Annotated in this window: 44 protein-coding genes and 1 riboswitch (1 of these 45 running past the window's edge); of the genes, 21 read left to right on the forward strand and 23 right to left on the reverse strand. The window is 36.7% G+C overall.

Translation table 11 applies throughout. The annotated features are described in order from the left end of the window. The 6 genes from Q0794_RS10115 to Q0794_RS10140 form a co-directional block, all read right to left on the reverse strand. A protein-coding gene (locus Q0794_RS10115; protein ID WP_298941599.1) for an NUDIX domain-containing protein crosses the window boundary here: on the reverse strand, positions 1 to 352 show its 5' portion. Its footprint begins 47 nt before the window's first position; 352 of the gene's 399 nt are visible here — the first part of the coding sequence; the start codon lies at positions 350 to 352; its stop codon lies beyond the left edge, outside the window. Positions 353 to 397: 45 nt separating this feature from the next. After that, complete coding sequence (locus tag Q0794_RS10120; RefSeq protein WP_298941600.1) at positions 398 to 1,081, reverse strand: LysE family translocator; 684 nt, start codon at positions 1,079 to 1,081, stop codon at positions 398 to 400. A gap of 332 nt (positions 1,082 to 1,413) precedes the next feature. Next, positions 1,414 to 1,947 (reverse strand): peroxiredoxin-like family protein, encoded by a 534-nt coding sequence (locus Q0794_RS10125; protein ID WP_298941601.1) that lies wholly within the window; start codon positions 1,945 to 1,947, stop codon positions 1,414 to 1,416. 70 nt (positions 1,948 to 2,017) lie between these two features. Next, entirely contained in the window at positions 2,018 to 2,593 is a 576-nt protein-coding gene (locus tag Q0794_RS10130; RefSeq protein ID WP_298941602.1) for a YceI family protein, read from the reverse strand. A gap of 479 nt (positions 2,594 to 3,072) precedes the next feature. Further along, entirely contained in the window at positions 3,073 to 3,696 is a 624-nt protein-coding gene (locus tag Q0794_RS10135) for an HAD-IA family hydrolase (protein WP_298941603.1), read from the reverse strand. Between the two features lie 467 nt (positions 3,697 to 4,163). Further along, positions 4,164 to 5,366 carry an HDOD domain-containing protein gene (locus Q0794_RS10140; RefSeq protein ID WP_298941604.1) on the reverse strand — a complete coding sequence of 401 codons (1,203 nt, stop codon included), beginning with the start codon at positions 5,364 to 5,366 and terminating at the stop codon, positions 4,164 to 4,166. 691 nt (positions 5,367 to 6,057) lie between these two features. Here Q0794_RS10140 and Q0794_RS10145 point away from each other — a divergent pair. Then, positions 6,058 to 6,309, forward strand: coding sequence for a DUF2999 family protein (locus tag Q0794_RS10145; RefSeq protein ID WP_025562281.1), 252 nt, complete (start codon positions 6,058 to 6,060; stop codon positions 6,307 to 6,309). A 342-nt stretch (positions 6,310 to 6,651) separates the two neighbouring features. Further along, positions 6,652 to 7,659, forward strand: coding sequence for a zinc-binding alcohol dehydrogenase family protein (locus Q0794_RS10150; protein ID WP_298941605.1), 1,008 nt, complete (start codon positions 6,652 to 6,654; stop codon positions 7,657 to 7,659). Positions 7,660 to 8,025: 366 nt separating this feature from the next. Here the strand turns inward: Q0794_RS10150 and Q0794_RS10155 are convergent, their stop codons facing one another. Then, the gene (locus tag Q0794_RS10155) at positions 8,026 to 8,973 is read right to left on the reverse strand and encodes a LysR family transcriptional regulator (protein WP_298941606.1); all 948 of its coding nucleotides are present in this window, start codon (positions 8,971 to 8,973) and stop codon (positions 8,026 to 8,028) included. A 479-nt stretch (positions 8,974 to 9,452) separates the two neighbouring features. Further along, the gene (locus tag Q0794_RS10160) at positions 9,453 to 11,111 is read right to left on the reverse strand and encodes an FAD-dependent oxidoreductase (protein WP_298941607.1); all 1,659 of its coding nucleotides are present in this window, start codon (positions 11,109 to 11,111) and stop codon (positions 9,453 to 9,455) included. A gap of 265 nt (positions 11,112 to 11,376) precedes the next feature. Here Q0794_RS10160 and Q0794_RS10165 point away from each other — a divergent pair, with 265 nt between their 5' ends. The 4 genes from Q0794_RS10165 (at position 11,377) to Q0794_RS10180 (ending at position 14,226) form a co-directional block, all read left to right on the forward strand. After that, positions 11,377 to 11,703 (forward strand): metalloregulator ArsR/SmtB family transcription factor, encoded by a 327-nt coding sequence (locus Q0794_RS10165; protein ID WP_298941608.1) that lies wholly within the window; start codon positions 11,377 to 11,379, stop codon positions 11,701 to 11,703. A gap of 33 nt (positions 11,704 to 11,736) precedes the next feature. Next, positions 11,737 to 12,156: a YeeE/YedE thiosulfate transporter family protein gene (locus Q0794_RS10170; RefSeq protein ID WP_298941609.1), complete on the forward strand. Its 420-nt coding sequence runs from the start codon at positions 11,737 to 11,739 to the stop codon at positions 12,154 to 12,156. Next, complete coding sequence (locus Q0794_RS10175) at positions 12,156 to 12,593, forward strand: YeeE/YedE family protein (protein ID WP_298941610.1); 438 nt, start codon at positions 12,156 to 12,158, stop codon at positions 12,591 to 12,593. The genes Q0794_RS10170 and Q0794_RS10175 overlap by 1 nt, the downstream gene beginning before the upstream one ends. 436 nt (positions 12,594 to 13,029) lie before the next feature. Then, complete coding sequence (locus Q0794_RS10180) at positions 13,030 to 14,226, forward strand: MFS transporter (protein WP_298941611.1); 1,197 nt, start codon at positions 13,030 to 13,032, stop codon at positions 14,224 to 14,226. A 706-nt stretch (positions 14,227 to 14,932) separates the two neighbouring features. On the opposite strand, the gene Q0794_RS10185 is transcribed toward Q0794_RS10180, so the two are convergent. Beyond that, complete coding sequence (locus tag Q0794_RS10185) at positions 14,933 to 15,835, reverse strand: hypothetical protein (protein WP_298941612.1); 903 nt, start codon at positions 15,833 to 15,835, stop codon at positions 14,933 to 14,935. Beyond that, positions 15,835 to 16,869, reverse strand: a complete 1,035-nt coding sequence (locus Q0794_RS10190; protein WP_298941613.1) for a hypothetical protein — start codon at positions 16,867 to 16,869, stop codon at positions 15,835 to 15,837. Before Q0794_RS10190 ends, Q0794_RS10185 begins: the two co-directional genes overlap by 1 nt. 648 nt (positions 16,870 to 17,517) lie before the next feature. Between Q0794_RS10190 and Q0794_RS10195 the strand changes: the two genes are divergently transcribed. From Q0794_RS10195 to Q0794_RS10205, 3 genes are all read left to right on the forward strand, one after another. Then, positions 17,518 to 18,216 (forward strand): DUF3047 domain-containing protein, encoded by a 699-nt coding sequence (locus tag Q0794_RS10195; RefSeq protein ID WP_298941614.1) that lies wholly within the window; start codon positions 17,518 to 17,520, stop codon positions 18,214 to 18,216. A gap of 54 nt (positions 18,217 to 18,270) precedes the next feature. Next, positions 18,271 to 19,245, forward strand: a complete 975-nt coding sequence (locus Q0794_RS10200) for a D-glycerate dehydrogenase (RefSeq protein ID WP_298941615.1) — start codon at positions 18,271 to 18,273, stop codon at positions 19,243 to 19,245. 160 nt (positions 19,246 to 19,405) lie between these two features. Beyond that, positions 19,406 to 20,326, forward strand: coding sequence for a bile acid:sodium symporter family protein (locus Q0794_RS10205; protein ID WP_298941616.1), 921 nt, complete (start codon positions 19,406 to 19,408; stop codon positions 20,324 to 20,326). Between the two features lie 84 nt (positions 20,327 to 20,410). Here the strand turns inward: Q0794_RS10205 and Q0794_RS10210 are convergent, their stop codons facing one another. Together Q0794_RS10210 and Q0794_RS10215 are read right to left on the reverse strand one after the other, a co-directional pair. Beyond that, positions 20,411 to 20,578, reverse strand: a complete 168-nt coding sequence (locus Q0794_RS10210; protein WP_298941617.1) for a hypothetical protein — start codon at positions 20,576 to 20,578, stop codon at positions 20,411 to 20,413. Positions 20,579 to 20,663: 85 nt separating this feature from the next. Further along, positions 20,664 to 20,786 (reverse strand): VOC family protein, encoded by a 123-nt coding sequence (locus Q0794_RS10215; protein WP_366522542.1) that lies wholly within the window; start codon positions 20,784 to 20,786, stop codon positions 20,664 to 20,666. 371 nt (positions 20,787 to 21,157) lie between these two features. Between Q0794_RS10215 and Q0794_RS10220 the strand changes: the two genes are divergently transcribed. The 3 genes from Q0794_RS10220 (at position 21,158) to Q0794_RS10230 (ending at position 23,569) form a co-directional block, all read left to right on the forward strand. Next, positions 21,158 to 22,237, forward strand: coding sequence for a YHYH protein (locus tag Q0794_RS10220; RefSeq protein WP_298941618.1), 1,080 nt, complete (start codon positions 21,158 to 21,160; stop codon positions 22,235 to 22,237). A gap of 17 nt (positions 22,238 to 22,254) precedes the next feature. Then, positions 22,255 to 22,545 (forward strand): hypothetical protein, encoded by a 291-nt coding sequence (locus Q0794_RS10225; RefSeq protein WP_298941619.1) that lies wholly within the window; start codon positions 22,255 to 22,257, stop codon positions 22,543 to 22,545. Between the two features lie 214 nt (positions 22,546 to 22,759). Beyond that, positions 22,760 to 23,569 carry a mechanosensitive ion channel domain-containing protein gene (locus Q0794_RS10230; RefSeq protein ID WP_298941620.1) on the forward strand — a complete coding sequence of 270 codons (810 nt, stop codon included), beginning with the start codon at positions 22,760 to 22,762 and terminating at the stop codon, positions 23,567 to 23,569. Positions 23,570 to 24,034: 465 nt separating this feature from the next. Here the strand turns inward: Q0794_RS10230 and Q0794_RS10235 are convergent, their stop codons facing one another. The 3 genes from Q0794_RS10235 to Q0794_RS10245 form a co-directional block, all read right to left on the reverse strand. Next, positions 24,035 to 24,616, reverse strand: a complete 582-nt coding sequence (locus tag Q0794_RS10235) for a hypothetical protein (protein WP_298941621.1) — start codon at positions 24,614 to 24,616, stop codon at positions 24,035 to 24,037. Between the two features lie 88 nt (positions 24,617 to 24,704). Next, positions 24,705 to 24,789: riboswitch (cyclic di-GMP riboswitch) on the reverse strand. A 210-nt stretch (positions 24,790 to 24,999) separates the two neighbouring features. Continuing rightward, positions 25,000 to 25,854, reverse strand: a complete 855-nt coding sequence (locus Q0794_RS10240) for a DMT family transporter (protein ID WP_298941622.1) — start codon at positions 25,852 to 25,854, stop codon at positions 25,000 to 25,002. A 368-nt stretch (positions 25,855 to 26,222) separates the two neighbouring features. Next, the gene (locus tag Q0794_RS10245; RefSeq protein WP_298941623.1) at positions 26,223 to 26,789 is read right to left on the reverse strand and encodes a PepSY domain-containing protein; all 567 of its coding nucleotides are present in this window, start codon (positions 26,787 to 26,789) and stop codon (positions 26,223 to 26,225) included. Between the two features lie 872 nt (positions 26,790 to 27,661). Here Q0794_RS10245 and Q0794_RS10250 point away from each other — a divergent pair. Then, positions 27,662 to 28,876 carry a right-handed parallel beta-helix repeat-containing protein gene (locus Q0794_RS10250; RefSeq protein ID WP_298941624.1) on the forward strand — a complete coding sequence of 405 codons (1,215 nt, stop codon included), beginning with the start codon at positions 27,662 to 27,664 and terminating at the stop codon, positions 28,874 to 28,876. Between the two features lie 352 nt (positions 28,877 to 29,228). On the opposite strand, the gene Q0794_RS10255 is transcribed toward Q0794_RS10250, so the two are convergent. The 3 genes from Q0794_RS10255 to Q0794_RS10265 form a co-directional block, all read right to left on the reverse strand. Further along, a complete protein-coding gene (locus Q0794_RS10255; RefSeq protein ID WP_298941625.1) occupies positions 29,229 to 30,566 on the reverse strand; it encodes an aspartate aminotransferase family protein in 1,338 nt (445 codons plus the stop codon). A 125-nt stretch (positions 30,567 to 30,691) separates the two neighbouring features. Beyond that, the gene (gene preA / locus Q0794_RS10260) at positions 30,692 to 31,966 is read right to left on the reverse strand and encodes an NAD-dependent dihydropyrimidine dehydrogenase subunit PreA (RefSeq protein ID WP_166369872.1); all 1,275 of its coding nucleotides are present in this window, start codon (positions 31,964 to 31,966) and stop codon (positions 30,692 to 30,694) included. A gap of 14 nt (positions 31,967 to 31,980) precedes the next feature. Then, positions 31,981 to 33,351: an NAD(P)-dependent oxidoreductase gene (locus Q0794_RS10265; protein WP_298941626.1), complete on the reverse strand. Its 1,371-nt coding sequence runs from the start codon at positions 33,349 to 33,351 to the stop codon at positions 31,981 to 31,983. A gap of 312 nt (positions 33,352 to 33,663) precedes the next feature. Between Q0794_RS10265 and Q0794_RS10270 the strand changes: the two genes are divergently transcribed. Further along, complete coding sequence (locus tag Q0794_RS10270) at positions 33,664 to 34,314, forward strand: TetR family transcriptional regulator C-terminal domain-containing protein (protein WP_298941627.1); 651 nt, start codon at positions 33,664 to 33,666, stop codon at positions 34,312 to 34,314. A gap of 171 nt (positions 34,315 to 34,485) precedes the next feature. Here Q0794_RS10270 and Q0794_RS10275 read toward each other — a convergent pair whose 3' ends face one another. Next, positions 34,486 to 35,715 carry a Zn-dependent hydrolase gene (locus Q0794_RS10275; protein WP_298941628.1) on the reverse strand — a complete coding sequence of 410 codons (1,230 nt, stop codon included), beginning with the start codon at positions 35,713 to 35,715 and terminating at the stop codon, positions 34,486 to 34,488. A 513-nt stretch (positions 35,716 to 36,228) separates the two neighbouring features. On the opposite strand from Q0794_RS10275, the gene hydA reads away from it, so the two are divergent. The 5 genes from hydA to Q0794_RS10300 all read left to right on the forward strand — a co-directional run bounded on the left by hydA (position 36,229) and on the right by Q0794_RS10300 (position 41,502). Beyond that, positions 36,229 to 37,668 carry a dihydropyrimidinase gene (hydA, locus tag Q0794_RS10280; RefSeq protein ID WP_298941629.1) on the forward strand — a complete coding sequence of 480 codons (1,440 nt, stop codon included), beginning with the start codon at positions 36,229 to 36,231 and terminating at the stop codon, positions 37,666 to 37,668. Positions 37,669 to 37,744: 76 nt separating this feature from the next. Continuing rightward, positions 37,745 to 38,578: an ABC transporter ATP-binding protein gene (locus Q0794_RS10285; protein ID WP_025565505.1), complete on the forward strand. Its 834-nt coding sequence runs from the start codon at positions 37,745 to 37,747 to the stop codon at positions 38,576 to 38,578. A 26-nt stretch (positions 38,579 to 38,604) separates the two neighbouring features. Then, positions 38,605 to 39,477: an ABC transporter permease gene (locus Q0794_RS10290; RefSeq protein ID WP_298941630.1), complete on the forward strand. Its 873-nt coding sequence runs from the start codon at positions 38,605 to 38,607 to the stop codon at positions 39,475 to 39,477. 37 nt (positions 39,478 to 39,514) lie between these two features. Further along, on the forward strand, positions 39,515 to 40,468 hold the full coding sequence (locus Q0794_RS10295) for an ABC transporter permease (protein WP_298941631.1): 954 nt from the start codon (positions 39,515 to 39,517) through the stop codon (positions 40,466 to 40,468). Positions 40,469 to 40,500: 32 nt separating this feature from the next. Next, the gene (locus Q0794_RS10300) at positions 40,501 to 41,502 is read left to right on the forward strand and encodes an ABC transporter substrate-binding protein (protein ID WP_298941632.1); all 1,002 of its coding nucleotides are present in this window, start codon (positions 40,501 to 40,503) and stop codon (positions 41,500 to 41,502) included. A 212-nt stretch (positions 41,503 to 41,714) separates the two neighbouring features. Here Q0794_RS10300 and Q0794_RS10305 read toward each other — a convergent pair whose 3' ends face one another. The 4 genes from Q0794_RS10305 to Q0794_RS10320 form a co-directional block, all read right to left on the reverse strand. Continuing rightward, positions 41,715 to 42,338 (reverse strand): alpha-ketoglutarate-dependent dioxygenase AlkB, encoded by a 624-nt coding sequence (locus tag Q0794_RS10305; RefSeq protein WP_298941633.1) that lies wholly within the window; start codon positions 42,336 to 42,338, stop codon positions 41,715 to 41,717. A gap of 347 nt (positions 42,339 to 42,685) precedes the next feature. Further along, positions 42,686 to 44,563 carry a hypothetical protein gene (locus tag Q0794_RS10310; protein ID WP_298941634.1) on the reverse strand — a complete coding sequence of 626 codons (1,878 nt, stop codon included), beginning with the start codon at positions 44,561 to 44,563 and terminating at the stop codon, positions 42,686 to 42,688. Positions 44,564 to 44,978: 415 nt separating this feature from the next. Continuing rightward, on the reverse strand, positions 44,979 to 45,824 hold the full coding sequence (locus Q0794_RS10315) for a DMT family transporter (RefSeq protein WP_298941635.1): 846 nt from the start codon (positions 45,822 to 45,824) through the stop codon (positions 44,979 to 44,981). Positions 45,825 to 45,994: 170 nt separating this feature from the next. Continuing rightward, a complete protein-coding gene (locus tag Q0794_RS10320) occupies positions 45,995 to 47,092 on the reverse strand; it encodes an alkene reductase (RefSeq protein WP_298941636.1) in 1,098 nt (365 codons plus the stop codon). A 607-nt stretch (positions 47,093 to 47,699) separates the two neighbouring features. On the opposite strand from Q0794_RS10320, the gene Q0794_RS10325 reads away from it, so the two are divergent. Next, positions 47,700 to 48,098: a CBS domain-containing protein gene (locus Q0794_RS10325; RefSeq protein WP_298941637.1), complete on the forward strand. Its 399-nt coding sequence runs from the start codon at positions 47,700 to 47,702 to the stop codon at positions 48,096 to 48,098. A gap of 279 nt (positions 48,099 to 48,377) precedes the next feature. Further along, positions 48,378 to 48,757: transposase domain-containing protein (locus Q0794_RS10330; protein ID WP_298941638.1), on the forward strand; the 380-nt coding region annotated here is incomplete at its 3' end.

Raw genomic sequence — 48,757 nt, forward strand, 5'->3', positions numbered from 1 at the left:
CAAGTGAACAAAGGGCTTTATTATCGTAATCAATAAATTGAATTTCTTCTATTTCTGCTGCTGGGGCTAAGCGCCCTTTGAACTCAGCAAAATAACAAGTTAATTTAACCATGACATCATCAGCCCGACCGTCAGCTTTTGCTTTAAAAGTGCCAGCGTATTTGATTGATTCAGGCACTAAATCAATAGAAATTTCTTCTTTAATTTCACGTATTAATGCCGCTTCATCAGACTCGCCTAACTCACGTTTTCCACCTGGAAGATAAAAAAGCTTTTTGTTTATAGAACGAGCATTTAATAACTTGCCCTCGTAAATATATAGCCAAGCTAACTTATCAATTTCTTTTTTCATAACTATCCCAAAATATAACTATCAAGTGTAAACATCCTTATTCACTTAGCTTTTTCTACTCATTCCTGCTGATATTGCCAAGACACTGCCCAATACAATAAACACACTACCAACTGTTCGGTTAACAATTTTCATCGTACTTGGTTTTGTTAATAGAGGGCTTATTTTTGTACCTAACCCAGCGTACATAAACATGGAGGTGCAATCTATAAAAAACCAAGTGCTAGCGAGTACGGCATATTGTTCAATTTGTGGTAAATCAGCATTCATAAAACTAGGGAATAATGCAATAAAAAATAATAGATCTTTAGGGTTGCTGATACCCACCATAAAACCTTTTCTAAATAATAAATAAGCAGAGTAAGCGACAGGTTTTTTATTTTTATCGACATCTATCTCAGGCTCTGTACAACATATGGATGTTGTATCAACGTTATTCTCTATAGTCTTTTCTCTCCAAGCGCTCCATCCTAGATACAATAAATACCCTGCACCCAATACTTTGATCACAAAGAAAAGTGTCTCAGAAGCGACTAGAATAGCGCCAAGGCCAACAGCTGAAAGAGTCATCAGTAATAATGCAGCAATAGCGCCACCCAAAATGGTAGGGAGTGTTTTTTTGTTGCCGAATTTAACACCATCGGAAATACATAATAGCGCGGAAGGTCCGGGACTAAATATCAGTACGCTAATAACGCTGACATAAACTAGCCAAGTACTTAATTCCATTTATCTAACTCCATCATTTAACTTAATTTTTATTATTGTTTTTTATTTATTGCTCTAAATTTACACGTGACTTTATTTGTAGTTTTATACTACTTATATAAATAAACTTATAGTGAAATGTGTATTTAGACAAAAAATAATGTGCCTAAGATTTAATGCAAAGTATTAAAGAGCTCAATACTTTGCATTATTTTATAGAGTTTACTCGTTAAAACCGTTTCCTGTTTAACCACTTTCATTGAAGTAAAATACCCTAAAGCTTATAAGTAACCAGCATTGAGGTTAAATAAACGCTAAGGGCTATTTTTAGGCGTGGTTTTAGGAAATAGTTTTTACGAATAAGTACCACGAATCGGGTAATCATTCTCAGGTGCTTTAATAAATTCAAGTCCACCAGCTAATACGTCTATTTCAGGTCGAGCAAGCGGACCATTTGAGATATTAAGTACTTGCACTTGGCCTTTTTCATTAATAACAAATAAGCCAGGTTCAGCAAAAACATGATCTGTCTCTTTTTCTGAGCGAGGATTAGAAATATACAATCCTAAAGCCTGCATTTGCTCAATACTTAAACCATAATAGATAGGAAAACTTATTTCTAAATCAGCTAAATGTGTTTCAAGTTGCGCTTTACTATCTGCTGATACAGCGACAATTTCAACACCGTTAGCTGTAATTCTTTCTTTATATGTTTCAAGTAAATTAAGGTATTTAGTACATAATGGACAATGCTTACCACGATAAACGACAACCATTTTCCAATCAGCATCGTCAGATATATTGCGAAGGTCGACGTCGGTGCCATCAAGCCCTTTTACTAAAATAGATGGAAAAGGCGAGCCCGCTGTAATTGCTGAATGTGCCATAATATTTGCTCCTGATTTATATTAAAAAGATTAAACTCGACAATAAAATACTTTGTTTAAATGAAAGTGTTTATTGTTTGAAAATTAAATTGAATGTAACAGGTACTGCAGTACTAATTGAAGGTAACCCAGCAATCTCTTTAAGCTGTTGGACTCCCTTTTCTAAACCATAATCACTTGCATTAATGACAAGTGGCATAACAGAAGTCACTAATAATCTTTGATCGTTTAATTTAGTAACTTGTACATCTGTTGTGATCTGATTTATTACCCCATGAAGCGATAAATTAAACTTAACGGATTCACTATACGTATCACCAACATTTAAACTTGCCAATTTTTCTACATCAACAAATCCAGTTAATTTTGCATCCACAAATTTCGCGGTATCAAATAACATTTTTTCAATTCGTTCATTACGAATACCAATATTAGTTTCAACACTACTAAGGTCGATGTTTAGCTCTACCTGGCCAGAGTCGTTGATTTTCCCCGTTAATTTTTCAAAACTATGGACCTCACCTACCTTTAAACTTTTGATGCTGACAAAATTGAGTTTGGAACTCTCAGCAGACAAATCCCATTGTGCAAATGCACTTGGTGACAAAAAGGCAAACAACAGGGCAACTCCAGAGAGTGCTTTCATAAAAATCTCCATTAATTTTTAGTTAACTTAAAAAAACCTACAAGTACCATCGTCTTAACATCTTGTTAAGTAGAATAACTCCGTATTTACGGTGGATAGACAGCTCTAATATTTGTATTAAAGCTGTCACACAATATCAAACGTAGTAATTTAATCAATCAGTTAACCAAGGTTTAATCATAACAAATAAGAAAAGTGAAAAAATAGGGAAACGAAAAGCATGATTTAATCAAAAGTATTGGCCAATATTATTATCAAGCGCTTTAGCTAAAGAGCGTAGTTAAAAGACGTCATTAAAGGGATTAATTAAAGAAGTTAGTTGAGGGGCTTAATTAATGAGATTAATTAAGCATAAAACGTTGTTGGATACATTAAACTTATGTGGCTCATTTTGCTTTAAAATAACACAAAATGCTAAAGTCGTTATGTCAAACAACAACATGACGACTTAACCGATGAATGATAAACAGATAAGAAACTTAATTTAACAACGCCATTAATTCAGACATATGCTTAATTTGAATAGAGGCGAGAGGATGTTTATCGTCTAATGTAGGCGCATAATAAATACATTTCATTTTGGCCCCATTAGCCGCCTGCAAACCAACTAGACTGTCTTCAACAACAAAACATCGAGCAGGGTCAGCATTCATCTTTTTAGCGGCATGTAAGAAAATACCCGGCTCAGGCTTCCAAGTATCAATATCGTAAGAGCTGAAAATATTATCCTTAAAGAATTCCGCTAACCCAGTCACTGCTAAAGCTTGCTTAATTTTCTCTCTAGGGGCAGACGAAGCAACGCAAAAAGGAATAGTTAATGAACTTAATAACGCTTTAACTCCCTCATTCGCTTTTAAATGGAGTTCAAAAAGATGTTTTACCTTAAGGCGATAATCGGGAATAAAATTCTCAGGGAAAGAAATATCAAACTCAGATGCTAAGCTAGTCAGAGTAACATTAAGCTTAACGCCTCGGTATAATGCCATTAATTCCTCAGCGTCAGAGTCAATACCAAGTTCAGCAAGTTGCTGCTGTAGAGCAAGATTGCAAAGAAACTCGCTATCAACTAACGTCCCATCACAATCAAAAATAATCAAATCCAATATTTACTCCTTATGCCGAACTTCATTGAATGACCTCATTTAATAACGATATTAAGTCACTTTAGTAGACAGCTTTATTAAACCAATATTGTTGTTTATTTACCCTATCAAACATAACGATTTAATCAACCTGTTGTATTTATTTTAATGTGTTAGTACTTCATTTATGGAAAATACAGCACAGAATTAAACGTTACCTTTTTATAAGTAAAGGATGAAAGGGAAATTAAAATCATCATATCCTTAAGTCATTTAAGTCATTTAAGTCATTTAAGTTCCAGATAGAGATAGAGATAGCTATGCCGTACAATTATGTCAATTGACCTCAGCATTAAACGCTTTCCTCATAGCCCGTTATTACTTCAATAATTTTTCTTAAATGACACAGAACTAACTGTACTAACGATATAAAAAATATAACTCATTTATTTTAAATAAAATAACGATTTCATTAACCATAATTGACGTTAAGTAGATATCTCATCGGCCCATAATGTTGACTCTACAGAGGAGTTAATGATTTCAGCCTCTGTAATATTTAACGTCTTACTCAACTCATCAACTTTGCCCCAATTTGAATTTTCAACGGCTTCCGCTAATTTAATAAGATCTTGAAGTCGACCTTCTTCGCCTAACAGCGCATCTTTAATTTCTTGATTAATGTTTAAAGGTTTCACAATAGCCGACATCTCTGAATCGAGTAAAGCATCGATAACCGACAACATGCCACACAGGTAACCGCTCTCTTTTTTATGATGTAAGCCCATTGAAGATAAGATCATTTCAAAGAATTTTGCACGCTGTAAAGACATATTAGACAGTATGCTAGGTTTACCTGAATTTAATGTTTTGATCACTGCATAAGTTATAAACTTACGAACGCGATCTTCTCCTAGGTAAACCAGCGCTTGTTGTAATGATTTTATTGGCGACCTAACCATCGAAAATTCATTAACAAAATTCAGTAATTTAAAAAGTAACCCAGGATTACTGGCGATTATTTTTTCAATTAAACGAAAGTCAAGTTCGCTACTAGACACCGCCACTGACAGCTGAATTTTTGAATTGAGAGAAGAATCCAATATTTTATTATAAATCATTTCAGGTTTACTAAAAAAGTACCCTTGAAAAAGATCAAACCCGTGCCCTTTTGCAGTATTAAACTCTTCGTAGGTTTCCACTTTTTCAGCTAAAAATTTAATGTCATAGTGAGTTAAAGACTTAATATACGTAGCCGCTTGGGAAAGAGAATAGGTTGTAATATCAAACTTTATGATATGGATATGTTTATAAAAACGCTCCCACTCTTTGCTCGGCACAAAGTCATCTAAGGCAATCGTATAACCTTTATTTTTTAATTCGACAATAATATTGTATAAGTCATCACTGGGTGGGCAATCTTCTAAAATTTCGATGACATAGTTTTTATTAGGGAAGTCAAATGGAAGCCTGTCGAGTAAACTTTCATAACCAAAGTTAACAAACCCTTTTTTGCCATCAAGAATTCGCTTTTGATGCACTAAAGTTTGATTAACCAAGATACTTTTAGTGGCGTAATCAGAACTGACATTTGGAAATGAATTTTCTTTTCCATCTCGATAAAGTAATTCGAACGCAATGGTTTTTTTATTTCTATCGACAATTGGTTGTCGAGCAACATAAGAAGACATATCCATACCTACTTGTAACAAATTAATGAATTATTTATTTAGCATCCATCTAAATAATAAGAGCACTGAACAACGTTGTTATGTGCATTGGGTCATCTAAAAACTAGGTTCTGAGGTTGATAGGTGTAGAAGCAATCAATAACCACAATGACAGGTTTATAAACTAAATAATATAATTAAAATACAGAATAAAAGAACTTAAACAGCAAAGTGTGAGGTAATTAGTTTTTGTCATTTTTATATTTATTTTTTTAATAAAAATTGATCTCAATCATTTGATTAAAAAGACAAGTAAATACCTATATTTGTATAGCATACAAATCTAAAAAACTAACCATATAAATTTAAATAGCTCTTTAAATCATAAAAAAGACGGTTTCTACTATTTATGATTGACGCTAATTAAAAACATTTAAAATAATAATGAAATCTCTTGTTCATTAAGGTTCCAACCTTATTGTTGGGCGCATAGGCTCGTTAAAACCAGTAAGCTAATTTAACCCCAGCTCTAGATAAAAACCAGTTAACGCTATTATTTCAGTAGACTTCTGTATCGCACTCATACTAGTAGAAAAACGTTATTAATATTATCGATAATCGTTTTTAGTTTGTTAATGTTATGTGCAACTAATATAATTCAATTATCAGGCATATAATTTAAGCCGTTATAAATATACAAACAAGGTTATAAATGAATCCAATTATTGCAATTTTAAAAAAACACAATGTCAGTGACGAGAAAATCAAATCACTGTTTGAAGCGTTAACTGATAACCCATTAATGGCAATGGGTTTGGTACAGCAACTAGGTATTCCACCAGAAGAGTTGAAACAATTGATGGGCACAATCATGACACAGCCTCATTTAATTAAAGAAGCAACGGATGAGCTAGGCCTAGACTTTGCTAAAGTTCAAGAAGCAAAAGAAAAACTAAATAAGTAATAAGGTAAGCTTCTGCCACATTAGAAACCAAAATATATCGATATATTTTGGTTTTTTATCTACTTTCAATTATTCCCCCTTTCCTTTTATCATCATTTAGTCTGTTTAGACTTAAATTAATCAATGCGTAACGTGTAGATCACATACACATTGTGAGTGAAATGATATTCAACATTCAAAACCAACAGCCTATTTGACTATGGTTTATTAATTCCATAATGATTGGGATTTTCATCTCTTTTTTATCTAACTCGTTCAAGCCAAAATAACGCCATCAAAATAGTTTAATCAACATAACCTTATCGAAATAAGGTAGATACCTAACATAAAGGGGAACTTAAAATGAAAGCCATTGGATACCAACAAAACTTACCGATAGAAAATGAATTATCACTACAAGATATCGAGCTAGATCTGCCTATTGCACAAGGGCATGATGTTTTAGTTGAAGTTAAAGCAATATCAGTCAATCCCGTTGATTTTAAAGTTCGCCAAACAGCGCCCTCTCCTGAAGGTGAGTATAAAGTATTAGGATATGATGCGACGGGTATCGTTAAATCTGTTGGCGAAAGTGTCACACTGTTTAAACCTGGCGACAAAGTTTGGTACGCCGGTGATATCACTCGTTCAGGTAGTAATGCACAATTTCAATTAGTTGATGAGCGTATTGTTGGTTATATGCCAAGCTCACTCTCTTATGGTGAAGCTGCAGCATTACCGCTAACCAGTCTCACAGCATGGGAGCTATTATTTGATCGCCTTAATATCATTAAAGACGATCCATCAAAACGTATTTTAGTGATTGGTGCCGCTGGCGGTGTGGGTTCAATCATGGTGCAGTTATTAAAACAACTGACTCAACTAGAAGTTATTGCAACAGCTTCACGCCCAGAAACGGTCTCTTGGTTGGAAGATTTAGGCGCTGATACAATCATTAATCACCGCAACCTATTAAGTGAAGAATTCACTGCTAAAGATTTAAAAGAAGTAGATTACGTAGTTAGCTTAAATAATACAGAACAACATCTCCCTGAAATTATAAAAATTATTAAGCCACAAGGGAAGTTTGGGTTAATTGATGACCCGACAACGTTAGATATTAAACCCTTTAAAACTAAAGCTGTATCTGTGCATTGGGAATTAATGTTTACTCGTTCATTGTTTAAAACAGATGATATGCAAGAGCAACATGAGATTTTAAATAATGTAGCAAAAATGATTGATAATGGGCTCATTAAAACCACTGTGGGTGAAAATTTAGGCGAGATTAATGCGACTAATTTACGCAAAGCTCATCAACATTTAGAAACTCAAACGGCTAAAGGCAAAGTCGTATTAGAAGGTTTTTAGTTACATAACCTCAATTCTGGTTAACGGAAGCGAAAGGTTATTTAAAATCATATAGTTATAAATATTTATTCTACAATACTGCTAGTTGTGCGTAGTTCAAGGCAAATTGTTGAAGCAATAACTGGTTATTGGGAAATAATTTAACGAAGAAATTCGCTCAATTAGTGGTGTTGTATCGCTTTTCTTATCCGGAACTGAGGTTACAGATTTCATTTTACCGTTTACTAAACAAAAGAGCTCTCGGTAGCTCTTTTGTTTAGTACAGTTTAGCTAACAGTGAGTTAACTGTTAATAGACGGTTTTATTTAACCTCAATTCTGATTAATAATATCGCTGTTATATCGTTTTTCTTATTCTGAACTGAGGTTATTTATACATCTGTTTATAATTAGGCACATGGTCAACCCAAAAAGCGGGCGTACCTATATATCCTTGGACCATTTTAATAAATTCACTGACTAATGGTGTTTGTTTTCGGTGTGGATAAAGCGCATAAATACCAGTATCCATGGTTGATAATTTATGATCAGTCAATAATGCAACTAACCCCATCTCTTCAATCGGCTTTTCCAAATTAAACAAGTCGATAATCGCGTACCCTAAACCTGCTTGAACAGCGTCCATCATCGCGCGTACATCACTGACTTTATAATTTCCTTTTATCTTAAATGTTTTCATCAGCTCACCATGAGGTTGTTCACTGACTTTTATTTGGTCAAGACTCACATCGCCATTCCCGTAAATAATAGCGGGCAAAGCAATTAACTGTTCAGGTGTTGTAGGTAATCCGTAGTGTGCAATAAAGCCATCAGAAGCGACCAATGCAAAATGAGTACTCGCTATTTTTTTAACCATTAAATTTGAGTCATTTAACTTACCCATTCTAAAAGCCAAATCAAAATGATCACCAATAATATCGCTTCGTTTATCATCTAACATAAGCGTTATTTTCACATGCGGATACTGCTGCATAAATTGATTAATAACAGGCTGGATATATTGCTGACCAAAAAACATGCCAGAGGTAATACGCAACATACCTTTTGGTTGAGACTGATAAGAATCAGCAGTACTTTTAATATCGCTTAATGTATCAACAACAATATGCGCTTGAGCCAAAATTTCCTCGCCTGCCGATGTTAGAGAAAACGAACGTGTAGAACGGTTAAGTAATTGCACCCCTAATGTTGTTTCTAATTTTTTAATTTGTTTAGATAATGAGGAATTATCCATCTCATGAATGGCGGCAGCTTTAGCAAATGAGCCTTGTTGCACCACATCTATAAATAACGTTAATTGATTAGTAATCGACACAAGGTGCTCCAATAAATACTTTTTTGATACAGAGGTAAATCCGTTTTATAGGCTATTGAAAAATACACTTCTTACGTAAAGTCAAAAACGTAAAGTCAAAAACGTAAAGTCAAAAACGTAAAGTTAAAAGCAATTAGATTATAAAACTTGATTTATTATTATTGATAATTTCGGCCATAATACATTAAATACGTCACTTAAATACTATAGTTAAACGATGCACTTAGATAAAACCATTTTGAAGCAGTACTACTAAATGATGGATTGGAAACTAGGTATATAAATAAAAAGTGCCTTTAAAAAAAGACTTAGCAATAAGCAAATCAGAAAATAGGAAAGTTCATTTAAAGATCCCTTTCCTACTACATCTTTTCTACTTATTGAAAGCGCTAATTTATTGCATTAATTTATCATTTTCTTTTACTCTTTCTGTTGTGGTTTTAGCGGTTGTAGCGGTCAAGTAAATTGACTCTAAGATGTTAGCGAGAAGCTAGCTTCCAAGTTTTAAAACCTCCGCTCATATTTTTCACCGTATAACCTAAGTTAGTTAATAAACGAGCAGCAACATGACCCCGAACACCGACTTGACAATAAACTAGCATTTCTTTGCTTTGGTCGAGTTTACATAAGTTTGATCGAAGCTCATCCACAGGAATATTAATCGCCCCTGGAATCATCCCCATTTTACTCACCTCAATTTGGCTACGAACATCGAGTAAAACCTGCTGTTCAGAAAGAGACGCCAAAGATTCAGTGTGAAAAATAAATTCATCTCCTTTCATTACATTAGAAGCCACTAGTCCAGCTTGATTCACCACATCACGAGCAGAGCCAAAAGGAGGGGCATAACATAATTCAAGGTCTTGAAGATCAAAGACACTTAACCCTGCTCTTTGTGCGACTGCAATAATATCAATACGTTTATCAATCCCATCTTTACCTACCGCTTGAGCCCCTAAAATAACCCCACTGTCAGGATTAAATAATAATTTTAACGTCACTGGTTGCGCACCAGGATAATAACCAGCATGACTCGCGGCATGTACATAGACTTTTTCATAAGCCATGCCTTTGCGCACTAAGGTTTTTTCGTTTAAACCAGTAGAAGCCACAGCTAAATCAAATACCTTACAAATTGCTGTACCTTGTGTTTTTTTATAGGTTTCCGTGGATCCGAATATAACATTCGCCGCTAAACGACCTTGTCGATTGGCAGGTCCAGCTAACGGCGCGAGCATTGCTTCACCTGTTACAAAGTCCAGAGTTTCAATTGCATCACCTACCGCATAAATAGAGGGATCACTGGTACGCATATACTCATCGACTCTGATACCACCTAATTCACCAATTTCTACCCCTGCTTTTACTGCTAAAGAGGTCTCAGGTTTTACGCCTACCGCCATAATCAACAAGTCAGTTTGAAACTGGGTGCCATCATTTAATGTTAAAGATAAAGTGCGATCAGTTTCTTCACATAAAGCGACTTCTTTTAAGGCTTTACCTAGTTTTAACTCAACATGATGAGCCTCTAATTCATCATGTAACATATTCGCTATTTCAATATCAACCGGTGCCATCACTTGAGGAGCAAGTTCAACTAATGTGACGTCAATTTTACGGTGACGAAGTGCTTCTGCCATTTCTAAACCAATAAAACCACCACCACACACGGTCGCATGTTGAGGTTTATTCTGTTCAATTGAAGCCATAATGGCATCCATGTCAGGTATATTTCTCAAAGAATGGGTTAGGTGGTTATTAATCCCTGAAATAGGTGGAATAAAAGGACTCGCACCAGGACTTAAAATAAGCACATCATAAGTTTCAGTATATTGTTCATTTGTCAGCGTATTCTGAATATGAATAAATTTTTCTTCTTTATTAATCGCTAAGACTTCATTTTGTACACGGACATCTATATTAAATCGCTTCTTAAAACTTTCCGGAGTCTGCAAAAGTAACGCTTCTCTTAATTCAATCTCCCCACTGATATGATACGGCAGACCACAATTAGCGAATGAAATATGTGGTCCTCGTTCTAATATAATGATTTCAGCAGTTTCATCTAAACGACGTGCTCTTGCAGCAGCGGAAGCGCCACCAGCAACACCACCAATGATTAGTATTTTTTTAGACATATTGACTCCAAATTAATATAAAAATGGCACCCCAGTGCCGTTCTTGATTCAATTCCAAAATAAGAACAACACATTAAAAAATGACTTAATGTGTGCCTATAAATGACTGATTAAAACCATAACAAACTAAATTAGATAAATCTAATATATAAAAAACTAATTTATCTAAACCTAATATAACTAAAGCTAATAAAGAAAAATCTAAATTAGATTTGATAAGATGAAAAATGAATGTAATATCATCATTATTAAAGAGGAATAAAACATGAAAAATAAATTAGCAATGATTCATGAAAATGCGGGTGAAGCAAGTGATCTGCTTAAAGTGATGGCGCATAAAGACCGAATGGTCGTGTTGTGTTTATTATCTGAAGGTGAGATGGGCGTCGCTGAGTTACGCGAACATACCCAATTAAGCCAATCAGCCTTCTCTCAACATTTAAGTGTGTTAAGAAAAAACGAGTTAGTAAAAGTGAGAAAAGAATCGCAACTAGTCTTTTATTCACTAGCAGATGAACGCGTGAATATATTATTAAAATCAATGCAACAAGCCTTCTGCCCTACTTTATTGTCTGACGATCAATCAGAATAATAATTTAGTTAAACTAATGTTGGAGTCAGTCAAATGGAAAACTTTACCCCTTGGACATCGTTACTAGGTGGCGCTTTATTAGGCCTATCTGCCGTATTACTGATGTTATTTTCAGGAAAAGTTGCAGGGATAAGTGGTATTTTAAACGGTCTACTGACACCGAAAAAAGATGATTTTTTATGGCGTTTTCTTTTTATCTTAGGCATGGCATCAAGTATTTTATTGCTCGTCCCTTTTTCAATTGAATTACCTACCGTGTCAGGACAACCGCTCGCTTTTATTATTGGAGGGTTACTAGTGGGTTTCGGCACACGCTTAGGCAATGGTTGCACAAGTGGTCATGGTATTGTGGGTATCGGTCGTTTTTCTAAACGCTCAATTATTGCTACTTGTCTTTTTATAAGCGTTGCAGCCCTCGTTGTTTTTCTTCGCTTACATGTAGGAGCTTTATAATGCTAAATGCCATCATCGCTCTAATATCGGGTATATTATTCGGCACCGGTATGATTGTTTCAAATATGGTGGATCCCACTAAAGTAATCAATTTTTTAGACATTACTGGTCATTGGGATCCCAGCCTAGCAGTCGTTATTATTGGTGCGTTAGCCGTGTTTACACCTTGCTACCATTTATTTATAAAACAACGACGTCATGCAATTAATGGTAAAGAATTTAACTGGACAAAAAATACGAAAGTTGATGGTAAATTACTGTTAGGCGCTACAATTTTTGGTATCGGTTGGGGGTTAGTGGGGATTTGTCCTGGCCCGTCAATAAGCAGTATTGGTAATGGCTCTATATCCACTTATCTATTTATTGCCAGTATGCTGTGTGGCATGGCGATCGCTAATCTCAATATTAATATTTTTAATAAAAAGTGTTCATCGTAAATAAAAGACTCATCAAACTAAAATCACATAATAAAAACGTAATCGCACTCAATTCATAAGTATTATTGGTTGAGTGCATATTATCTTTTAAAAGGTATTAATATAATACTCTACAGGCTGTGGCCGCCCATGAAAATAACCTGCCGTATATTAAATCCGATAGACGTATTCATCTGTTCCATTTTATTAACATCATAATTTATTCATTCCAGTCATCCCCCCTTCTCAACATAAATATCAGAAAACCTTAAAAGCTCTACTTTAAAAAAGTTAAAAACTTAAAAATTTAAAAAGTTATAGGTGACTAAGATCACATTTACAATTAACATGCAGTTAATATATAACCATTACTATTAACATTCTAATATTTGAACTTGGTATAACGTCCCTATCGAAATATGAATGTCCTAAGTAATCATTTTTTTAAAGGATATTTATGCCGTCAGCTCATTCACCTCAACCAACAAACCGCGTCGCGATTATGTTCGTTTTAGCATTAGGGACTTTCATTTTAGGACTCACTGAGTTTTCAATGATGCCAATGTTACCTCTCATCAGTGAAACATTTAACGTGACACCAACACAGTCAGGCTATGCCATTAGTGCTTATGCGATGGGTGTTGTTGTGGGTGCGCCTATTTTAATGCTGAGCACAGCGAATATGCGTAAACGTAAAGCACTTCTAATATTTTTAACGTTAATGTTTATTGGTAATGGATTAAGCGCCTTTTCTGACTCGTTAAATCAATTGATTTTGTTTCGTTTTTTAAGTGGTTTACCTCATGGCGCTTACTTTGGCGCTGCGATTCTTTTAGCTGCTGATATCGCCCCTAAAGGCAAACGTTCTGCGTTTATGTCTAAAATATTTATGGGCTTAACCATCGCGACTATTGTCGGTGTGCCATTAGTGACATTAGTCGGTCAAAACCTCAGTTGGCGTTACTGTTTAGCCGGTGCCTCTGTTTTATCACTTATCGCTTTAGTCTTTGTTTATAAAGTCGTTCCGAATGTTGATAATAGAAAGCCATCTAATTTACTTAATGAATTTAGTGTATTAAAAGATAAGTTAGTTTGGTCTATTTTAGGCATAGTGATCATTGGCTTTGGTGGCGTATTTTGTATTTATACTTATATCGCAGACACTATTTTAGATGTCACTCAAACACCCGCTTATACCATCTCAATTGCCATGGTCATGTTTGGTATCGGCTGTACGTTAGGTAATTATTTTTTAGGGAAAGCGGCCGACGTATCGGCAATCAAAGCAACGGGAATAAGCTTAATTTGCACTATTATATTTGCCATCGCTTACGTTAATGCCAGCCATAATATTTGGTTGTTATATGCCGTTATTTTCTTAATTGGATGCAGTATTGGTTTGGCGACCTTAATTCAAACATTATTAATGGATGTTTCTCCAGATGGTCACGCGATGATCGGCGCATTGGTGCAATGTGCGTTTAATGTTGCCAATGCGATTGGACCATGGGTTGGCGGTATGGCCATTGCTCAAGGCGCACAACCGAATCAAACAGGTTATGTGGCCGCAGCTTTATTCTTAGGTGGTTTCATTATGTGGGTATTGAGTTATATGCAAATAAACTCACAAAAAAGACGCGCTGTTCCCGTTTAACACTATACGATACAACTATTTACAGAGTCCTATTTGTCGACATATCATTTTATTAAGTTGGTTTATCGGCCAACTTAATGCTTTGTATTACAGGGTTTCGCAACTATTCGAGGCTATGCGAGACCATGAGAGACAAACTGAGCAATAATCTGTGTTACAAAAAAATCTCCTATACTTATCAGCGAAATGATAAGTATTACTTCTGCTATCGCATGCCTAACGTTATCAAAATATTTTTTCATTACCTTCTCTGATTCGACAGAGCCTCCAACGGTAATAGGTTGTTCTACTTACACCTATGTTTTTAATGCATCATTCAACCTTTTAACTTCGGCAGATACTGCTTTAAATGAAAATAACAAGGTAATGTTACTGAACTAGATATAGAGTTAAGTAATAAACTCACTTTTTAAATGTTAATGCTAATGCTAAATGTAAGTTTGGTTTGATGTTTGAAGCTGGTTTTATATACAAGGTAGGCGAGCTTCCATGTTTCCGTTGTTAATTCCGACTTTTTCCATCTACCCGCATGACAACGATTTGATTAACAATCTTAATTAATTAATTGATTTTATGTACGATAAAGGTATTGTTCTGTTAATTTTAACAAATTAAACTATTCCGTATTTCCACCGGAAATATGGAATTTTTCTGCTTAATAAGTGACTATGATATAAATTTTATTCACACATATTCACTGTAGTATTTAAGACATGTTATGCCTTACTACACCATGAAATATAGTTGAAATGAAGTATATGATTGCACCATTAACTAAAGAAAATAGAAAATTTGAGTCTAAAATTTCTTCAATTTTAATGTTATCACTTCTTGCATTTGAATAATGAAAAAACCTATTTCGTAGTGTAATTATAAAGCTATGAAAATCGGAAAAACTAACGGCAATTTTATTTGGATGAATTGTAGAGGAAGTGTAATCGTTAACAGTTTTCCAACCCAAAACTTTTTTAGTTATTGTATTAAATAGAATTTCTTGGTTTTCAGGACTTGATGTAATTTCAATATCTATTGTGGATGCTAATTCTGGAGTGTTTTTGAAAAGAGTCGCAACAAAACTCTTATGAAACTTCAACTCACCTACGTTAGAGTCTGATTTTGAATTTGTCATCCAGTTTCTTAAGTTCTCAAATGTGCGAAGGTAGTCGTCAGTTCTTGCTGAATAAATCATTGGAAAGGCATAAGATAAATGTTCGTAGGTTCGATATAAGTGCACAAACGCAGCGGTATGATTGTTTTTCTTGTAATGATATATAGCAGCTACCATTTCATTCAAAACATTTTTATAAAACCCACGATTACGGAATCTATTCGTTAACATAAATGTTTGATAATCCGCAAAAGTAATCCCTTCTTCAAAGTCATCAAGAAAAGAAAGATCTGTATTCGTGTTATCAGTAATATCACTAAAGAAAAAGTTTGTATTTTGCGTAATTTGCTCTTCTTCCAAATTTGAATATATATCGCAGCTACCACTTAATAAACGAAATAAAGCCGTTTGCTCACTACAATTTTCACCTAAATGAAAGGCGTCACCTTCAGAGAAGGTGCTCGAAGCATGTTCAATTATTTGATAGCTAGTTAGATTCATTAATTAGATGTCTTATCAGAAAAGTGGGATAAAAGAGAAGTTGCAGATAGTTCTTTAAGGGAGCTAATATTCTTAACATATTCCAAAGCAAGTTCACGTCGAAACTTGCCAACGTTAACCTTGGATGCATTGATACCTTTGAATGCTTCCTCGAATAAATCAATTAGAGCTGCAAACTCATCTACTGGGGTGTGGTGCACTACATCATAAGATGTTTTTATTCCTACACAGAAACCAATTAAATTGTTTTGTAGCATAAGCCATTCTTTACATCTATCATTTTGAGATAATCGATCAACTTCTTCTAATACTGTTTGAAATTGAATATCACCTTCAAAGACTTTAGTACTCATTATCTTTTCTACAATAATTTCATCCATTTTTTCACTGATGATTTTATTGTTTTCGTTGTGAACACTATTTGAAAAAAAGGCTAAATACCCTTTTGAAATGTCAGCTAAACTGTATGAACCTCTTTTTATCTCTTCGGCTCTATCTTTCTCAGATTGAACATCAATGCTTAGTAACTCAAAGTCAAATAACTCTTCTGTCAATACTTCAATTTGATGCCTAGGTGTCATTGGACGCTGACCATTATTCAAAGTGATCATACGATAAAGGAGCATGTCCTTATTTGGAGAGATAACTAAAGAAATATATAACTGTTTATCTAAATCAAAACCTGGTTCGTCTTTTACACCGTGCAAAGCATTTAATCTTTGCATCCCATCAAGGACATAACCTTTGGTTACTTCTTCATTACAATAAGCCTCTGCTACATTTTGATTTGAATCAGGGCTAATTACAGAGTCACCGTCTATCAATGCCATCGTAATTGGAGGCATGATACATCCATTAACCAGGTCTCGTCTCAAACGGTCGTAAAATGCAGGGTTTTGTAATTTTCTTTGTGCAGAAAATCGATTGATAAGCGGGTATATACTTTCAATAGCGAATCGATAAGTGGTAACTCCACTAAGAACTACACTTTTTATTACATTATCATAATTTATTGTATGAATTGAAATACTCATTATGTTCCTCCTGTTTTAATAAAACATAATTGTATCAGGTTTTTAGAAATTCGATTCACTTGTAGTGTAAAATCGTCTAACAAGGTATTAAGGACTTTCTTAAATAGTTCTATGACTTAATTCGAAGTTAGACTTAAAAGCAGTGCTTTAAAAACTGCTGTTATACATAGCTATTTAGTGGTTTGGTTAATGCTGTATAACAATTGGTGCAACAAACAGTCTAACACTCGGATAAGTGATTTATTTTGGTGCGACACTAACCTCTTATTAATCAACTAACTTACTGCTGCGATAGTTAGCTTATCGGCCAACTCCACTGCTTTGACTCATCTAAGCACCCCAGATTCAACTTAACAAAGGATTTTTCAAAAATGAGAGTCTCTGATTCTTATAATCCCCTTCACTTCTTATAATTAACTAGTTTCTATTACTTATCATCCGTCTCACAATCAATCTCACAATCAATCCGCATCGCCAATATTTATAAGATGTAATAAATGGAGGGTAATCTGATCTATTTATCAATGACGACTCTGCAACACCTCTTTTCTATACATTGCCATTCATTTCACTATCAATCGCTATTGTCATTTAACTTTATTCAACGTTATTATGACCGTTCAACAAATTCTATTGAAAGAGAAACCAATGTTATTTAGAAGAACGCCCTCATTTTTATCTCAATTAATTAAACTAGCAATAGTGGCTAGTTTAGGGTTTGCTTTCAATGTAAGTGCATCAATCAATGTCACGTCATTAGAAAGCGGTGGTATTAATGACTGGGAAAGTGAATCCTTTGAAGGTGAATCAACTTATAACGTAGTTCAGTATGATGGTCGCACGGTTTTAAAGGCGCAAAGTAATAACTCCGCATCAGGATTGGTGTTAAAAAAGAAAATAGATTTATTAAAAACACCTTATATCAATTGGACTTGGCTAACCAAAAACAAGCTCACTGGGTTAGATGAAAAAAGTAAAAGTGGCGATGATTACGTTGCACGGGTTTATGTTGTTATTGACGGTGGATTTAAAGTTTGGAACAGTAAATGTTTAAGTTATGTATGGTCAAGCAACCAAAGCGAAGGACAAGTTTGGGATAATGCGTTCATTGGTGACAAGGTAAAAATGCTGTCAGTACGAGGGAAACAATCAAAAGAGGATCATTGGTATAATGAAAAACGTAATGTTTTCCAAGACCTCGTTGACCAATTTGGCGATAAAGGCAGCGTCAAAAAGAACTTAGCCGCTTATCAGTATATTGATGTTATCGCCATTATGACCGATACCGATAACAGCGCAGGCAAAGCAGAATCTTATTACGGAGATATCATCTTCACAGCAGAATAATTCATTCATCATTTACATTAACACCAACACTAACAGATGGCACAAGGGCTCAATATGAAAGATAAAGTTGTTTTATTTAAAAAAATCCCAAACCAACAGCAACAACTATTAAGTGAACATTTTAACCTTGTATGCTTCGATAAAATTGATGAAAATAATATGGATGCTTTTATCCATGAAATTAAAGACGCAGATGGATTAATTGGCGCAGGCGTTAAATTAACCCCAGAAATTTTAGATAATGCCCTTCAATTAAAAGCTATCTCAACCATTTCGGTTGGCTTTGATCACTTTGACCTTGATTACTTAAATAAACGTAATATCGCATTAACTAATACGCCGGATGTATTAACTAATACAACAGCAGATACTATTTTTACGTTAATCATGTGTGCTGCTAGACGCACAACTGAATTAAATAATATGGTGACCTCAGGCCAATGGACTAACAACTTAAAAGATCAATATTTTGGTGTCGATGTTCATGGCAAAACCTTAGGGATATTAGGTATGGGTCGTATAGGCTATGCCGTTGCTAAGCGAGCACATCATGGTTTTGATATGAACATTAATTATTATAACCGCAGTGTTAATAAACAAGCAGAACATGATTTTAATGCAGAAAAAATGGCATTAGATGAATTATTAACTACATCAGATTTTATCTGTTCTATCTTGCCAGCCAATGAACACACTGACTTATTAATAGGACAACGAGAATTAGATTTAATGAAGCCTTCTGCTATTTTCATTAATGGAGGAAGAGGCAATGTGGTGGATGAACAAGCACTTGCAATCGCATTAAAAAATCGAGCTATCAGAGCGGCAGGTTTAGATGTTTATCAGGTAGAGCCATTACCTACATCATCACTTTTGATGTCCTTAGATAATGTCACTCTATTTCCACATATTGGCTCTGCAACAGCAGAAACCAGACTCGCAATGATTTGCAGCGCAATAGATAGTCTTAAAGCAGCTTGTTCTGGAGATTTAACAAAAAATTGTGTTAATGCCCAATATATAAAATAGCGCCCCCATCAGCACTCATACTGTAGAGTATTAGTGCTTTAAAACCACTAATACGTTACACAACCTTCATTCTAACACTGAAGATAATCGCAACCATTGCATAAAGAAATTCGACAGTTTATTCTGCGTTACCTTTTTTCTTATTAAGAATGGATTCTCCATGTTAAAAACAATCACTAACCTATTCCCAGTGTGGGCTATTTTATTATCTGTATTAGCGTTTTTTCAGCCATCGCTCTTCACCTCTTTAAAAACCTTCATCGTGCCTTTATTAACGATTATTATGCTGGCGATGGGACTGACATTAACACCTAAAGACTTCGCAAATGTCAGCAAAAATATTAAAGCGGTCTCTGTAGGCGTTATATTACAATTTACCGTGATGCCGATTGTTGCATTGATCATTGCGACATTAATGAATTTTGATACAAACTTAACCGTTGGCCTAGTATTAGTTGGCGCAGTAGCTGGGGGTACGAGCAGTAATGTCATGTGCTTTTTGGCGAAAGGTGATGTTGCTTTATCGATTTCAATGACCGCTATTAGTACATTGTTAAGCGTTATTTTCACGCCTTTACTCGTTGAGTTACTAGCAGGTAAAAGTATTGATATCCCAGTTATGGGCATGATCATTAGCCTGATAAAAATTGTCTTAGTACCTGTCGTACTTGGTATTGTACTTAATACTTTATTGCATAAACCCATCCAAAAAATTGCACCTGCCCTACCACTTATATCAATGGCTGCCATTGTTATTATCATTGCTATTGTTGTTGCACTTAATGCAGAAAAGTTAGTAGAAGTCGGTTCAATGGTGGCGATTGCGGTTATTTTACATAACTCGTTTGGATTGTTAGCTGGATACTGGATAACTAAAAAACTAGGCTTTGAAGAAAAAGTCTGCCGTACCATTGCCTTTGAAGTTGGATTACAAAACTCAGGATTAGCAACAGCGCTGGCCATGAAGTTCTTTGCACCAACGGCTGCTATTGCAGGGACTATTTTCTCTATCTGGCATAATATCAGTGGTTCTTTACTAGCAGGTTACTGGTCACGTAGCTCTACTCAAGATAAAGTCTAACTGTTCAATACACTTCTCTCTGGAGTAATGAGATTCCAGAGTGAGGTGTACTTGAATCCTCAATAAACTATCTTCGAGTTAGCTTTACATAAATAAAGGCAAGAAAATCGCTACAGCATCTAATCGCTTTTGCAGTTTAATTTCTTCATCTAACATGCTGAGGCTTAAGAATAATGCCCAGATCGGTTCTAAAATCATAATCAGCGCCGCTGCTTCAATCTTCAACTCCCAATGCGATATAACCGAACGCATTGCCTAGCTCATATTCGTTGGTATCCCGATTAAAGGTTGACTCGATACTAGTGCCCTTGCCTTTATTCTCATAGCCAACAAAGACTTAGGTATAACGGTAAGCTTCATTAATGCTTTTATCTAATCCCTTAAAGCTTAATACTTTGGTATAAAAATCGATAGATTGTTCAAGGTCGCTCACCCTAAGCATAGTATGCAAGCATTTCATTCAAGTCCTACTAACTAATGGTTGAATCATAACAAACGATAAAGATACAGAGACTCGCAGTAACAATAAAATCATCAACTTTTATGATCATAATAATGAAAAATACCAAGGTAAGAGCATGGTAGCGCACACTTTATCAACATAAAGGTAAAAGTGATTTCTTAACGATATAAATTAACCTTTCATTAACCTAGATGTAGTTAATATAGGTTAAATAGTATGTTGGTCATTTTTATATTAATTACATAACATTTTTATGCCAGAATTTGATGTTAAAAAATAACCAGATACAGTGGCTGTTTATCGACAATAAAATCAATAAAGTAAATAGCCATTATCACCAAATGCCCTAAACAAAAAAGGATCACATGATGAGCTTAAACAAAAAGCGCATATTAACAGGACTAATTACCTTCAGTGCATTAGCTGCATTAGTAGGATGCAACAGTGAAACAGAAGTAAAAACTGATGCGTCTGAAGCAAAAAATACAGCGACAGGTGAAGTGAATAAGATATCTGAAGGAATCGACCTTTCAATGTTTAAAGAAGGTGCATTTATTGAGACACCTAAAATAGTAGATTGCACAACATCACAAGGGACAGAAACAACCTGTTATCAACTAGTGACCTCTGGCGCACCAGCCGGAAGAGAGCCGGGCCCATTTTGTCCAAGAACCACTAGCGATGGTCCAGAAGAAGGCGGAGGCTGGTTCAGTAAGGAAGGCTCTGGGGATTTAGTAGACATTACTGGTGAGTTTATTCTAAAACTAGATGAGTACTATGAAGATGATAAATGGGCAGTTTACGACGCAGAAACCAATAAAGTACGTTATACCGCCACTAAAGCCGCTTGTTTAGGTGCAGCTCGCCCTGATGTTGAAGAACAATACAAACAAAACTGTATTGAATGTCAACTGTCTTATCTTGATGATGACTTTACAGAAACCTATTTAATTCCAATCACACCTATTCCAGCTAAAGACACCGCGGGTCGAGTACACACAGTAGGTATTGCACTTGATGGTGCAGAATTATCTGGTCCGGCGCCTGTTGATGCGATATTAGGTAGCTACACCATTGCCGCTTTCGATGATTGTGGCGGGCATATCAACGTTCATCAAGGTTACCATTATCATTCAACAACTGGCTGTACAGACCAAACTGAAACGACAGAGGATGGTCATGCACCGTTAATTGGTTACGCAGTAGATGGTTACGGTATTTATGCAATGAAAGACGCGGAAGGTAAAGAAGAGTCATTAGATGAATGTCGTGGCACAACAGATGACATTCGAGGTTATCATTACCATGCTGCAAGTCCGAGTGAAAACATGTTCATTGGATGTATGCACGGCGAAACTATAAAAACAGCAGGCGGACCGCCAGAAGGAGGTCCAGGTGATCATCAAGGTCCACCACCAGATGGTTCAACACCCCCTTTTTCTGAATAATAGGAGTATCAACAATAATGGCTAATACTCTTTTTAAAAGAATACTGTGTGGCTTTGCTACTTTCTTTTTAGCAACAAGTTTTGTACACGCTCACTCTGGCCCATTAAGTGAAATCGCGGTTAAAGCTTGTGATGTTAAATCTCGATCTCAATCTTGCCAATATGAAGATGGTCATCAAAATTTATACATTGGTAGTTGTCAATACATGTCAGAAACCTTGATGTGCGTTAGGAATCAACCCATTCAAAAAATCGAAACAGATAGCGTTAGCAAACAAGAAGCTAAAGATACGCACGAACAAAACTAATGACAAAATATGGATGTGAATACATTAATTAACAATTTTTTGTATATTAAAAACACTTTTAGTCGTTATTATTTAAATTTAACACTATTATTGTTCTGACTATAAGTGACAGCGGTCACTAGAAGCGCTGTTATTATAAATAAATACTGGATGTATTTGACATATTTCGGTACATTGTCAACTTTTTATGCACGTAAACACTAAGGATAGTAAAATGAACCCAGAAGAGATGGTAGATTCGGTAACGAATATCGCCCTAGTATATGGACCTAAACTTATCGCAGCAGTGGTAGTTTGGATTATTGGTTCGTGGATTATTAAGTTGCTTTTAAGCGGCTTAAATAAAATCATGACAAAAAGTAATGTTGATGCTTCACTAAGACCGTTTTTAAATAGTCTTACAGGCATGATACTGAAAGTGATGTTAGGTATTACTGTACTTGGCATGTTAGGTATCGAAATGACATCGTTTGTTGCTATTTTAGCAGCAGCAGGTTTAGCTGTTGGTATGGCATTATCAGGTACACTGCAAAACTTTGCAGGTGGTGTAATGATCTTGTTATTCAAACCTTTCAAAGTAGGTGATTTCATTGACGCACAGGGCCATGCTGGTTCAGTTAAAGAAATTCAAATCTTCAACACTATTTTAAAAACAGGTGATAACAAAACAATCATCCTACCAAATGGTGGTTTATCAACAGGTTCAATGACTAACTTTTCAACGGAAGAAAAACGTCGTGTAGATTGGACTATTGGTATTGCATACGGTGACGATATCGATAAAGCACGTGCTGTAATCAAAAGTATGTGTGATGCAGATGCTCGTATATTAAAAGATCCTGAAGTAGTTATTGTTGTTTCTGCACTAGCTGATAGCTCAGTAAACTTTACTGTTCGTGCATGGGTACAAGCACCAGATTACTGGGGCGTATTCTTTGACATGAATGAAAATGTATACAAAACATTTGCGACTGAAGGACTTAGTATTCCTTTCCCACAAATGGATGTACATTTACACAAGTAAGCTAATTTAAACGCTTATTAATAAGGTCGAATGTTAAGCATTAGGCCTTTTTTTATGCCTAAAATAAACTTAATTATCTTTGATTGAAATAAACTTAGCTTAATAATACCTGCTTATTTTACTTTGTTAGATCTCCCCTCTTAAAAACACCAACCAGTATTCAAAAATCTAGGCGTAAGTCTGGAAGAAATATGCATAAAAGAGAAAGAGTTAATAAGAAAATAGAATGATTAAATTAAAAAGTGAGCAGAATGTCATAGTTAGAAATTAATTATTAGAGACAGATAATTAAAGGTAGATAATTAAGAACTGGTAATTAACGGTTACTGATGTTCATCGATTAATGATTAACGTTTCACAGTAATAGGGGGCCTTGTCTTTAGATGAAGTACTCATATCATATGATTAGCCAGAATGACTGGCAAAGTCAAACAGGCTAACCTGTAATAATTTAAACAATTATTATTAAAGCGTGATACATTTTTCTGATGATGGAGAATCACCAACGCTATTAGAAGCACTAATACGGTAACAATACGTTTCACCGCTTTGAAGGTCTAAATCATCATATGATGTGGTATTTTCAGCAACATAATAAGTGGTTTCATAATCAGTATCAGACGCGGTACGACGCTCAATAATAAATTCAACTTCATTATCAGAGTTATCATCCCATGTAATATTTAAATTGACAGTTTCATCTTCAACAATAGGTGTAGAAACAAGTTCTTCATCCAATTCTGAATTAGCATCGTCAGGGATAATTAACTCGTCTTCTAAAGACTCTCCGCTTGGAATAGAGACAAAGATATCATCGGTATCTACACCCTCATCTGTTTCGTCTGTGACAACCGTATCTTCATCAATATTTTCTTCAGAAGATTCAACGATAAGCTCTTCATCAGTAGTCACCTCTTCTACAGTCGATTCGTCAGATGTTTTTTCATCTACAACAGAGCTGCTAGAGCCAGAAGATCCACCACAGGCGTATAAGAAAGTTGAACATAATAATAGTGTTGTTCTAAATATGAGAGGTTTTAAAATCATCAGTTTTGTCTCCAACAAAATTGATGATCCAGAAATTTTTTATATATATAACAGAAGAAAAACAAAGAGAGGTATGTTGTATCATTGCCTCGGTAACTCCGCTGCCATTGACGTTAGTCTACAGGCCGGTGGTTTTGCGTATTAAGGTTTCCCTTAACTTGCCTTTTTCTAGCTAATAATATTTGAATTACTGAATCAAGTGCATAGATGCGTTAGTGCATTAGATCGTTTATAAATTAATTAACTCTGATTATAGAGATAGAATGATAAAACACAAAGAATTAGTTCGTTTTATAATCAAAAAGTAGTATATAAAGAAAACAAACATCATAATAAATACATTGTTTGCTTCTCAATAAAATTTATTACCCTAATACTAACGTCTATTTTATCGCCTTTTTATTAAGATAATAATTAAGTAATAGGGCAACTAACATGATCGCTGCACCAATACTCAGCCGCAATAGATTAGCGTCTTTGTTCCAAATAATAACATTGACCGCAATACCAGCAGGAATCAATAAGTTATTCATTATTGCAAGTGTTCCTATGTTGACTAAAGTCGCACCTTTATTCCAGCCAAAATAACCTAAACCTGAAGCAATGGTGCCTAAATATATAAGAACTCCCCATTGTGTGCTGGTTGTTGGTAACTTATCTGCGTTACCAAATAAAAGATAACAAAGCGTAGCCACACAAAGCGCGCCGACAAAGAACCACCCAAAGACAGTTTTATGGTCAATAGTGCTATTAAGCATTAAACGACTATAAGCAACCTGCCCTATCGCAAAGCAAATGTTCGCACCTTGTACTAATAACAAACCAAACCAAAAATCTGAATTAATATTTTCATAACGTATCGCAATTGCCCCAAATACAGCAATCACAGCGACCAGTAGAAATTGAGGATTAAAACGTTTACTCATCACATCGTTTAATAAAGTCACATAAATTGGCGTCATGACAGTGAAAAGTAATACCTCAGGGACCGATAAATACAAGAAAGAGTGATAATAAAAGATATACATCATCCCTAACTGAACAGCCCCAATTAACATAATTTTAAAGGCCACTTTACGTGGTATTTGTTTGATTTTTAGGAAAGGTAAAAACAATAATGTCGCCAATGCAATGCGTATAAATACACTAAACCAAGCATCGACTTGTCCTGCTAAATAAACGCCAATCAAGCTAAATGAGAAAGCCCAAAGCAACGTCACTGATAATAAATAACCCATACAAAAATCCATTTTAAATAATTAGGGCGCACAGTTTACCGCATCTATTGAAAACAGCTAGTACATTGAAATCGTGGGTTTAGATGAGTTATAAAATCAATCTAGATTCAATCTGTATATAGTGGGGAACCGCTGATGTTTACCAAGTAAAATAAGCTTTAATCTAAAACGGGAGATCTTTAATACAAAGTAAAATATTAATTCATATACTGGCACTAGCGACAAAGATATTCTGATGTGATGGTTGTTCGCTATGCTAACAAAGAGAGAGAATTTTAATGGCTGGCCATTTAAAGAGTAAAGTAAAGAGAAACGATACATATAAATGACCAGATTATCCTAATGAGTCAGGTCTGTAGGGGTTAAATTTAGCTACTTAACACCATCGCAATAAATAACACAACACTCAAAGAAGCAGAAACAATAGTTAGCTGGCGTAGTTTTGGTAACTGCAAAGCAAGAATAAAACCTGAGATGAGTATTAACAATAGCCCAACAGCGAAAGCAGTCGCATAGACTTTAAAGGGTGTTCCTCCTTTTGCTTTATGCAATTGTACAAATTGTCGATACCAACTAGTCTCTTCTATTGTTAGTGTCGCCATTAATGGCTGAAATGTAGGCGCTAAAATAACATTAAGGTTTGAACCACTCCATTCGAGCTGAAAAACTGAACCCATTTTTTTGATTTTAGCTTTACCCGATGGCATCGCCACATCTTGTTTTTTCAATTCATTTTTTGCGAGTGTAACCAATTCTGTCAAATCACCTTGAATCGGCTCTTTAAGCTGTAATTCCTGAGTCGTTGTTTCATAACCCCCTTTTATCCCCCAGGTATAAAGCGCGCCTGTTACAAAAAACATGATTGCCACTGGTAAAATAAAAGCGGCGAGTAATGTATGCGCTTTAATTAAGAATGAACGATTTATTTTTTCCATTAGTCATTTCCTCTGTTTCTTTTTATTATTATTTATGCGTCTGTAGAACAACTGATTTTCAGCCCACGGGTTTAAATCAGCGAGCACAGTAATTCACATTTAATTGAGATTCAATGCGTTTTTATATTTTTATAACTTATTGATTAAATTAGGTCTAGATTGATTTTATGAGGAGAGAATATTGAGATTATCTAGCATAAACCTAGCTATTAGATGATAAAGATGAGACGTTCTTTTTTAAAAAATTAAAGGTGTTAATGTTTATTAAAAAATATTCGCATTATTTGAAAAAAAAATTTATTAAGTTCAGAGTAAAATTTATAATAATGAATTAACATCATAAAAAATGCCTATATCTATAAAAACATATAGATTTAACAAATAGTTTAGATTTGGAAGAGATAATTCCCCCCCATTTACTTTGTATTCTTTTCACTTTCATGAGCCTTACTAAAACAACTACAGATAGTTTCCCAATTAGTGCCTTGCAACTAATTCACATTGTCCATTCTATTTAATTAAACTTAACTCGCCCCCACAATTATACAATAAAATCAAAGGTTTAAATTTAAAATAACAATGCAGTATATCCGAGTTTCAAATTACTTTTTTATTTGCTAATCCATTAACAAAGTTAAAGTTATCCGCATAATCCAATTAGTCACTCCCAACCAAAAAATCAATATAAAACATAATAAAACACATTAAAAAAGTAATAAACTATCACAAATTAAGCATAAAAGTTTAAATCACTGTTTACTATTCTCGTATTTTCAGGTTACATTAACACCCATTAAGTGATAACGATACTTAATATCAGTAAATAAAAAGAGATAACCACTTTAGAAACTACTTAAAAAAGGAATTGCAAAATGAGCGTTTTTACACCGAATAAAATAATGACAGCTATAGCAACTATCGTTTTTACATCAAGTGTTTATGCTGCTGATGGTATTAATAGTTCAACGGGGTATGCAGAAAATTATACTGTTACTGGTGATGAAATGTTATTAGATTTTGATGATGTTTCATGGAACGTGGTTAACGTGGATACGGAAAGTGAATTAGAAGATGCTTTAGAAGATGCAAGTGCAGGTGATAAAATTATCATTGCACCTGGCACCTATACTGGTAATTTTAAATTGAATGTAGGTGGTACAAAAAATAAACCTATTTGGATTACCGGTAAAACTTATCTTGATATGCCGATACTTGATGGTGATGATTATAACAATGGTACAGTATTAGCCATCGATGGTGCAGATGATTCTGATGACCAAGGCATTAGCTATATTTATATTGAGAAGATTGAAGTCACCAATGCGAGAACAGGTATATCGCTCGATCAGGCTGATTATGTCACCATTGATAATGTTGAAGTTTACGACGTAGGTCAATCAGGTATTCATCTCCGAGATGGAAGCTCCTATAATATTGTTCAGGACTCGTACGTCCATGATACCGGCCTTTATAACGTAAAATATGGTGAAGCAATCTACATTGGTTCTGATTACACGAAGTGGGATGATACCGGCTCCAGTTCAAATACTTACGATCCAGCGACAGATTATAATCAAATCCTAAGCAATACGCTTGGCCCTAATGTAACAGCTGAACATGTCGATATTAAAGAAGGCTCTTCTTACGCTTATATCATTGGTAATACCTTCGATGCTGAAGGTATGAATGACATTATTAATGGTGGTTTAAGCTTTATCGACTTTAAAGGCAACTATGCTGAAGCGGCTTACAACACAGGCGATCAAAATGAGAATAAATATTTTGAAAACGCATTTGAAATAAATGAAAAATCAAACGGTTGGGGTTATAACAACGATATTCATGATAATTCACTAAGCTTTGATGATGAATATTATGATGAAGACAAGGTATCAGTCACATTAACGTTAGCGCTTGGCTCTGGCGGTTCTGCTTACAGTGAGTCAACGACCAAGTCTATTTCGCCTGACCATTGGGTAGTGGAAAATAACGTTGATGACTCTGATTACACCAATCAAGTTTCAGATAATGACCGAGATCCAGATGACGAAGACAAGATGTATACAGGTGATTTAACTGAATACTAATTCTTATAGCGAATGCCGCCACTGAGGCGGCATTTTTATTATTTAACCTGTAGTAAATAGTTATCAATAATTATATTGCTGTTGAATATTATTGTTAAACAATAGACTCATTGTAATTAACCTGATTTGTTGACGATTTATCAGCCTGATGCAAGTTCAACCGTCTCTTTAGAAGCTAATGAAACTTGGGTTACCACCGCACCGAGCACAGGTCGAATACTCTTATGATTGATGATGAACATTTATGACTTCACCATCAATAAGGTGCCCTACTACTTGTACTATGAAAATCTCCATGTCGCTAATGATACCAATTCACTTAACTTTCTATAATACCAACTCACTTAATTTTCTAAGCCATTTCATTAAAAGTGTCGCCAAGCGCATTAATCAAAGAGTCGATCTCTTCTTTTTCACTGGTAAAAGGCAAACCCAATTGAATGGTTGCACCACCATAACGAACATAAAATCCTTTCTCCCACATTTTCATGGCTATTTGATAAGGACGTAATGCCGGCTCACCAGGAAAAGGAGCAATACTAAAACCCGCTGAGAAACCATAATTTCTAATATCAGTGACATATTTGCAGCCTTTTAAACTGTGCACCGCATTTTCAAAATAAGGACTAAGCGCTTTAACACGTTCAACTAATTTGTCTTGTTTCAATATATCCAAGGTTGCAATGCCAGCAGCACAAGCGACAGGATGAGCGGAATAGGTATAACCATGAGGAAACTCAATCATATAATCAGGACCACCTTGGTCCATATAAGTATCGTAAATTTCTTGTTTCGCAATCACTGCGCCCATTGGAATAGTGCCATTCGTCACTTGTTTAGCAATGTTGATAATATCAGGCACAACACCAAACGCTTCAGCGCCCGTGTTTTCGCCCATTCGACCAAAGCTACAAATCACCTCATCAAAAATAAGTAAGATATTATTATCATCACATATTTCACGTAAGCGATTTAAATAACCGATAGGCGGCGGAATAACGCCCCCAGAGCCAGATAACGGTTCAACAATTACTGCCGCAATATTAGAGGCATCATGCAGTGCAATCAGATCTATTAATTCATTGGCGAGTTCGACGCCAGCTTCAGGTTGACCTTGGCAAAATAAATTTTCAGGTAAAAGAGTATGACGTAAATGATCCGCTTCAACCGCAGGACCAAATAAAGCACGATTCCCGCCGATGCCACCCACTGAAATACCACCGAAATTGCTGCCGTGATAACCTAAACCACGGCCAATTAATTTAGTTTTGCTGGCCATGCCTTTTTTACGCCAATAGCCACGCGCCATTTTTAATGCTGTTTCAGCGGCTTCAGACCCTGATCCTGTATAGAAAACGCGATTAAGACCTTTAGGCATAAAATCCGTAATTTTTTCTGCGAGTTGGAATGATTTAGCATGTCCGAATTGAAAGCCTGGAGAATAATCTAATGTTTTTAGTTGTTCACTAACCGCTTCAGCAATCTCTGGTCGACCATGTCCTAAACCACAACACCATAAGCCAGATAGCCCATCAAATATTTGTCGGCCTTTTGAATCGGTATAATATTTACCCTGTGCAGAGGTAATGATACGCGGGTCTTTTTTGAATTCACGGTTACCTGTATAAGGCATCCAATGTGCATCAAGTTGGGATTGAGTTATGCCACTATTTAATTGTTCATTATTCATTGTTCACCTCAAAATCAATTGCCTAACGTCATTGTATTTACTTTGTGGTCATTCATTGCTCAGTTTCATTTATTTAGCATCACGATAAATGACCAACAAAATAATTCCTCAATTAAGCTTACTGTTTATGCTTCTTCTCTATGAGGGTTACGCACATCTTCCATCCAGTTCATATAAGGTTGGCCTTCAGAGCGTTCATCCATGGTGATACAATCATCAACTGGGCAAGTGATTTCACATAAATTACATCCCACACAGTTATCATCAATAATACCGAAAGTATTAGTACCATCATCATTAGAGGTTACTGTAATAGCTTGATGCGACGTATCTTCACAAGCTTGGTAGCAACGACCACACCCAATACATTTATCTTCATCAATGGTCGCAACCACTTTGTAGTTCATGTTGAGCTTTTTCCAATCGGTGGTGTTGGGAACCGCTAAGCCTTTAAAGTCATTAATATTTTCGTAGCCTTTACTGTCCATCCAATTTGAAAGGCCTTCTTTCATTTCTTCGACAATATTAAAACCGTAAATCATCGCGGCAGTACACACCTGTACTGAGCCTGCACCTAATGCAATAAATTCTGCAGCATCTTTCCAATTACCAATGCCGCCAATACCAGAAATAGGCAGACCCGCTGTCTCAGGATCGCGCGCAATTTCACTGGTCATGCTAAGTGCAATCGGCTTTACAGCAGGGCCGCAATAACCACCATGCGTACTCTTACCGTCAACCATAGGTCGCGCAGCCATCGCATCTAGGTCGATACCCGTGATTGAATTAATCGTATTGATCAGCGAAACCGCATCCGCTCCACCACTTTTAGCGGCACGAGCAGGAAGACGTACATCGGTAATATTAGGTGTTAATTTAACAATAACTGGCATTTTACTGTGCTGTTTACACCAGCGAGTCACCATTTCAACATACTCTGGCACTTGTCCAACGGCTGCGCCCATACCACGTTCAGGCATACCATGTGGACAACCAAAGTTAAGCTCAACACCGTCCGCGCCCGTTGCTTCAACGAGTTTGAGAATACGTTTCCAGACTTGCTCTTCACAGGGCATCATTAAAGACACCACTAATGCACGATCTGGCCAGCGTTTTTTAACCTCTGTAATTTCACGTAAATTGATTTCTAAACTACGGTCGGTGATTAATTCAATATTATTAAAACCTGATACATCACCGTTATGGTCGTAAAGTGCAGAGTAACGAGAAGACACATTTACCGCTGCTGGGTCTTCACCTAATGTTTTCCACACCACACCGCCCCAACCTGCTTCATAAGCACGTTCAACGTTATACGCTTTATCCGTTGGTGGCGCTGATGCCAGCCAAAATGGGTTAGGAGATTTAATACCTACGAAGTCAATTGATAAGTCAGCCATGTTATTTCTCCCTGTTATGCGCTAAGTGCTGTTGCTAATGGTGTAGTGATTGAGACATTAAGTTGCTCATTGATTGCGATTGCGGCTAACTTTCCTTGTTGTACCGCTTCAACAGTAAGATCTTGGCCGACACCAGTACAATCTCCACCAGCAAATACGCCATCAATACTGGTTAATTGGTTGTGAAACGTAGCGATTTTTCCGTTACTAATCGTAGGAATTAATTGTTCTGCATCTGGGTAAGCCATTTTTTGACCTACCGCTTTAAAAATAGCGCTACACGCAACGTCAAACTGCACATCACCGCCTTTAAGTTTGCCATCTTCTAAATAAGTTTTACGAAAGCTCATGCCTGTTACTTTACCGTTATCATCGACATCGATGCTTTCTGGCTGGCTCCATGTTTTTATTCTGACTTGATGGTTTTTAGCAATTTGTTGCTCATGCTTTGTTGCACTCATTTGCTCTTCGCCACGGCGATAAACTAACGTCACTTCTTCCGTCCCTAAACGTTTTAACTGACAAGCAATATCAATCGCTGTATTACCAGCACCAATAACAACCGCACTATCTTTAGGAATATCTAACTGCTCAAGATCTGTTGCTTGACGTAGTTCTTTAATATAATCAACAGAGTTAATCACCATCTCATTGTCTTCGTTATCTAAATACAATGACGAGGTATCCTGTAAACCAATACTTAAAAACACCGCATCAAAATCTTCTTTCAATTGGTCAAGACTAATATCTCGACCCAATGCAGTTTCATAGTGCACAGTAATACCGCCAATGCTTAAAATGAAATCAACTTCTTTTTGTGCAAAGTTTTCAGTCAGTTTATATTTAGCAATACCGTACTCATTTAAACCGCCGGCTTTATCTTCGGCTTCAAAGACCTCTACATCATTACCTAGTAATGACAGACGATGAGCACAACTTAACCCTGCAGGCCCTGCACCCACTACCGCAATTCGTTTACCTGTCGATGCGGCACGTTCAAAGGGGTGGCCTTCAAATTCTGCATTATCCGTTGCGTGACGTTGCAACAAACCAATTCTTACTGGGGCTTTCTCTTCTTCTTTATTTCTAACACAAGCTTGTTCGCATAGAATTTCAGTAGGACAAACTCGCGCACAGCTGCCGCCCATGATATTTTCTTTGTAAATAGTTTTTGCAGCACCCGTCAGGTCATCTGCGTGTATACTAGCGATAAAACTAGGTATATTAATTTTAGATGGGCACGCTTTAATGCAGGGAGCATCGTAGCAATAATAACAACGAGAACTTTCAATACCTGCTTGGCGGGCACTGAGGGCGGGGTTAATGTCTTTAAACATCTGATTTAATGCCAGTTGTTGTTGCGAATAATTTACTGAATTGTCCATATTCATCACGATGATCTCTCCTGTTGGTAATTAATGATCAGCCAGTGTCTAAGTGTTAATTTAAGTTTGAGTTACTATTAAGACAATGCAATCAACAAGCCAACTAACTGACCACAGGGTCAACAAGTTAGATCAAAAAAACAAACTAACAGTTAAGCTTTTGTTTTATATGAAATAAATATAAATATAATTTTTCTTAGAATTAACCAGCCGAAAAGAGAATAATTATCACTATTATTTACAGATAAAAATATGAGATGATGTCGCACCATAAAGTCCACTATTGCGACAAAACAGTGCAGAGAAAACTAAATGAAAGAAAATAAAAAAGTCAGTACTACACGTCGTAAATCAGCAGACATTCGTAAAGATAACCTGCAGCTTATTCTGTCTGTTGCGGAGCAGCGCTTTGCTGAATATGGATATAATGGCACCACCATTTCATCTATTGCAGATCAAGCACAGTTGCCAAAATCTAATATTCTCTATTATTTCAAGACAAAAGAAGTGTTATATAAAGAAGTCTTAACTCAGATTCTCAAAATTTGGTTAGTAGACATGGAAGAAATGAGTGCAGACCAACACCCAAGGGAAGCGCTTAGACACTACATTATCCTTAAAGTGAAACAGTCTAAAGATCACTCAAATGCCTCTAGAATCTTTGCTTCAGAGCTTCTACACGGCGCTCCTTTCCTACGTGAAAAGCTACAAACAGACTTAAAAGTTCAATTCATGAAAACCTGTCAGGTATTTCGAGAATGGATAGCAAAACAGTGGATGAATCCAATCAGTCCCGAGCATCTATTATTTATGATTTGGTCATCAACCCAAGCGTATGCCGACTATGGTTTACAAAGTAGTATTTTGATGGGTAAAACTGAATTAGATGAAAGTGATTTTGAAACAGGGGCTGAATTAATTACGCAGGTCGTCTTAAAAGGTTGTGGTGTTAAGCTACTTTAAAGCGATTTAAATAAAGTAACAGTAAGTGAATAAATAAAGCTAACTTACTGTTACTTAAAAGATAATAAACAATACAAATTATATAAAATGTTCTATATAAGATATTCTATATGAAGCGATCAATATAAAATGGCCAATACAAAATGACCAATTCAAAATGAATCATCTAGACTAAACTACTTCCGCCATCGTCAGCATGGCATTTAACAAGACTGAACAACCCCCTTCACACTCTTCTTGTGTTGTACTCTCAATTTCATTATGACTAATACCATTTAAACATGGTGTGAAAATCATACTCGTTGGTGCAAAATCTGAGACATAACAAGCATCATGCCCAGCACCTGCAATAATATCCATGTGGCTATAACCCAAGTCCACAGCGGCTTTGCGAACGGCATCTACACATTCAGTGTTAAAATGAATAGGCTCATAATACCAAAATGGGTCGAGTTCAACCGATACGCCAGTCGCTTCTATTTCAGCAATTGCTTCTGTTAGTTCTTTATCCATCAAGGTTAACTCACCATCAATAGGATGACGTAAGTCGATACTCATCGAAATAGAGCCAGGAATGGTATTACGAGAATTAGGAGTCACTTGCATAAAACCAACAGTACCGCACCCAGGTGGATGTGCTTTAGCAATTTCCTCTACCTTTAATACTAACTGTGAACTTGCGATTAATGCATCGTTACGTAAATGCATCGGCGTTGTGCCCGCATGTGACTCACGCCCTATTAACGTTGCGTTATACCAACGCTGGCCTTGCCCACCCGTCACTATACCCACTTGTTTTTCTTCAGCTTCTAAGTAAGGCCCTTGTTCGATATGCGCTTCAAAAAAAGCATGGAAGTCACGTCCTGTTACCGGTGTTTCACCAGCAAACCCTATGCGTTCTAATTCATCACCTAAACGTAAGCCATCTACATCGGTTTTATCTAAAATTTCTTCAAGCGTAAAACGACCCGATACAACACCCGAGCCCATCATCGCCGGTGCAAATCGAGAACCTTCTTCATTGGTCCAGACCGAGATTTCGATGGGATATTTAGTTTTAATCCCTTGATCGTTCATTGAACGAACGACTTCTAGCCCTGATAACACACCATAAACACCGTCAAATTTACCGCCGGTAGGTTGTGTATCAAGATGACTACCGGTACCGACTGGCGGCAAACTCATATCTTCACCAGGACGTGTACACATAATATTACCAATAGCATCAACCTTAACAGTACAACCCGCTTCTTCGGCCCACTTTATATAGAGTTCTCTTCCTTGTTTATCTAAATCGGTTAATGCAAGGCGACAACATCCACCTTTTGCAGTGCCCCCTATTTTGGCCATTTCCATCAAACTATCCCATAGACGATCACTATTAATTTTTAACGCTTCCATGATTGACTCCAATAAAGTTGAATTAACCTATATTCCATAAAAGAACATAATCAACAAAACATAATGCAAAATACTGACCAACAGGACAGGAATATTTTATTTAGATTAAAGCCTGTATTTAAAAGGCTTTGAGTATAAAACAATGTACAAAGTTTTATATTGACCGATAACAGTACAAAATTAACGCACCAAATGAGGGAGTAAATGCGCTAAAAATGAGCAAGATGTACTTTACATCTTCACCTCAACCCCAACAATAATAGCAACCAAAGAAGCTAACGCATAAGCAGACACGGCCTTTTACATGAAAAAGTAGTCCAATTGGTCAACTAGTTTGTTATTGGCTTGTTAATTGCACCCTCATTAATAGACATGCAGATTGTTATAAAAGTTGATGGAAATGACGGCTTTAAAACATGCCACCAAATGACAGCAACCAACAATTAGCACTTTAATTATTTTAACTATTTCAAAAAGTGCAATACCCGCACTATCACGGAGGATTGAGTCACTATGAATTTATTAATAAAAGGCGGCAAACTAGTTAATGCAGATAACAGTATCTTTGCTGATGTTTATTGTGAGAATGGCATCATTAAAGCAATAGGTCATGACCTCGAGACAGCTCAAGATACTGAAGTCATCGATGCGAGGGGTAAATTAGTCATGCCAGGCGGCATCGACCCACATACTCACATGCAACTACCTTTCATGGGTACCGTCGCTAGTGAAGACTTTTACTCAGGTACAGCGGCAGGCTTAGCGGGCGGTACCACAATGATCATCGATTTTGTGATTCCAAGTCCACAACAACCTTTAATGGAAGCTTTTGAAACCTGGAAAGGTTGGGCATCGCGCTCAGTAGCAGATTACTCGTTTCACGTAGCAGTCACATGGTGGGATGATTCAGTGTCAGAGGATATGAAAACCTTAGTAGAAGAAGAAGGAGTTAATAGCTTTAAGCACTTCATGGCTTACAAAAATGCGATCATGGCTGAAGATGAAACCTTGATAAACAGCTTTAACCGTTGTTTAGAACTAGGCGCAATGCCAACAGTGCACGCAGAAAACGGTGAATTAGTGCATCACCTGCAACAAAAAATGTTAGCCGCAGGCATCACCGGCCCAGAAGCTCATCCACAATCAAGACCGCCAGAAGTAGAAGGCGAAGCCTCTAACCGAGCAATACGTATTGCACAATCAATCGGTATCCCACTGTATTTAGTCCATGTTTCTTGTAAAGAAGCGATTGATGAAATTGCACGCGCAAAATCTGAAGGACAACGTGTTTACGGCGAATGTTTAGCGGGCCATTTAGAGTTAGATGACAGCGTTTATAGCAACCCAGATTGGGCAACAGCAGCGGCACATGTTATGAGCCCTCCTTTCCGACCTAAAGGTCATCAAGAAGCATTATGGAAAGCGTTACAAGGCGGTACGATTCAAACTACAGCCACTGACCATTGTTGTTTCTGCGAAGACCAAAAAGCCATGGGTAAAGACAACTTTACGCAAATACCCAACGGTACAGCAGGTGTTGAAGACAGATTAATGGTGTTATGGGATTCAGGCGTGAACAAAGGACGTTTAACTGAAAATGAGTTTGTAGGCGTGACCTCTACTAATACCGCTAAAATATTTAACCTTTACCCTCAAAAAGGTTGCATAGCCGTTGGTTCAGATGCAGATATCGTGATTTGGGATGCACAGAAAGAACATACCCTTTCCGCTAAAACGCACCATCAAAAAATCGACTTCAATATATTTGAAGGTCGCACCGTCGTCGGTTCCCCTTACATCACTATTAGCCAAGGGAAAGTGGTCTTTAAAGACGGAAAATTAAACGTAGAAGAAGGAGCTGGTCGCTACATTAAACGTCCTGCGTTCCCTACTATTTTTGAAGCGGTCAATAAATACAACCAAACAAACGCACCTTATAAAGTTGAACGTTAATTTCCCTATTAACAAGGCAATAATTGACGAGTTAAAAGTGAGTAAGATAAAAAATTAACAAGATAAGAGAGGTAATATGTTAGCAGTTGCAGAACAAACCACACTGACAGAGCCGAGCCTAACTGTTAAGCCAAAACGTGAAATGATATCTGTGCAGGACTTATCATTAGTATTCCCAAGTAAGGATGGTGATGTCCACGCATTATCTAATATTAACTTAAGCATCAAAAGTGGCGATTTTGTCTCTTTCATTGGCCCCTCTGGCTGCGGAAAAACCACCTTATTAAGGGTCATTGCGGATTTAGAGCGCCCAACATCAGGTAGCCTTAAAGTGAATGGTACTGATGCAGAAGATGCGCGTTTAAATCGTCTATACGGCTATGTTTTTCAAGCACCTGCGTTATTGCCTTGGCGTAATATCAAACAAAACTGTGCACTGCCTATGGAGATATCAAAACAGTCTGATGCGCATAAAAATAAGCAGATTGATAAATATCTACAAATGGTTGGGCTACAGGATTTTCATAATAAATTCCCTTGGCAGCTTTCAGGCGGCATGCAGCAACGTGCATCAATAGCACGTGCGCTATGCCTTAATCCAGACCTATTACTGATGGATGAACCTTTTGGTGCGCTCGATGAAATAACCCGTGATCACATGAATATTGAGCTACTGCGTATTTGGAGTGAAACACAAAAAACCGTGGTGTTTGTGACTCATTCCATTGATGAAGCCGTCTTACTATCAACGCATATTGTAGTGATGTCTCCACGTCCAGGGCGAATACTAAAAGTCATTGAAAGCCCACTACCAAGGCTCAAAACATTGGCATTAAGAGACAGACCAGAGTTTCATGCATTAGCCAGTGAGATTCGATCTGCACTCGCACACGAGCATGCTATCGACTAGTTTTCAGTCTAAAGGAGTAGACAAAAATGAAGCAAAAATTATTCTCTTTTGTCAGTTTATTCACCATAGTGATCGCGATATGGTATCTGGCTGCGTTGATTATGAATGGCAATCAACTGATTAATAACTTGGAACGAAAAGGCCAAACCTGGACCTATCAACAAGTAATATCTCAAGCCTATGAAGTAAAAAGGCCGATGTTGCCTGCTCCCCATCAAGTGGGTCAAGAGTTGATAAAATCGATAATTGATAAACCGGTGACGTCTAAACGTTCGCTTATTTTTCATGCACAAATAACCCTTAACTCAACGCTGTTAGGTTTTGTATTTGGGTCATTACTCGGCATCTTGATCGCCGTCGGTATCGTTAATAATAAAACCTTAGAATCGAGTTTAATGCCTTGGGTTATCGCCTCTCAAACCATTCCCATTTTAGCAATTGCACCTATGGTTGTGGTCGTACTCGGTGCCATCAATATTACAGGTGTGATCCCTAAAGCTATCATTTCCATGTATCTATCCTTCTTTCCGGTCACTATCGCCATGGTGAAAGGATTACGTTCATCAGACAAATTACACGAAGAATTAATGCACACCTATAGCGCAAGTGCCAAAGACATTTTTTGGAAACTACGTTGGTATTCCGCGCAACCCTATCTGTTTGCAAGTTTAAAAGTAGCCATAGCAGCGGCATTAGTGGGTGCGATTGTGGCAGAACTTCCAACGGGGGCACAAGGTGGTTTAGGCGCACGTTTATTAAGTGGCTCTTATTACGGACAAACGGAACAAATATGGGCAGCGTTAATTGTCGCAGCGACATTAGGCTCAATATTAGTTTGGTTAGTGGGACTTGCTGAAAAAGTATTATTACGTCGTCGAGGAGAACTTACTCATGCTTAACTTGCTCATGCTTAATTCAACTAAACCGAACTCGTTCATGTCTCAAAGCCTAAAGAACACTCTTTATATCGCGTTAATATTATCACAGGTGATCATCGTCGCGACCAGTGAGATTGGTTTCTACAAAAACTTACCGCTACTGATTTTAGTATTAATTGCAGCTGCTTTTAGTATGGCAATGTTACTCGGACAATTGACAAACCTAGAGGGAAAGTACAAATCGATTAAAGCCCTTATTCCAACCTTATTTGCTTTTATGCTCTTATTGACTTGGGAAAGCGTCATCAAAGGTTATGCCGTTTCACCGATTTTAATGCCCGCGCCAAGTAATATTTTCAATGCCTTAATTAATAATATCCCTATGTTATGGGCTGACTTTAAACAGACATACTTAAAGGCCGTATTAGCAGGTTATATTATCGGTTGTTCATCGGGTTTTATTGTTGCGCAATGGGCTGCAAGAAGCCAAGTATTGCGTGATGGTCTAATGCCCTTGGGTAACTTTATGTCTGCGATTCCGATAGTCGGTATCGCCCCAATCATGGTGATGTGGTTTGGTTTTGACTGGCAATCTAAAGCCGCTGTTATTGTGGTAATGACTTTCTTTCCGATGTTTATTAATACACTCACGGGCTTACAGTCAACCGATGCATTACATAAAGATTTAATGCATACCTATGCGGCTAAAAAATCACAAATATTCTTTAAAAATCAATTACCCCACGCCCTACCGTTTATTTTTAATGCTTTAAAGCTTAACTCCGCTTTAGCGTTAATAGGCGCCATTGTTGCCGAGTTTTTTGGTACGCCAATTGTAGGCATGGGATTCAGAATTTCGACTGAAGTTGGTCGAATGAATATGGACTTAGTATGGGCCACGATTGTAGTGGCGGCTATTGCAGGTTCATTAAGTTATGGGGCACTTGCCTTATTAGAAAAATCATTACTGTTTTGGCACCCCTCGTACCGAGAAGGTAATAACAGTCGTTAATGTCATCCTATTAATAGAAAAGGGAATACACTATGAAAAGAACACTAATCACACTCGCAACTGGTGCCGCTTTATTGGCATCAAGCTTCAGTGCTAGCGCAGCAGACAAACTCACATTGCAGCTTAAGTGGGTTACTCAGGCGCAATTTGCAGGTTATTACACCGCATTAGAAAAAGGCTTTTACAAGGACGAAGGACTAGACTTCACGATTAAACCAGGCGGACCAGATATCGCTCCCGCTCAAGTATTAGCAGGTGGCGGTGCCGATGTCATTGTCGACTGGTTGCCTTCAGCTTTAGCCACTAGGGAGAAAGGACTGCCTATGGTGAATATTGCTCAGGTTTATGCAAAATCGGGCATGATGTTAACCTGTTTAAAATCAAGTGGCATCAAAACGGCCGCTGACTTTAAAGGTAAAACATTAGGTGTTTGGTTCTTTGGTAATGAATACCCATTCTTAAGCTGGATGTCTCAACTTGGCTACCCAACGACAGGCGGTGACGATGGCGTAACCGTACTTAAACAAGGCTTTAATGTTGACCCAATTTTCCAAGGACAAGCAGATTGTGTTTCAACCATGACTTACAATGAATACGGCCAAATCATGGACGGCGGTTTAACACCTGAAGAATTAGTGTTATTTAAATATGAAGAAGAAGGTGTCGCTACATTAGAAGACGGTTTATACGTTTTAGAAGAAGATTTAAAAGATGCTAAAAAAGTAGAAAACTACGCTAAATTCTTAAAAGCCTCATTAAAGGGTTGGAAATGGGCAGCGGAACACCCTAAAGAAGCGGCAATGATCGTATTAGAATACGATGATACCGGCGCACAAACAGAGCATCACCAAACACGTATGATGACCGAAGTAGCAAAACTATTGGGTTCAGGTCCAGAAATGGGTTATTTAGATCCGATTGCCTTTGATCGTACAGTGGGTATTTTACTTAACAGTGAATCAGCACCCGTTATTACTAAAAAACCTGTGAACGCTTATTCGCATATCGTATTTGATAAATACAAAGAGCTTTAAGACTTAAATTCAAGCTTCTTTAAAAATCGAAGTACAGCTTAATCAAAAGCAGTTTAAGGTTTGAAAAACGATATAAAACACCGAGCCTAAAACGTTCGGTGTTTTTGTTTTCATTCATAGTGATTATAAAGAGTGGCTTTACGGACTATTTACTAGTATTAAATTCAAGTAAAAATTTAATGGCTTATCGCTTTATGACTTAATAGCTCTTATTAATAGTTTTGATCAATGGTACGAAATGTCAGATTAATACGCGCGGTTGTGACCTTCTTAGTCGGTGGTAATCGATGCAACCAATGGGTTTGTGTTTCACCTTTCATCACTAATAAACTGCCATGTTGTAAAAATAGCGAGGTCGTTTCTTGACTCACTTTATGCTTAAAAGAAAACTTACGTTCTGCACCAAAACTTAATGAAGCAATCGCCCCATTCTTTTGTAAGTCTGTTTCACCATCATGGTGCCAAGCCATGCCCTCTTCCCCATTATTATAGAGGTTTAATAAACAGGAATTAAACTGATGCCCGGTTGCTTCTTCCACTCCCTTTTTTAATGCAAGTAGCTCTGGTGTCCAAGGTAAGGCGACTTTAGTCATATTAGAATACGTGTAATTAAAAGACTCGTTGGCATACCAAGCCACCTTTCTCTTCGTCACAATCACTTCGCCTAATACATTGACTTGGTCATGCTTCCATTGGATGGTATTAAGCAACACATCAAAGTAATCATTCGCTTCATCAAAAGGAATTAACAACCCATGGTACTCGACAATCCCATCGTAATTGATGATATTAATAGGTGTGTCTTCAAGAGCTGAAAATAAGTCCATGTTGTACATTTTATTTCCTATTTAAGCTTATTATTGAATATTAACTGATGTGTTATTGGCATAGGAAAGTGTAAAGAATTCTATAAGCAGCGGCAATCTAAAATGGTAAATGGTAAATAATGAATATTAAGTGATGAATAACGAAAAAGACCCACCAGTAAATAATCACTGATAGGTCTTAGCCGTTTAGAAAATATTCCAAAAGACAGCAAACTAAAGTTTCTAGCTTTGGTCGTTTTTTACCTTATATCGCTTTCTAACTTTTATCGCTTTCTAACTTTTACCGTTTTCTACCTAATACACTTTTATATTCTATGTTTAATCGTTGTATCGTTGTATCGTTGTATCGTTAATAGTTAAGGCGTAACTGACACTTCAATCGGTGTATAGCAAACTGTTGATGAAGCTTCTTCACCGTACAAACTAAGCGAGTCTGCTGCACAAATATCCTGTGACACACCCAATCGACCATCACTACCAGAACCCCAAGCATAAACAACATTCTCTTTAGTCACCGCAAAATGGTGAGAGGTATTTGCGCTAAAAGAAACAATAAAAGGTTCATCTAAAGCAGCGACTTTAATAGGTTGCACTGATACCAGACGTTCAATACCTGAGTCATCAACTTCATAACCATTACCGAAGTAACCTGTTCCCATATCACCCCAAGAGTAAATATCACCATTCAAGCTAATTGCCTGTGCATTACGACTTCCGCCTTGAAAACCTATCATTCGGTCACTTCCCATGGCATCAGATCCTGTCGATAAGTTAACAATAACTTCAGGTATCAAAACATTTTCAATATCAGAGACTTTATATATAGAGCCACTAAGCGTTGCAGTACCTTGTGCCAACGCACCATAGCCATTATAACCCCAGCCATATACCGTCCCTGCATTATCGACAGCTAAACCAAAGTCAGCACCTGCTTCAACTGCAATGATATCTTTACCTTCAAGAATTTTTAATGGCGTAGAGCGATCCACACTAACACTGCCGTCACCAAGCTCACCATTACTTGAGTTATTTCCCCAAGAATATACATCCCCATTTTCAGTCAAGGCATAAACATGATGATCTCGTACTGCAACATCTACAATTACCTCATCGTCAGGAATAAGTACTAAACCAAATGTACTTTGATCGTCAGACGAATCTTCAGAACGACCTAATTGTAAATTGCCATTATCGCCGGCTGAATAAACCTTTCCTGAACGTGTCACAACATAGCTACTTGAGGTACCAGAAGTTGCATATACTGCTAATTCGTCATCGGGCAAAGTCACTTCGACAGGGACAGTCACTGGGCTTTCATTGCCAGTACCTAACTCGCCACTATAATTAGGGCCGAAAACAAACAATCTCCCTTCGCTAGTCACTAATGCACCATCAACTTGATCAGTAGACACACTGTTAAACGTTAAAGTATCATCTGATAACGTCACCCAACCCGTGTTGGCATTATAAAGGCCGTATTGACGTGCGATATTACCTTCGATATAACATTCATTTTCTTCATCGGTTAAGGTATCTCTTCCTTCTTCATCAAGCTCAGTGCCCGGTTCAAGATCTTGATCAGATTCACGACCTAATTTATTGCGTAACTCACTACCACAATAACGGCTAGGCGATTCCGCATACACAATACCCGCATAGTTTTCACCGAAACTAAAAGGCTTTCCTTCTTCAGATAATCCTAGAGTATGGTGGTTACCGGCAGACATCATGATCGTATTATCAAAGTTCATCCATTTCAAATAAGCATAAACTTTAGCATCCCCTAATCCATTGGTTATCGCTGAGTATTCAATATCAGAAATACTAGCAAACTCAGTGCTAGTTTCATTTAATCCTGCCGTATCCAAGGTTAACCCGTTATAAACATCGTTATCATCAAGCGAGATCATCGCTTTTAATAATTTTACGGTTTGAGTTTCTTGAAACCTTTCTTCTCCGACTAAAGAGGCTAACGTAATTTGAGCACTCGCTTCAACAGTTGAAAGACGATAGTCACCTAAGCTAAAGGTAATACTTTCACCATCTCGGTATTCAAATGAACCTAATTCATCGGTCGAACCAGAAAGTGTATCTGTTTGATAACTTAATCCTGAAACAGGTACATTTAATTGTCCGCTCACAACGGCTGCTTCTTCAGTCGTTGTGTCATTACAAGCAGCAGTTAAAGCTGCAACGGAACACAGTACAAACGCTTTCGTTAATCTTATATCCATATAATTTCTATCTTACACCTTAAAGTAAATGATAATCACTCGTATTATATTTTATAAAATATATTAAATCCAACTTTTTATTTAAATTGAATCAATAGGTTATAAGCACTCAACATCAAGGAGAGAAAGTCATCATTAAAGGGAAGCGTTTAGCAGTAGATTAGAAATTGTTTTTATACGTAAAATTGAAATAACATACCTAGAGGGAATGATATAAGTAAATTCATTAAGCATAATGGCACTGATACATGAAGGATATCAGTGCTATTTCATTCAATAGAAAAACAGTTGATTAATCTTGAATGAAAGAAATAATAATAATTACAAACGTCATCAGTTATTAAATATCGCTTATTCATACCACTAAATATAGGGTCAAACACTAGTAAATATAAGTATAAGCACTAGGTAATCATTACCGTCTAGATAACTTGTTGTACACAAATAACGAGAGAAAAATAATTGCAGCACCAATGAGTTTTTGAATTTCAACTATCTCGCCTAACACCGTAATGCTTAATAATAACGTCCAAATCGGCTCTAAAATCATAATTAATGACGCGGTTTCTATTTTGATTGAAAATTGTCCAAGTGTTTGAAATAAATAACGAATAGAGGTCGCGATCAAAGTAGATATCACAAACCAAACAATAACCGAAGAAGTGAGCTGCAGATGAATTTCTTGTGTTAAGAAAACGTAAATAGCACTCAATACCCCGACAGTAAATAACTGTAAAAATATCGAAGCAATCGGCTTAACAGTTCCCGTCACGCGTTTATTAAAGACAAAATGCACAGAAAAAAGCGCCGATGACAGCAAAAAACATAATTGGCTTTTTTCAACCTGCCAACCGTTTGATAATGTCATTAACATCATGCCCACAACGGAAATAGGTAAAGCAAGCCAAAAAGCTCTATTGGGTTTTTCTCGAAAAAATAACCATGCAGTAAAAGGCGCAATGATCATTGCTAAACTCATAATAAAGGCCCCTTCCGACAGGCTATTACTGATTGAGATAGCATAAATCCATACTTGAATACCCAGTGTTAACATTAAACCAACACCACATACCGACAGCACTTGTTTTAAGTTTAAACGAAACACATGTTTATAGCAGAACGGTAATAAAATAAGGCTAGCAATAAAAAATCGAGACATAATGAACACATCACCTTGCACCCCTTCAATCACTAATTTAGAGGCAATCCAACCAATCGCGGCGAGTAACGTTGCCATTAATAAATGAAATTCACCGCGCATCACTGTTCTCTTTTATTATTCGTAAAAAACAAAAAGCAACCGAACATAAATGTCAGGTTGCTATCATAGATATAGATTATATGGCGCTAGTCTAACTTAATTAATCTGCTAGTGAATAGTATATTTTCAGCTAAAAATTATTTTAAAAAGTATTAGTGAGTAAACCATCATCACTTCTTGTACTTTGGATAATCGGTTAAGCCATTTTCGGCGCCACCGAATAATGTATCAGGATCATGGGTTGCTAATGGATAGCCATGTTTAATGCGATTTGGTAAGTCTGGATTAGACACAAATGGACGTCCGAACCCAATCATATCTGCCAACCCACTGTTAATCGCTTGATCACCTTTTTCAGCATCATAACGTCCCGCGTAAATTAATGTACCTTGGTAAGCCGCGCGAATATTTTCTTTAAATGATACAGGCGTTTCAGGTGCATCGTCCCAATCCACTTCTGCAATGTGAATATACACAACGTTATAAGTATTCAACAAGGCAGCGGCTGCGCTATACGTTTCAATAGGCGTGTCATCTACCGTTCCATTCAATGACGTAAACGGCGCTAAACGCACACCGACACGATCTGCGCCAATAGCGTCAGCCATTGCCCTAACCACTTCACCCAGAAAACGTAGGCGATTTTCAATACTGCCACTATATTCATCGGTGCGATTATTAGCATTTGAATCAATAAATTGATTGATTAAATAACCATTGGCAGCATGTAGTTCAACACCATCAAATCCGGCTTCAAGTGCATTCAGTGCCGCTTGACGATATTCTTCAACAACCGCTTTAATATCTGCTTTCGTCATTTGACGAGGTTCAACTACGTCAACAAAACCAGGAGCGCCAACACCGTCATCAACAAATACTTTTACATTTTCGGCTTTTAAAGTAGACGAAGAAATCGGTTGAACGCCACCCGTGTTATCTGGATGCGAAACGCGGCCAACATGCCAAAGCTGAGCAAACATCACACCGCCCTTTTCATGCACGGCATCGGTTACTTTTTTCCAACCTGCAATTTGTGCTGCATTATAAATACCCGGTGTCCAAGCATAGCCTTGGCCCAATGCAGAAATTTGTGTGCCTTCGCTAATAATAAGCCCTGCACTTGCTCGCTGAGAATAGTACTCAGCCATGATGTCATTAGCTTCGTTACCCGGTTGTGTCGCACGAGAACGAGTCATCGGTGGCATCACAATACGATTTTTTAATAAAAATTGACCTAATTGGATTGGTTGAAATAGTGAATCAGTCATTATGATTTCCTTTATAAAGTCATTAAAATTCAAGCTTAAATTCAAGTAATTAGCTTTTTGAATGTGTATTAAAATAACCTTGTTTTTGGATAAAAAGTCATACAGCACGGCTATTTCAGCAAGCTTCTGTATTAGATTCTTCTCAATAACCAATTTTTTCATTAAGCAATACTTTTATTAACCAGAATTGACGTTAAATAAGCTTTAAAAATTTATCTACACGCATTGTTAAAAAATTCTTACTAAATTAATTACACATTAAAAAGCGTTTAAGCATTTTGATAGATACAAGATACGCTTATTATTAAGTGCTTTTAAATTATCATTAATTATCATAATGATAATTATTTGTTATGTGCTTTAAGGGGTCAGTTTTAAGAGTACGAGTTAAGAATATGCTCTGTAGGTATGATGTAGGGGATAGGTTAAGGAGATGGATAGTTTAAGGGGTGGATAACGTGGCTTTAAATCCAAATATTTTAAAAAGTGTCAATCCACATAAAAATGCACAACAAATTCAATCACCTTAGTTTTTAATAATAGTCAGTTGCATAGTTTTTGAATTCAACCTATTCTTCATACAATAATATAAAAAGGAATTTTAAAAATGAAAGACATGATCGTAAAAAATTATATGGATGTTAATTTTGCGAAGATTTATGAAGACATGCCAGTGATCACCGCTTCAATACAGCTCATTAAAAAAGAAGCGTTAGGCGGCCCTGTTATTGCCTCAGACAACACACTACTTGGTTGGATTTCAGAGCAAGAATGTTTACATGTCACCACTCAATTTGCTTACCACAACCAGCGAATCGGGCTAGTTCAAGACATCATGCGTAAAGAAGTGTTAAGCGTTAAAGCAGATCAAACGATTTTCTCATTAGCTGAAAAAATGGTGGGTCCACAACCTAAAACCTATCCAGTGATTAACAGTGACAATAAAGTGGTGGGCGTCATATCTCGTCGCCGTGTATTAAAAGCACTATTAGATAATAATTTTTAAGATGGGTTACGAATATCTTTAAGATAGTTTTAAGATGGGGTATGAATAGCTTTAAGGTAACTTTCAAATGGTTTTAAAGTCGCTTTTTGACAAACTAGCAGTCTAATTAGCTAATTAAGTTAGCTAATTAAGTTAGCTAATTAAGTTAGATTCTTAAAAAGCTCATTCACATGCTGAAAAACGTCTATTTACCCTAATGCCGATCAGTTAAGAAAATTAGTTGATTTTTAACTAAAGAAGATCAAAATCCTATAACTCAAAAGGTTATGGGATTTTTTTATGGAACTTTCAGAAGCACTCGCTCGCACTTCGATTAATCGTCTTACCGAATTCTCTTCGTTATCAGATATCCTAGAGCCAGATATTATTGAGTCTTGCCTGCAATCTAACGGTGTTGCGACGTTAAGAAAACGAAAGCTTCCAATGGATGCTATGATCTGGGCTGTCGTCGGTATGTCACTTTTTAGAACCGAGTCTGTTCGCCAACTTATTAACAAACTCGATATAGTATTACCTCAAGAAGTCGATTACGTCGCTAGAAGCGCTATAACACAGGCTCGCAAAAAACTAGGTAGCGATGTTGTCAAAGATGTTTTTCATCAAACCGCTCACACATGGCATAAACGTGCCGAGCATCCACAATGGTGTGGACTCAATTT

It is taken from the genome of uncultured Psychromonas sp. (assembly GCF_947489755.1).
GTDB lineage: Bacteria > Pseudomonadota > Gammaproteobacteria > Enterobacterales > Psychromonadaceae > Psychromonas.

What these genes read in the sequence shown, in the direction of transcription:
- Q0794_RS10120 (WP_298941600.1), bottom strand. Translation starts at nt 1,081, where the DNA reads ATGGAATTAAGTACTTGGCTAGTTTATGTCAGCGTTATTAGCGTACTG.
- Q0794_RS10125 (WP_298941601.1), bottom strand. Translation starts at nt 1,947, where the DNA reads ATGGCACATTCAGCAATTACAGCGGGCTCGCCTTTTCCATCTATTTTA.
- Q0794_RS10130 (WP_298941602.1), bottom strand. Translation starts at nt 2,593, where the DNA reads ATGAAAGCACTCTCTGGAGTTGCCCTGTTGTTTGCCTTTTTGTCACCA.
- Q0794_RS10140 (WP_298941604.1), bottom strand. Translation starts at nt 5,366, where the DNA reads ATGTCTTCTTATGTTGCTCGACAACCAATTGTCGATAGAAATAAAAAA.
- Q0794_RS10145 (WP_025562281.1), top strand. Translation starts at nt 6,058, where the DNA reads ATGAATCCAATTATTGCAATTTTAAAAAAACACAATGTCAGTGACGAG.
- Q0794_RS10150 (WP_298941605.1), top strand. Translation starts at nt 6,652, where the DNA reads ATGAAAGCCATTGGATACCAACAAAACTTACCGATAGAAAATGAATTA.
- Q0794_RS10160 (WP_298941607.1), bottom strand. Translation starts at nt 11,111, where the DNA reads ATGTCTAAAAAAATACTAATCATTGGTGGTGTTGCTGGTGGCGCTTCC.
- Q0794_RS10165 (WP_298941608.1), top strand. Translation starts at nt 11,377, where the DNA reads ATGAAAAATAAATTAGCAATGATTCATGAAAATGCGGGTGAAGCAAGT.
- Q0794_RS10170 (WP_298941609.1), top strand. Translation starts at nt 11,737, where the DNA reads ATGGAAAACTTTACCCCTTGGACATCGTTACTAGGTGGCGCTTTATTA.
- Q0794_RS10175 (WP_298941610.1), top strand. Translation starts at nt 12,156, where the DNA reads ATGCTAAATGCCATCATCGCTCTAATATCGGGTATATTATTCGGCACC.
- Q0794_RS10180 (WP_298941611.1), top strand. Translation starts at nt 13,030, where the DNA reads ATGCCGTCAGCTCATTCACCTCAACCAACAAACCGCGTCGCGATTATG.
- Q0794_RS10185 (WP_298941612.1), bottom strand. Translation starts at nt 15,835, where the DNA reads ATGAATCTAACTAGCTATCAAATAATTGAACATGCTTCGAGCACCTTC.
- Q0794_RS10190 (WP_298941613.1), bottom strand. Translation starts at nt 16,869, where the DNA reads ATGAGTATTTCAATTCATACAATAAATTATGATAATGTAATAAAAAGT.
- Q0794_RS10195 (WP_298941614.1), top strand. Translation starts at nt 17,518, where the DNA reads ATGTTATTTAGAAGAACGCCCTCATTTTTATCTCAATTAATTAAACTA.
- Q0794_RS10200 (WP_298941615.1), top strand. Translation starts at nt 18,271, where the DNA reads ATGAAAGATAAAGTTGTTTTATTTAAAAAAATCCCAAACCAACAGCAA.
- Q0794_RS10205 (WP_298941616.1), top strand. Translation starts at nt 19,406, where the DNA reads ATGTTAAAAACAATCACTAACCTATTCCCAGTGTGGGCTATTTTATTA.
- Q0794_RS10210 (WP_298941617.1), bottom strand. Translation starts at nt 20,578, where the DNA reads ATGCGTTCGGTTATATCGCATTGGGAGTTGAAGATTGAAGCAGCGGCG.
- Q0794_RS10215 (WP_366522542.1), bottom strand. Translation starts at nt 20,786, where the DNA reads ATGAAATGCTTGCATACTATGCTTAGGGTGAGCGACCTTGAACAATCT.
- Q0794_RS10220 (WP_298941618.1), top strand. Translation starts at nt 21,158, where the DNA reads ATGAGCTTAAACAAAAAGCGCATATTAACAGGACTAATTACCTTCAGT.
- Q0794_RS10225 (WP_298941619.1), top strand. Translation starts at nt 22,255, where the DNA reads ATGGCTAATACTCTTTTTAAAAGAATACTGTGTGGCTTTGCTACTTTC.
- Q0794_RS10230 (WP_298941620.1), top strand. Translation starts at nt 22,760, where the DNA reads ATGAACCCAGAAGAGATGGTAGATTCGGTAACGAATATCGCCCTAGTA.
- Q0794_RS10235 (WP_298941621.1), bottom strand. Translation starts at nt 24,616, where the DNA reads ATGATTTTAAAACCTCTCATATTTAGAACAACACTATTATTATGTTCA.
- Q0794_RS10240 (WP_298941622.1), bottom strand. Translation starts at nt 25,854, where the DNA reads ATGGGTTATTTATTATCAGTGACGTTGCTTTGGGCTTTCTCATTTAGC.
- Q0794_RS10245 (WP_298941623.1), bottom strand. Translation starts at nt 26,789, where the DNA reads ATGGAAAAAATAAATCGTTCATTCTTAATTAAAGCGCATACATTACTC.
- Q0794_RS10250 (WP_298941624.1), top strand. Translation starts at nt 27,662, where the DNA reads ATGAGCGTTTTTACACCGAATAAAATAATGACAGCTATAGCAACTATC.
- Q0794_RS10255 (WP_298941625.1), bottom strand. Translation starts at nt 30,566, where the DNA reads ATGAATAATGAACAATTAAATAGTGGCATAACTCAATCCCAACTTGAT.
- preA (WP_166369872.1), bottom strand. Translation starts at nt 31,966, where the DNA reads ATGGCTGACTTATCAATTGACTTCGTAGGTATTAAATCTCCTAACCCA.
- Q0794_RS10265 (WP_298941626.1), bottom strand. Translation starts at nt 33,351, where the DNA reads ATGGACAATTCAGTAAATTATTCGCAACAACAACTGGCATTAAATCAG.
- Q0794_RS10270 (WP_298941627.1), top strand. Translation starts at nt 33,664, where the DNA reads ATGAAAGAAAATAAAAAAGTCAGTACTACACGTCGTAAATCAGCAGAC.
- Q0794_RS10275 (WP_298941628.1), bottom strand. Translation starts at nt 35,715, where the DNA reads ATGGAAGCGTTAAAAATTAATAGTGATCGTCTATGGGATAGTTTGATG.
- hydA (WP_298941629.1), top strand. Translation starts at nt 36,229, where the DNA reads ATGAATTTATTAATAAAAGGCGGCAAACTAGTTAATGCAGATAACAGT.
- Q0794_RS10285 (WP_025565505.1), top strand. Translation starts at nt 37,745, where the DNA reads ATGTTAGCAGTTGCAGAACAAACCACACTGACAGAGCCGAGCCTAACT.
- Q0794_RS10290 (WP_298941630.1), top strand. Translation starts at nt 38,605, where the DNA reads ATGAAGCAAAAATTATTCTCTTTTGTCAGTTTATTCACCATAGTGATC.
- Q0794_RS10295 (WP_298941631.1), top strand. Translation starts at nt 39,515, where the DNA reads ATGTCTCAAAGCCTAAAGAACACTCTTTATATCGCGTTAATATTATCA.
- Q0794_RS10300 (WP_298941632.1), top strand. Translation starts at nt 40,501, where the DNA reads ATGAAAAGAACACTAATCACACTCGCAACTGGTGCCGCTTTATTGGCA.
- Q0794_RS10305 (WP_298941633.1), bottom strand. Translation starts at nt 42,338, where the DNA reads ATGTACAACATGGACTTATTTTCAGCTCTTGAAGACACACCTATTAAT.
- Q0794_RS10310 (WP_298941634.1), bottom strand. Translation starts at nt 44,563, where the DNA reads ATGGATATAAGATTAACGAAAGCGTTTGTACTGTGTTCCGTTGCAGCT.
- Q0794_RS10315 (WP_298941635.1), bottom strand. Translation starts at nt 45,824, where the DNA reads ATGCGCGGTGAATTTCATTTATTAATGGCAACGTTACTCGCCGCGATT.
- Q0794_RS10320 (WP_298941636.1), bottom strand. Translation starts at nt 47,092, where the DNA reads ATGACTGATTCACTATTTCAACCAATCCAATTAGGTCAATTTTTATTA.
- Q0794_RS10325 (WP_298941637.1), top strand. Translation starts at nt 47,700, where the DNA reads ATGAAAGACATGATCGTAAAAAATTATATGGATGTTAATTTTGCGAAG.